The 56868-nt window shown below is 29.3% G+C and carries 63 protein-coding genes, 2 tRNA genes, 1 rRNA gene and 1 riboswitch (2 of these 67 running past the window's edge); of the genes, 36 read left to right on the forward strand and 30 right to left on the reverse strand.

Features of this window, described 5'->3' with window-relative positions; all coding sequences use genetic code 11:
• Positions 1 to 579, forward strand: the 3' portion of a protein-coding gene (truA, locus tag ACIJYH_RS00265; RefSeq protein ID WP_435163095.1) for a tRNA pseudouridine(38-40) synthase TruA. 162 nt of this gene lie to the left of the window's left edge; the window shows 579 of its 741 coding nt (coding positions 163-741); its start codon lies beyond the left edge, outside the window; its stop codon occupies positions 577 to 579.
• Here the strand turns inward: truA and ACIJYH_RS00270 are convergent.
• The 10 genes from ACIJYH_RS00270 to rpmH are packed head-to-tail and all read right to left on the reverse strand — an operon-like array spanning position 559 to position 7972.
• The gene (locus ACIJYH_RS00270) at positions 559 to 1050 is read right to left on the reverse strand and encodes an SET domain-containing protein (RefSeq protein ID WP_435097103.1); all 492 of its coding nucleotides are present in this window, start codon (positions 1048 to 1050) and stop codon (positions 559 to 561) included. The two genes, truA and ACIJYH_RS00270, sit on opposite strands and share 21 nt — an antisense overlap.
• Positions 1051 to 1082: 32 nt before the next feature.
• Positions 1083 to 2012, reverse strand: coding sequence for a histone deacetylase family protein (locus ACIJYH_RS00275; protein WP_435163097.1), 930 nt, complete (start codon positions 2010 to 2012; stop codon positions 1083 to 1085).
• Complete coding sequence (dapE, locus tag ACIJYH_RS00280; protein ID WP_435163099.1) at positions 2009 to 3166, reverse strand: succinyl-diaminopimelate desuccinylase; 1158 nt, start codon at positions 3164 to 3166, stop codon at positions 2009 to 2011. Before dapE ends, ACIJYH_RS00275 begins: the two co-directional genes overlap by 4 nt.
• Before the next feature lie 7 nt (positions 3167 to 3173).
• Positions 3174 to 4004: a 2,3,4,5-tetrahydropyridine-2,6-dicarboxylate N-succinyltransferase gene (dapD, locus tag ACIJYH_RS00285; protein WP_435163101.1), complete on the reverse strand. Its 831-nt coding sequence runs from the start codon at positions 4002 to 4004 to the stop codon at positions 3174 to 3176.
• 20 nt (positions 4005 to 4024) lie between these two features.
• Positions 4025 to 4696: a pyrimidine 5'-nucleotidase gene (locus ACIJYH_RS00290; RefSeq protein ID WP_435088504.1), complete on the reverse strand. Its 672-nt coding sequence runs from the start codon at positions 4694 to 4696 to the stop codon at positions 4025 to 4027.
• Positions 4693 to 5559: an acetylglutamate kinase gene (gene argB / locus ACIJYH_RS00295; RefSeq protein WP_435163103.1), complete on the reverse strand. Its 867-nt coding sequence runs from the start codon at positions 5557 to 5559 to the stop codon at positions 4693 to 4695. The genes ACIJYH_RS00290 and argB overlap by 4 nt, the downstream gene beginning before the upstream one ends.
• Positions 5559 to 7235: a membrane protein insertase YidC gene (yidC, locus tag ACIJYH_RS00300; protein WP_435163105.1), complete on the reverse strand. Its 1677-nt coding sequence runs from the start codon at positions 7233 to 7235 to the stop codon at positions 5559 to 5561. The genes argB and yidC overlap by 1 nt, the downstream gene beginning before the upstream one ends.
• Complete coding sequence (gene yidD, locus ACIJYH_RS00305) at positions 7235 to 7486, reverse strand: membrane protein insertion efficiency factor YidD (RefSeq protein ID WP_435163107.1); 252 nt, start codon at positions 7484 to 7486, stop codon at positions 7235 to 7237. The genes yidC and yidD overlap by 1 nt, the downstream gene beginning before the upstream one ends.
• Positions 7486 to 7827 (reverse strand): ribonuclease P protein component, encoded by a 342-nt coding sequence (gene rnpA / locus ACIJYH_RS00310; RefSeq protein WP_435163108.1) that lies wholly within the window; start codon positions 7825 to 7827, stop codon positions 7486 to 7488. Before rnpA ends, yidD begins: the two co-directional genes overlap by 1 nt.
• A 4-nt stretch (positions 7828 to 7831) precedes the next feature.
• Positions 7832 to 7972 (reverse strand): 50S ribosomal protein L34, encoded by a 141-nt coding sequence (rpmH, locus tag ACIJYH_RS00315; RefSeq protein ID WP_008545591.1) that lies wholly within the window; start codon positions 7970 to 7972, stop codon positions 7832 to 7834.
• A 93-nt stretch (positions 7973 to 8065) separates the two neighbouring features.
• Between rpmH and ACIJYH_RS00320 the strand changes: the two genes are divergently transcribed.
• The 17 genes from ACIJYH_RS00320 (at position 8066) to ACIJYH_RS00400 (ending at position 20598) form a co-directional block, all read left to right on the forward strand.
• A complete protein-coding gene (locus ACIJYH_RS00320; RefSeq protein ID WP_435163109.1) occupies positions 8066 to 8788 on the forward strand; it encodes a TVP38/TMEM64 family protein in 723 nt (240 codons plus the stop codon).
• 177 nt (positions 8789 to 8965) lie between these two features.
• Positions 8966 to 9166 (forward strand): hypothetical protein, encoded by a 201-nt coding sequence (locus ACIJYH_RS00325; protein WP_028036218.1) that lies wholly within the window; start codon positions 8966 to 8968, stop codon positions 9164 to 9166.
• A gap of 97 nt (positions 9167 to 9263) precedes the next feature.
• The gene (gene dcd / locus ACIJYH_RS00330; RefSeq protein ID WP_271507166.1) at positions 9264 to 9818 is read left to right on the forward strand and encodes a dCTP deaminase; all 555 of its coding nucleotides are present in this window, start codon (positions 9264 to 9266) and stop codon (positions 9816 to 9818) included.
• 2 nt (positions 9819 to 9820) lie between these two features.
• A complete protein-coding gene (gene murA, locus ACIJYH_RS00335; protein WP_435163110.1) occupies positions 9821 to 11074 on the forward strand; it encodes a UDP-N-acetylglucosamine 1-carboxyvinyltransferase in 1254 nt (417 codons plus the stop codon).
• Positions 11074 to 11472: a DUF2948 family protein gene (locus tag ACIJYH_RS00340; protein ID WP_435163112.1), complete on the forward strand. Its 399-nt coding sequence runs from the start codon at positions 11074 to 11076 to the stop codon at positions 11470 to 11472. Before murA ends, ACIJYH_RS00340 begins: the two co-directional genes overlap by 1 nt.
• Positions 11472 to 12755, forward strand: coding sequence for a histidinol dehydrogenase (gene hisD, locus ACIJYH_RS00345; protein ID WP_435163113.1), 1284 nt, complete (start codon positions 11472 to 11474; stop codon positions 12753 to 12755). The genes ACIJYH_RS00340 and hisD overlap by 1 nt, the downstream gene beginning before the upstream one ends.
• A 2-nt stretch (positions 12756 to 12757) precedes the next feature.
• On the forward strand, positions 12758 to 12973 hold the full coding sequence (gene infA / locus ACIJYH_RS00350; protein ID WP_023649077.1) for a translation initiation factor IF-1: 216 nt from the start codon (positions 12758 to 12760) through the stop codon (positions 12971 to 12973).
• A 4-nt stretch (positions 12974 to 12977) separates the two neighbouring features.
• Positions 12978 to 13052 (forward strand) — tRNA-Phe (locus ACIJYH_RS00355).
• A gap of 87 nt (positions 13053 to 13139) precedes the next feature.
• Positions 13140 to 13352, forward strand: coding sequence for a cold-shock protein (locus tag ACIJYH_RS00360; RefSeq protein WP_435086149.1), 213 nt, complete (start codon positions 13140 to 13142; stop codon positions 13350 to 13352).
• A gap of 223 nt (positions 13353 to 13575) precedes the next feature.
• Positions 13576 to 13650: transfer RNA gene (locus ACIJYH_RS00365), tRNA-His, on the forward strand.
• A 4-nt stretch (positions 13651 to 13654) separates the two neighbouring features.
• A complete protein-coding gene (gene hisS, locus ACIJYH_RS00370; RefSeq protein WP_435163115.1) occupies positions 13655 to 15049 on the forward strand; it encodes a histidine--tRNA ligase in 1395 nt (464 codons plus the stop codon).
• On the forward strand, positions 15027 to 16079 hold the full coding sequence (locus ACIJYH_RS00375; RefSeq protein ID WP_435163117.1) for an ATP phosphoribosyltransferase regulatory subunit: 1053 nt from the start codon (positions 15027 to 15029) through the stop codon (positions 16077 to 16079). Before hisS ends, ACIJYH_RS00375 begins: the two co-directional genes overlap by 23 nt.
• Positions 16079 to 16771, forward strand: a complete 693-nt coding sequence (gene hisG, locus ACIJYH_RS00380) for an ATP phosphoribosyltransferase (RefSeq protein WP_435163119.1) — start codon at positions 16079 to 16081, stop codon at positions 16769 to 16771. The genes ACIJYH_RS00375 and hisG overlap by 1 nt, the downstream gene beginning before the upstream one ends.
• Before the next feature lie 178 nt (positions 16772 to 16949).
• Positions 16950 to 18047 carry a DNA recombination protein RmuC gene (locus ACIJYH_RS00385; protein WP_435163121.1) on the forward strand — a complete coding sequence of 366 codons (1098 nt, stop codon included), beginning with the start codon at positions 16950 to 16952 and terminating at the stop codon, positions 18045 to 18047.
• 37 nt (positions 18048 to 18084) lie between these two features.
• Entirely contained in the window at positions 18085 to 18771 is a 687-nt protein-coding gene (locus ACIJYH_RS00390; protein ID WP_435088519.1) for a hypothetical protein, read from the forward strand.
• Complete coding sequence (locus ACIJYH_RS00395) at positions 18768 to 20213, forward strand: exonuclease domain-containing protein (protein WP_435163123.1); 1446 nt, start codon at positions 18768 to 18770, stop codon at positions 20211 to 20213. The genes ACIJYH_RS00390 and ACIJYH_RS00395 overlap by 4 nt, the downstream gene beginning before the upstream one ends.
• Positions 20214 to 20280: 67 nt before the next feature.
• Positions 20281 to 20598, forward strand: coding sequence for a thioredoxin family protein (locus ACIJYH_RS00400; RefSeq protein ID WP_028036230.1), 318 nt, complete (start codon positions 20281 to 20283; stop codon positions 20596 to 20598).
• Here ACIJYH_RS00400 and ACIJYH_RS00405 read toward each other — a convergent pair.
• The 14 genes from ACIJYH_RS00405 to ACIJYH_RS00470 are packed head-to-tail and all read right to left on the reverse strand — an operon-like array spanning position 20595 to position 33004.
• Positions 20595 to 21863 (reverse strand): bifunctional folylpolyglutamate synthase/dihydrofolate synthase, encoded by a 1269-nt coding sequence (locus ACIJYH_RS00405; protein WP_435163125.1) that lies wholly within the window; start codon positions 21861 to 21863, stop codon positions 20595 to 20597. The genes ACIJYH_RS00400 and ACIJYH_RS00405 overlap by 4 nt on opposite strands.
• The gene (locus ACIJYH_RS00410; RefSeq protein ID WP_435163127.1) at positions 21817 to 22749 is read right to left on the reverse strand and encodes an acetyl-CoA carboxylase carboxyltransferase subunit beta; all 933 of its coding nucleotides are present in this window, start codon (positions 22747 to 22749) and stop codon (positions 21817 to 21819) included. The genes ACIJYH_RS00405 and ACIJYH_RS00410 overlap by 47 nt, the downstream gene beginning before the upstream one ends.
• A 1-nt stretch (position 22750) precedes the next feature.
• Complete coding sequence (gene trpA, locus ACIJYH_RS00415) at positions 22751 to 23554, reverse strand: tryptophan synthase subunit alpha (RefSeq protein ID WP_435163129.1); 804 nt, start codon at positions 23552 to 23554, stop codon at positions 22751 to 22753.
• A complete protein-coding gene (trpB, locus tag ACIJYH_RS00420; protein WP_435163131.1) occupies positions 23547 to 24740 on the reverse strand; it encodes a tryptophan synthase subunit beta in 1194 nt (397 codons plus the stop codon). The genes trpA and trpB overlap by 8 nt, the downstream gene beginning before the upstream one ends.
• Positions 24741 to 24749: 9 nt before the next feature.
• Entirely contained in the window at positions 24750 to 25373 is a 624-nt protein-coding gene (locus ACIJYH_RS00425) for a phosphoribosylanthranilate isomerase (RefSeq protein WP_435163133.1), read from the reverse strand.
• Positions 25370 to 26062, reverse strand: coding sequence for an orotidine-5'-phosphate decarboxylase (gene pyrF, locus ACIJYH_RS00430; RefSeq protein WP_435163135.1), 693 nt, complete (start codon positions 26060 to 26062; stop codon positions 25370 to 25372). The genes ACIJYH_RS00425 and pyrF overlap by 4 nt, the downstream gene beginning before the upstream one ends.
• Complete coding sequence (locus ACIJYH_RS00435; RefSeq protein ID WP_435163137.1) at positions 26052 to 26342, reverse strand: HU family DNA-binding protein; 291 nt, start codon at positions 26340 to 26342, stop codon at positions 26052 to 26054. The genes pyrF and ACIJYH_RS00435 overlap by 11 nt, the downstream gene beginning before the upstream one ends.
• A 14-nt stretch (positions 26343 to 26356) precedes the next feature.
• Positions 26357 to 28084: a S1 RNA-binding domain-containing protein gene (locus tag ACIJYH_RS00440; protein ID WP_435163139.1), complete on the reverse strand. Its 1728-nt coding sequence runs from the start codon at positions 28082 to 28084 to the stop codon at positions 26357 to 26359.
• Positions 28084 to 28740 (reverse strand): (d)CMP kinase, encoded by a 657-nt coding sequence (locus ACIJYH_RS00445; RefSeq protein ID WP_435163140.1) that lies wholly within the window; start codon positions 28738 to 28740, stop codon positions 28084 to 28086. The genes ACIJYH_RS00440 and ACIJYH_RS00445 overlap by 1 nt, the downstream gene beginning before the upstream one ends.
• On the reverse strand, positions 28733 to 30055 hold the full coding sequence (gene aroA / locus ACIJYH_RS00450) for a 3-phosphoshikimate 1-carboxyvinyltransferase (RefSeq protein WP_435163142.1): 1323 nt from the start codon (positions 30053 to 30055) through the stop codon (positions 28733 to 28735). Before aroA ends, ACIJYH_RS00445 begins: the two co-directional genes overlap by 8 nt.
• Positions 30056 to 30060: 5 nt before the next feature.
• Positions 30061 to 30837: an ATP-binding cassette domain-containing protein gene (locus ACIJYH_RS00455; RefSeq protein ID WP_435163144.1), complete on the reverse strand. Its 777-nt coding sequence runs from the start codon at positions 30835 to 30837 to the stop codon at positions 30061 to 30063.
• A 1-nt stretch (position 30838) separates the two neighbouring features.
• On the reverse strand, positions 30839 to 31435 hold the full coding sequence (gene lptC / locus ACIJYH_RS00460; protein WP_435163146.1) for an LPS export ABC transporter periplasmic protein LptC: 597 nt from the start codon (positions 31433 to 31435) through the stop codon (positions 30839 to 30841).
• Positions 31428 to 32393: a KpsF/GutQ family sugar-phosphate isomerase gene (locus ACIJYH_RS00465; RefSeq protein WP_435163148.1), complete on the reverse strand. Its 966-nt coding sequence runs from the start codon at positions 32391 to 32393 to the stop codon at positions 31428 to 31430. Before ACIJYH_RS00465 ends, lptC begins: the two co-directional genes overlap by 8 nt.
• Positions 32393 to 33004, reverse strand: a complete 612-nt coding sequence (locus ACIJYH_RS00470) for a ribonuclease D (RefSeq protein ID WP_435163150.1) — start codon at positions 33002 to 33004, stop codon at positions 32393 to 32395. Before ACIJYH_RS00470 ends, ACIJYH_RS00465 begins: the two co-directional genes overlap by 1 nt.
• Before the next feature lie 26 nt (positions 33005 to 33030).
• Between ACIJYH_RS00470 and ACIJYH_RS00475 the strand changes: the two genes are divergently transcribed.
• Entirely contained in the window at positions 33031 to 34020 is a 990-nt protein-coding gene (locus ACIJYH_RS00475) for a complex I NDUFA9 subunit family protein (RefSeq protein ID WP_435163151.1), read from the forward strand.
• A 3-nt stretch (positions 34021 to 34023) separates the two neighbouring features.
• Here the strand turns inward: ACIJYH_RS00475 and ACIJYH_RS00480 are convergent, their stop codons facing one another.
• Positions 34024 to 34518, reverse strand: coding sequence for a GcrA family cell cycle regulator (locus ACIJYH_RS00480; RefSeq protein WP_435163152.1), 495 nt, complete (start codon positions 34516 to 34518; stop codon positions 34024 to 34026).
• A gap of 169 nt (positions 34519 to 34687) precedes the next feature.
• Between ACIJYH_RS00480 and ACIJYH_RS00485 the strand changes: the two genes are divergently transcribed.
• Both ACIJYH_RS00485 and argF read left to right on the forward strand, forming a co-directional pair.
• Entirely contained in the window at positions 34688 to 35854 is a 1167-nt protein-coding gene (locus tag ACIJYH_RS00485) for an aspartate aminotransferase family protein (RefSeq protein ID WP_435163154.1), read from the forward strand.
• A gap of 1 nt (position 35855) precedes the next feature.
• On the forward strand, positions 35856 to 36785 hold the full coding sequence (gene argF, locus ACIJYH_RS00490; protein WP_435163155.1) for an ornithine carbamoyltransferase: 930 nt from the start codon (positions 35856 to 35858) through the stop codon (positions 36783 to 36785).
• On the opposite strand, the gene ACIJYH_RS00495 is transcribed toward argF, so the two are convergent.
• Positions 36777 to 37316, reverse strand: coding sequence for a c-type cytochrome (locus tag ACIJYH_RS00495; RefSeq protein WP_435163156.1), 540 nt, complete (start codon positions 37314 to 37316; stop codon positions 36777 to 36779). The genes argF and ACIJYH_RS00495 overlap by 9 nt on opposite strands.
• 115 nt (positions 37317 to 37431) lie before the next feature.
• Here ACIJYH_RS00495 and kdsB point away from each other — a divergent pair, with 115 nt between their 5' ends.
• The 5 genes from kdsB (at position 37432) to recR (ending at position 41736) form a co-directional block, all read left to right on the forward strand.
• Positions 37432 to 38163, forward strand: coding sequence for a 3-deoxy-manno-octulosonate cytidylyltransferase (gene kdsB / locus ACIJYH_RS00500; protein ID WP_435163158.1), 732 nt, complete (start codon positions 37432 to 37434; stop codon positions 38161 to 38163).
• Complete coding sequence (locus tag ACIJYH_RS00505) at positions 38163 to 38999, forward strand: prephenate dehydratase domain-containing protein (protein WP_435163160.1); 837 nt, start codon at positions 38163 to 38165, stop codon at positions 38997 to 38999. The genes kdsB and ACIJYH_RS00505 overlap by 1 nt, the downstream gene beginning before the upstream one ends.
• Positions 39000 to 39140: 141 nt before the next feature.
• Positions 39141 to 40811: a DNA polymerase III subunit gamma/tau gene (gene dnaX, locus ACIJYH_RS00510; protein WP_435163161.1), complete on the forward strand. Its 1671-nt coding sequence runs from the start codon at positions 39141 to 39143 to the stop codon at positions 40809 to 40811.
• On the forward strand, positions 40804 to 41121 hold the full coding sequence (locus ACIJYH_RS00515) for a YbaB/EbfC family nucleoid-associated protein (protein WP_435163163.1): 318 nt from the start codon (positions 40804 to 40806) through the stop codon (positions 41119 to 41121). Before dnaX ends, ACIJYH_RS00515 begins: the two co-directional genes overlap by 8 nt.
• Before the next feature lie 3 nt (positions 41122 to 41124).
• Complete coding sequence (recR, locus tag ACIJYH_RS00520; protein WP_435163164.1) at positions 41125 to 41736, forward strand: recombination mediator RecR; 612 nt, start codon at positions 41125 to 41127, stop codon at positions 41734 to 41736.
• On the opposite strand, the gene ACIJYH_RS00525 is transcribed toward recR, so the two are convergent.
• Entirely contained in the window at positions 41723 to 43909 is a 2187-nt protein-coding gene (locus ACIJYH_RS00525; RefSeq protein ID WP_435163166.1) for a malate synthase G, read from the reverse strand. The two genes, recR and ACIJYH_RS00525, sit on opposite strands and share 14 nt — an antisense overlap.
• 79 nt (positions 43910 to 43988) lie before the next feature.
• Positions 43989 to 44078: riboswitch (glycine riboswitch) on the reverse strand.
• 101 nt (positions 44079 to 44179) lie between these two features.
• On the opposite strand from ACIJYH_RS00525, the gene ACIJYH_RS00530 reads away from it, so the two are divergent.
• Positions 44180 to 45277 carry an acetyl-CoA carboxylase carboxyltransferase subunit alpha gene (locus ACIJYH_RS00530; protein WP_435163168.1) on the forward strand — a complete coding sequence of 366 codons (1098 nt, stop codon included), beginning with the start codon at positions 44180 to 44182 and terminating at the stop codon, positions 45275 to 45277.
• Between the two features lie 3 nt (positions 45278 to 45280).
• On the opposite strand, the gene secA is transcribed toward ACIJYH_RS00530, so the two are convergent.
• On the reverse strand, positions 45281 to 47818 hold the full coding sequence (secA, locus tag ACIJYH_RS00535; protein ID WP_435163170.1) for a preprotein translocase subunit SecA: 2538 nt from the start codon (positions 47816 to 47818) through the stop codon (positions 45281 to 45283).
• Between the two features lie 65 nt (positions 47819 to 47883).
• Between secA and argJ the strand changes: the two genes are divergently transcribed.
• The 3 genes from argJ to ACIJYH_RS00550 are packed head-to-tail and all read left to right on the forward strand — an operon-like array spanning position 47884 to position 49652.
• Positions 47884 to 49185: a bifunctional glutamate N-acetyltransferase/amino-acid acetyltransferase ArgJ gene (argJ, locus tag ACIJYH_RS00540; RefSeq protein WP_435163171.1), complete on the forward strand. Its 1302-nt coding sequence runs from the start codon at positions 47884 to 47886 to the stop codon at positions 49183 to 49185.
• Between the two features lie 39 nt (positions 49186 to 49224).
• Positions 49225 to 49356: a hypothetical protein gene (locus ACIJYH_RS00545; RefSeq protein WP_435163172.1), complete on the forward strand. Its 132-nt coding sequence runs from the start codon at positions 49225 to 49227 to the stop codon at positions 49354 to 49356.
• Positions 49357 to 49367: 11 nt separating this feature from the next.
• Entirely contained in the window at positions 49368 to 49652 is a 285-nt protein-coding gene (locus ACIJYH_RS00550; RefSeq protein WP_435163174.1) for a DUF1178 family protein, read from the forward strand.
• Here ACIJYH_RS00550 and ubiG read toward each other — a convergent pair.
• Positions 49649 to 50371 carry a bifunctional 2-polyprenyl-6-hydroxyphenol methylase/3-demethylubiquinol 3-O-methyltransferase UbiG gene (ubiG, locus tag ACIJYH_RS00555; RefSeq protein ID WP_435163175.1) on the reverse strand — a complete coding sequence of 241 codons (723 nt, stop codon included), beginning with the start codon at positions 50369 to 50371 and terminating at the stop codon, positions 49649 to 49651. The two genes, ACIJYH_RS00550 and ubiG, sit on opposite strands and share 4 nt — an antisense overlap.
• A 78-nt stretch (positions 50372 to 50449) precedes the next feature.
• On the opposite strand from ubiG, the gene ACIJYH_RS00560 reads away from it, so the two are divergent.
• Genes ACIJYH_RS00560 through ACIJYH_RS00580 form a run of 5 tightly spaced genes read left to right on the forward strand, consistent with a single transcriptional unit; the run spans position 50450 to position 55129 of the window.
• Complete coding sequence (locus tag ACIJYH_RS00560; protein ID WP_435163176.1) at positions 50450 to 51661, forward strand: aspartate kinase; 1212 nt, start codon at positions 50450 to 50452, stop codon at positions 51659 to 51661.
• Between the two features lie 5 nt (positions 51662 to 51666).
• The gene (ispG, locus tag ACIJYH_RS00565; RefSeq protein WP_435163178.1) at positions 51667 to 52785 is read left to right on the forward strand and encodes a flavodoxin-dependent (E)-4-hydroxy-3-methylbut-2-enyl-diphosphate synthase; all 1119 of its coding nucleotides are present in this window, start codon (positions 51667 to 51669) and stop codon (positions 52783 to 52785) included.
• On the forward strand, positions 52763 to 53836 hold the full coding sequence (gene prfA, locus ACIJYH_RS00570) for a peptide chain release factor 1 (protein ID WP_435163180.1): 1074 nt from the start codon (positions 52763 to 52765) through the stop codon (positions 53834 to 53836). The genes ispG and prfA overlap by 23 nt, the downstream gene beginning before the upstream one ends.
• Positions 53837 to 54679, forward strand: a complete 843-nt coding sequence (gene prmC / locus ACIJYH_RS00575; protein WP_435163181.1) for a peptide chain release factor N(5)-glutamine methyltransferase — start codon at positions 53837 to 53839, stop codon at positions 54677 to 54679. It begins immediately after the preceding gene.
• 12 nt (positions 54680 to 54691) lie between these two features.
• On the forward strand, positions 54692 to 55129 hold the full coding sequence (locus ACIJYH_RS00580) for a DUF4167 domain-containing protein (protein WP_435163182.1): 438 nt from the start codon (positions 54692 to 54694) through the stop codon (positions 55127 to 55129).
• Here the strand turns inward: ACIJYH_RS00580 and ACIJYH_RS00585 are convergent.
• Positions 55126 to 56418, reverse strand: a complete 1293-nt coding sequence (locus tag ACIJYH_RS00585) for a peptidoglycan DD-metalloendopeptidase family protein (RefSeq protein ID WP_435163184.1) — start codon at positions 56416 to 56418, stop codon at positions 55126 to 55128. The genes ACIJYH_RS00580 and ACIJYH_RS00585 overlap by 4 nt on opposite strands.
• 336 nt (positions 56419 to 56754) lie before the next feature.
• Between ACIJYH_RS00585 and ACIJYH_RS00590 the strand changes: the two genes are divergently transcribed.
• Positions 56755 to 56868: ribosomal RNA gene (locus ACIJYH_RS00590) — 16S ribosomal RNA — on the forward strand; it runs 1361 nt beyond the window's last position.

A 56868-nucleotide genomic window follows, 5' to 3' on the forward strand; every position in this document is an offset into this window, starting at 1 on the left:
GTTCATGCAATTGAACAGTCTGGTCACTTTGATTGTAAAAATAAGATTGCAGATTTAACAAAGTTTTTAAAATCAATTAATCATTTTTTAAACGATCAAGGTGTTTCAATAAAAAAAATAAGGAAAAGAAGTAATAAATTTCACTCAAGATTTTCTGCAAAACAAAGGATTTACAAATACATAATTTTTAACCAGATAAGTGCTCCAGTAATTGAAAAAAAAAGAGGCTGGCATGTAAGAAAACCATTGGATTTAGATTTGATTAAAAAAGGTGCAAAGAAATTAGTAGGAACTCATGATTATTCTACTTTCAGGTCCTCTAGCTGTCATGCAAAAAGTCCAATTAAAACAATCAAATCAGTAAAAGTTAAATCATCAAAAAATAAAATAGAAATTGAATTTAATTCACAATCCTTTTTGCAAAAACAGGTTAGGTCTATGGTTGGTTGTTTGAAATATTTAGGTGAAAAAAAATGGGATTTAAAGACTTTTAACAAAGCTTTTAGGTCAAAAAAAAGAATATTGTGTGCACCACCCGCACCACCTGAGGGACTTTTTCTAGCGAGAGTTATTTATTAGTTTTTTTTTGTTACTCATTGAAAATTTTTTATTTATTCGCCATCTAGACTCTGCTCTTACAATATAACCACAGCAATTTTTTGATTTACATTTGCAAGGAAATTGTTTGTAATTTTCATCATAACCAAATCCATAATCACAAGTAAATTCTTCACCTTTTTTAATATCTTTGATTGCTTTAACCCAAATTTTAAGTCCCTTACCATCATAATCACAATTATTATTGCAAGAGTGATTAATAAGACCCGCTGTATTCCAAGCAAAATCTCCGTCAAGATCATATCTTTTGTTTATAGTAAATAAATAAATTGGTTTTCCATTATCATATTTATCAGACTCTTCGGTTTGTTTTTTAGTAATTAATTTTCCAACATAATCAATTATTTTGGTTCCTTCTTTGATGTCTCTTGTAGCGTAAAGTCCTCTACCTTTTTTATCAATTACAGATTTATTAATTTTATACAATTTCATAAAGTTTTTATTTAGAGGGTTATTTAGAATTATCAATCAAATTCTATAAGAGCATCTACATGACGTTTAGTACTGTCTTGAAGTGCTTTAAGATCATATCCACCTTCAAGAATAGAAACAACATTCCCATTACAAAATGATTTGGAAAGTTCCAATGTTCTTTTTGTTAATTGATAAAAATCTTCTGAGTTCAACCTTAGTTGTGCTAAAGGATCATCAATATGTGCGTCAAAACCTGCAGAAAACAATAAAAATTCAGGTTTAAATTCTTTTAATTTTTTTAAAACATGCTCGTATGCATTTAGATATGCTTCAGCAGTGGTGCCAGCTTCAAGTGGAATATTAAGAATATTATTAAACTTACCTTTTTCTTGTTCTGAACCTGATCCAGGATAGTAGGGGTATTGATGAGTTGAAACATACAACACTTTTTCATTATTGTAGAAAATGTCTTGTGTTCCATTTCCATGATGAACATCAAAATCAATAATAGCAATTTTATTATACTTATATTTTTCTATTAGATAATTAGCTCCAACAGCAACATTGTTATATATACAAAATCCCATTGCCTTATTTTTTTCTGCATGATGTCCTGGAGGTCTTACTGCACAAAATGCATTTTTAAATTCTTTCTGCTGAACACCATCAATGGCTGTAATTATGGATCCTACAGCATCTTTTGTTGCTTCTTTGCTTCCCGGTGAAACAACTGTGTCTCCATCAAGAAAAGCTAAACCATTTGTTGGAAATGATTTACCTACTAAATCTATATATTCGGAAGAATGTGTATTAATTAAAAAAGATTGATCAAATTTATTTGGTTTTTTCCAAATCAATTCTTTGTTATTAATTTTCTTAAAGTTATCAATAACAGCTGTAACTCTATCAATTTTTTCTGGATGCCCTTCGCCTGTATTGTGATTTTGATAAGTATCAGAGGTAACTAAACCAGTTTTCACTTAAAATAATTTTGTAAAATATTTGAATAAATCAATGTAAGTTTTTTTAAATCAGACAACGAAACAGCCTCATCTACTTTGTGCATTGTTTTACCAACTAAACCAAATTCTAAACAGGGAGCTATTTTTCTAATAAATCTTGCATCAGAGGTACCCCCAGTTGTTGAGAGCTGAGGTTTAATTTTTGTAATTTTTTTAATGATATCTCTTATCATAAAAGTTGTATTATTTGGTTTTGTAAGAAATGCTTCTCCAGAAACATTATAATCAATTTTGTATCTTGATTTATTTTTGTTACTTATTTTTTTTATAATACTATCAATTTTCTTTTTTAAAGAACTTGAAGTGTGCTTGTTATTAAATCTAATATTAAATTTAGCACTAGCTAACCCTGGTATTACGTTATCTGCAGAATTATCTATATTTATCTTAGTAATCTCAAGATTTGTTGGTTGAAAATTCTTTGTACCATTATCAAATTTAATTTTTTTTAGTTCATTTAAAATTTGTACAAGTGCAGTTGATGGATTATTTGCTCTTTGAGGATAAGCCACATGACCCTGAACACCTATAATTGAAAGTCTACCATTCATGCTTCCTCTTCGTCCTATTTTAATCATTTCACCCAATTTATTAGGATTTGTAGGTTCACCTACTAAGCAAAAATTTATTTTTTCTTTTTTCTTTCTTAAGTAATCGACTACTTTTTTAGTTCCATTGATTGCCACTCCTTCTTCATCTCCTGTAATTAAAAGACTAATAGAGCCATTAAATTTTCTATTATTCCTAACAAAATTACTCACCGCAGAAACAAATGCTGCAATCGAACTTTTCATATCATTAGCACCTCTTCCAATTAGATGTCCTTTTTTAACAGAGGGTTTAAACGGGTTTACTGTCCATTCTTTTAAATTTCCTGCTGGCACAACATCTAGATGACCTGCATAACAGAAATTTGGACCTTGTTTACCAAGTTTTGCGTAAAGATTTTTTACTGGTTTACTATTCTTCTCTTTAAACTCTAAAATTTTAGTTTTGAACCCAAGTGTTTTAAGTTTTTTTTCTAAGAACTTCATTATTCCAGCATCAATAGGCGTCACAGATGGGAATTTAATTAGCTCCTTAGCTAATTGAAGTTCATTTATAGAAGGCATAATAAATCTATTCTCTTAAAAGATCGTTGACAGAAGTTTTAGATCTTGTTTTTTCATCAACTTGTTTAATTATAACTGCACAATATAGTGATGGGGCAGAGGTATTATTTTTATCAGGTAATGACCCAGGTACAACTACAGAATAAGGAGGAATTTTTCCATAAGTTACTTCTCCAGTTTTTCTATTTACTATTTTAGTAGATTGTCCAATGTACATTCCCATACTCAAAACAGATCCTTCTCCAACAATAACACCCTCAACAACTTCTGACATTGCACCAATAAAACAATTATCTTCGATAATAGTTGGTAATGCCTGAGCAGGTTCTAATACTCCACCAATTCCACTTCCTGCTGAGATATGACAATTTTTTCCTATTTGGCAACAGCTACCAGCTCGACTAAATGTATCCATCATAGTACCTTCATCGATATAAGCTCCAATATTCACATAGCATGGCATTAGCACTGCATTTTTTCCAACAAATGATCCTTTTCTAACAGGAGAGTTTGGTACCATTCTAAATCCAGCTTTTTCATGATCTTCTTTTGTCCAACCAGCTGTTTTACCCTTCAACAAATGTGCTTTGTCATACCAACTACTGTAGGGACCATTTAAATTTTCCATTGGGTAAATTCTAAAGCTTAGCATTATAGCTTTTTTAATATGTTGATGAGTAACCCATTCACCATTAATTTTTTCAGCAACTCTAACTTTACCGCTATCTAAATCAGCAATCATTTGATTGATTGTATCTTTTAAACTTTGCTCAGAGTTTTGGTTTACGTTATCTCTATTTTCCCATGCTTCATTTATTATTTTTTCTATATCGCTCATATTTTTTTTAGATAGTTAATTTAATTGTTTTTTAATATATTAATTTCTTGAAGAAAAGAAGGCAAGTTCTTAATCTTGTAATCTATATATGGTTTGTCCGAGTCTTTTTTGGCAAAGGCTTCTTCATTTTCTAACCAACATGTTTTCATTCCTAAATTCTTAGCCTGCTCTAAATTGTGAGCGATATCCTCGATTAAAATTGATTGTTTTGGATCTAAATCAAACTTTTTAATTAATTTTTGATATGGATCTAAGTGAGGTTTTGGAACATAATTTGCATCAGTTATATCAAAAGCTCCATCAAATAAGCCATCAATACCAAGTTGTTTTGTGACATTTTCAACATGAGCATGAGAACCGTTAGTAAAAATAATCTTTTTTTCTTCTATCTTAATAAGTTCTTCTCTTAAAACTTCATCTTTTGGCAGCCAACTAATATCAATATCGTGAACAAATTCTAAAAATTCTTGTGGATTGATATTATCATGGTTCATTAGACCCGAGAGTGTTGTCCCATACTCATAAAAGTATTTTTTTTGAATTTCTTTTGCTTTTACAAGATCAACATTAAATTTTTCAGAGATAAATGAAGACATTTTTTTATCAACTTCAGAAAAAACCTGAGTTTGACCACTATAAAGAGTGTTATCAAGATCAAATATCCAGTATTTTATATTAACTAAATCTTTCATTGTCTTATCAGTGTTCCCGATCCTTTATCAGATAATAGTTCAAAAAGAATAGAATGGTTTTTTCGGCCATCAATTATTACAACACCTTTTACCCCATTACTTGCAACATCTAAACAATTGTTAATTTTAGGAATCATACCTCCAGTAATTGTTTCATTATCAATTAAATCTTTAATTGAAATTGAATTAATTTCAGGAATTAGTTTTTGACTATCATCTAAAACACCCTCAACATCACTCATAATTATTAATCTTCTTGCTTCAATTTTCTTTGCAATAGAGCCAGCTGTGGTATCTGCATTTATATTATAAGTTTGATTACTTTCATCTAAACCTAAAGGTGCAATTACTGGAACCTTTTTATCATTAACAATTTTGTCTATAATAGTTTTGTTAATTTTAGTGGGCGTTCCAACAAATCCTAATTCATCATTTTCTCTAATTACATTAATGATATTATTATTTTTAGAGTTAATTGTTTCACTATTACAAGATTGTTTTTTTAAAGCTTCAACTATCTCTTGATTAAATTCTATTAAAACTTTCTCGACTACTTCAATTGTTTCTTTTCCTGTAACCCGAAGTCCTTTAATAAATTCACTATTAATTCCTAATTCATTTAATTTGCTACTTATTCTTTTACCACCACCATGCACAACGATAGGAATAAATCCCAATTTATTTAGTGTGGTAATATCTTTTATAAAAATATTAAATAAATTCTGATCAACTAGTACACTTCCACCACATTTAATAACGATGTATTCGTCATTATATTTTTCTAAATATTTTTTTACTTCATTAATTGAGGGACCATCAAATGGTAGTATCTTTTTTAACTCTTCTTCTTTGACTTCCAACATTAAGTGGTTGTTTTAATGGTAGTTCTTTTCATAATGAACACTTGTTGAGCCATTGTTAAAATATTATTAACAGTCCAGTAAATTACTAATCCTGCGGGAAATGGTGCTAATATTACTGTTAGGAAAAGTGGAAAGAACATAAATATTTTTGCCTGCATAGGATCTGTCGGAGCAGGATTAAGTTTTTGCTGAATAAACATTGATACACCCATTGCAATAGGCCAAGCACCAATCATTAAAAATGAAGGAACATCATAAGGCAATAAACCAAATAAATTGAAGAGTGATGTAGGATCTCTCTCTGATAAATCTTGTATCCATCCAAAAAATGGCATTTGTCTCATTTCAATTGTTACAAACAGTACTTTGTATAATGCAAAAAATACTGGAATTTGAACTAGTATAGGTAAACATCCAGACATGGGATTAACTTTCTCTTTTTTATAAAGAGCCATCATTTCTTGCTGCAATTTCATTTTATTTTCTTTATGAAGATCTTTAAGTCTAGCCATTTCAGGCTGGAGAGCCTTCATTTTTGCCATACTTTTAAACGAGAAGTTTGCAAGTGGAAAGAATGCTAGTCTTATACAAAATGTAATTGCTATAATTGCCAGACCATAATTTCCTAATAATTTAAAAAAGTAATCTATGCCATGGAACAAAGGTTTTGTAATGAAATACAAAAATCCCCAATCAATTGCTAAATCAAATTTATCTATATTTAGAGATTCTGCGTATCCATCAATTACGTCTACTCTCTTAGCAGCTACTATTACTTGCAATTTATCTTCGATACTCGAGTTTCCTTTTAATTCTAGAGGTTCTGTACCTACAAAATTAGCACGAAACTTTTCTTTATAATCAAATGTAGTCTTGAATTCTTTACCACTTGGTGGAATCAATGAGGTTATCCAAAATTTGTCTGAAATTCCAAGCCACCCCTTTTGAGAAGTTTTTGAAAACTTTTCTTCTTGAATATCATCATAATCTTCTTCAATTAATTCTTCATCTAATGTTGCTATTAAACCTTCATGAAGAATGTAAAAATTGGAAATATCTGGAATTTCTTTTCTGATAATTTGACCATAAGTGTAAAAATCAAACTCTTTTTTAGTTGAATTGATTACTCTTTGATTAATTGTGAAAAGAAATTTATCATCTAAAGTTATTTCTTTCTCAAAAGTAATTCCTTGATCATTAGTCCATGATAATTTTACAGACGACTGGTCAGTTAATTTATTATTTCCTGATACAGACCAAACTGAATTAGAATTTGGAATATCAATATTTTTATCAGAAGTTATAAAACCACTCTCTATAAAATATCCATCTTTAGTATTTCTTGGTGTTAAAAGAGTAACTTTCTCATCACTATTTAAAGCTACATTATATTCTTTAAAAGTTAAGTCATCGATTGCAGCACCCTTTAAAGAAATCGAACCAACTATATTTTGATTTTCAAATTGAATTCTTTTATTTTGGTTTAAAGCCTCTTCTCTTGTAATTTCAGTTATAGTCTCTTTTTGATCCAAACTAGGCGCATCTGAATTTTGTTCAGTTTTATTTTTTTCAGCTAAGTTCTCTTTTGTAATTGGGGGAGGTGCAAAAAATAAGCTATATAAAATAATAACTGCAGCAGACAAAGAAATAGCTGCAATAACGTTTTTAGTATCCATTATTTTTTAGCACTCATTTCTTTTTTAACTGGATCAAAACCATCACCACCCCCTAAAAACTTTATAGGATGACACGATAATATTCTCTTTAAGCTCATTAAACTTCCTTTAACAAAACCAAATTCTTTTAAAGCCTCAATACTGTATTCAGAACAAGTTGGCAAATATCTACAAGATTGACCTAGCAATGGACTAATAAGAAATTTATATCCTTTAATAAAATTAATTAAAATATTTGTGAAAATGTTCATTATTTAATTTTTTCTAAATCCTGAAATAGAGTTTCTTTTATATTTTTGTAATCATTGTTTAGCATAGTTGACTTAGCAATAACAAGATATGAATAGCTAAATTTTAATGTTATTTTTTTTACTGCTTCATTAACAATATTTCTTAATCTACGTTTAATTTTATTTCTTTTTACTGCATTTCCAATTTTCTTTTTGGTCACAAAACTAATATTTAGTTTACTGTTATCTTTGTTGGTTAGATTGCCAAAAAAAATTGTAGCGTATTTGTTAGAAATTTTTTTTTGCTTTAGTAGATTTTTGAATTCTTCGTTTTTTGAAAGAGCAAGTATTTTGCTTTTCATTTATCTAGACTGATACGGTTAACGATTTTCTTCCTCTTGCTCTTCTCCTAGCCAAAAGTTTCTGTCCACCCTTAGTCTTCATTTTTGATCTAAAACCATGTTTTCTGGCTCGTTTAACGTTAGATGGTTGATATGTTCGCTTCATAAAATGTGGTTAAAATTTATTAATTTTTCGCTCTTTATAGTAACTAAATATATAAATAGCAAATAGAAGATTATAGAATTAGCATTGTATTTAATGGAAAAAGCTAAAAAAATTAAATTATTTATAGGATTATTTTACCTGGTAGCTATTTGTATATTTTTATATTTTTTCTTTTCAAATTTTAGCCTTCAGGAATTAACTTCTTATGATTTCATTAGAGAAAATAGATCTTATTTTTTTGAACTTAAAAATTCTAATTTATTTTTATTATCAGTAATTTTTTTAGCTCTTACAATATTATGGGTATTTCCATTTTTGGGATTTGGGTCACCAGTTGCATTACTAGGGGGATTTATATTTGGAAAATGGATTGGAACGTTACTTGTTGTTTTAGGATTAAGTATTGGTGCAACTTTTATTTATTTATTTGGTAATTATTTTTTAAAAGAATTGATTAGAGAAAAATTTTTAAATAGATTTAAAAACCTTGAACAAAAATTTAAAAAATCAGAATTTATTTATTTGCTGTTATATCGTTTTATAGGAGGAATACCTTGGCAATTAAGTTGTCTTTTGCCAACTATTTTTAATGTAAAATTGATTAATTTTTTCTTTGCAACTTTAATTGGAATCATACCTCAAATATTCCTAGGAGTTTCAATCGGTAGTGGCTTAGAAAAAGTTATTGATCAAAATTCAGAAATTCCTGGAATAACTGATATTATTTTTTCAGCAGATATTTATTTACCAATTTTAGCTTTTGTTGGTTTAATTTTATTATCAGTTTTTTTAAGAAAACTTTTCAACAAAAATTAATTCTGGTGCTCCCACCCTGTACTGACCAGGAAATTAGTCATTACCAATGACTTGATATACCATTTATCTATAGGAGCTTATTAACAAAATAATATTTATTGATAATAAAGCATTTTTTTCAAAATATTGCCTTAATTTTTTGGTTATTATGCTTTATATCTACGTGAGGAAAATTTTATGGGAATTCATTACGATTATAAATCTACTAAAGGTAATAAGCTTATGGAGAAGCAAGCTAAAAGAGAGAAGAAGCTTGCAGAAAAAAAAGCTAAACGTTTAGCAAAAGAAGGTCCAAAAGAAGAGGAAGTTAAACCTAAAACTTTAGATGCCTCAAAGCCAATTACATTAGACTTCCTTACTAATCCAGATAAAGAATGAATTCAAAAGAAAAAAATGAGCGTTTAAGCTTAGCGTTAAGAAAAAATTTAAAAAAACGAAAACTTTTTCAAAAAAAAACTAAGAAGAAAACTAAATAATGTCAGTTCTTTCAGATAAGTGGATTAGAAAAATGTCTAAAGAAGAAGACATGATTTCTCCCTTTGAAGAAAAACAAGTCAGAGGAGACAGCATCTCTTATGGGCTATCATCATTTGGTTATGATGCTAGAGTTTCTGATGAATTTAAGATTTTTACAAATGTGAATTCAGAAATAGTGGATCCAAAAAATTTTAAACCAACAAACTTTGTTACAAAAAATGTATCAGAATGTATTATTCCACCAAATTCATTTGTTCTAGCCAGAACAGTTGAAAAGTTTAAAATTCCAGATGATGTATTGGTTATTTGTCTTGGTAAATCTACTTATGCAAGATGTGGGATTATTGTAAATGTTACACCTTTAGAACCAGGCTGGGAAGGGTACGTAACACTTGAATTTTCTAATACCACACCTTTACCTGCAAAAATATATGCAAATGAGGGTGTTGCACAATTTGTCTTTTTAAAGGGAAATGAAAAACCAGAAGTGACATATGCTGATCGTGATGGAAAGTATATGGGTCAAACTGGGGTAACGTTACCTAAAGTTTAGTTATGCAAAAACTAGAAGTCTTTGGAGCTAATAAGCTCAAAGGACAAATAAAAATATCAGGCTCAAAAAATGCATCCTTACCAATTTTAGCTGCAACTTTACTTTCAAGAAAAAAAATTTACTTAAAAAACTTACCTAGAGTAAAAGATATTGAGACAATGGTTAGTTTATTACAATCCTTAGGATCTAAAATTAAATTCAATCAAAATAACTTAGTCATTGATAACATAAAACAAAGCAAAAGTTTTGCACCTTACAGTTTAGTTAAAACTATGAGAGCAGGAATTCTAGTTCTTGGGCCTTTATTAGCAAAATTTGGTAAGGCAAAAGTATCTCTACCAGGAGGTTGTGCGATTGGTACTAGACCTGTTGACATACATCTAGATGCTTTATCAAAGTTAGGAGTTAAATATAAAATTGTTCAAGGGTACGTTCACGCAATCGCAGCAAAAGGATTAATTGGGAATAAAATTCGATTTTCAAAAATATCAGTTGGTGCTACTGAAAACTTAATAATAGCAGCAAGTTTTGCTAAAGGAACAACTGTTTTAAGTAACTGTGCAATTGAACCCGAAATAAAAGATTTAGTTAATTTTTTAAAAAATATGGGATGCAACATTAAATGGACTAGCAAGCGCTCAGTAAAAATTGAAGGGGTATCAGAAGTAAAAGAAATTACCTATCCGGTTATGTTTGATAGAATTGAAGCTGGAACTTATTTAGTTGCAGCTGCAGTAACAGCTGGAAATTTAAAAATAAAGAATATTGTCCCAAAAATAATCCAAACAGAAATTAATACTTTAAAAAAAATAGGTGCAAAAATTAATGTAAAGAAAGATGAAGTTCACATTATTGGTAATAAAAAGGTTAAAAGTACGAAAATCAAAACAGCACCATATCCTGGTTTCCCAACTGATTTACAGGCTCAAATAATGGTATTGTTGTGTAAAGCTAACAGGCAATCTGTGATTAAAGAGGATATTTTTGAGAACAGATTTATGCATGTTGCTGAATTGAATCGAATGGGTGCTAAAATTTCTACTAATGGTAATACTGCTAAAGTTACTGGTAACATTAATTTTGCGGCAGCAGAATTGATGGCAACAGATCTGAGAGCTTCTGTTTCATTAATTTTAGCAGCCTTAACAGCAAAAGGAAAATCAGTGATTAATAGAATTTATCATCTTGACCGTGGATATGAAAATATAGAAAAGAAACTAAAAAAAGTTGGAGCAAAAATTAGAAGAGTTAATTAATGGATAAGAAATATTTAGCAAAAATTATAGCTTCGGATAATGAAGGTTTACAAATGATTTCAGCTTGTACTGCTGGGGCAAAGGTTAAAGTTTCAGATATAAAATACCTAGCAGAAAATAAAGTTTTCTTGATATCAGTTGAGAGAACCAAAATTGAAACTGACCAGGAAGATAAGAAAATTAACAGCATTTGTAGGTTTGATTGTGTAGATAAAGTTAAATCTAAAAATATAGATCAAAAAAATGAAGATTTAGTTTTAGAATTGATAGCAATAGATTATCTAAAAAATAATGATGATTATGAGATTAATTTAATTTTCAACAATAATGCTCACATTGCTTTGACTACAGAAACAATTGAAGTAAGACTGGAAGATCAAAACGAGATTAAAGATTAATGAAAATATTAAACAGCAATAGTAAAAATTTTGATAAAAACTTAGATAGTTTACTTTTACAAAGAAAGAAAAAAGTACAATCTAATTCAGTTTCAGTTTCAAGTATTATTAAAGATGTTAAGAAAAATGGAGACAAAGCTTTAGTAAAATATGAAAAAAAATTTAATCAAAACACTATAATTATTCCTTCTCAAAAACAGATTTCTAATTCAATAAAATCATTAAATAAAAAGGTGAAGCAGGCAATTGATGTTGCTTACAATAGAATTTACAAATTTCACTCACTTCAAAAATTTAAGAATATTTCTTACGTCGATAAGTATAAAAATAAACTTGAGTATAAATATATACCCTTAGAATCTGTCGCAATTTATGTACCTGGTTCAACAGCCTCATATCCATCTAGTGTATTAATGAATGCTATCCCAGCAATTGTTGCGGGAGTTAAAAGAGTTGTGATGATTAATCCAGGATTTAAAGGAAAACAAAATCCTGCAGTATTATATGCGGCACGTAAATGTAAAATTAAAGAAATTTATTCAATAGGTGGACCTTCTGCAATTGCAGCAGCAGCCTATGGAACAAAGAAAATAAATAAAGTTAATAAAATAGTAGGCCCTGGTAATGCATATGTGGCAGCAGCCAAAAAAGAAGTTTTTGGAGATGTTGGAATAGAGGGAATGACTGCGGGCCCTTCTGAAGTTACTATTGTTTGTGATAAATTTTCAAATCCAGAATGGGTTGCAAGTGATTTAATAGGACAAGCAGAACATGATAGCCTTGCACAATGTATTTTAATTTCAAAAGATAAATCTTTAATTGATAAAGTTCAAAATGAAATTTCTAAACAATTAAAAGAAATTCCAAGGTCATCTATTGCAAGACAAAGCTTATCAAGTAATGGATTTTTAATGCATATTAATTCTGATAAGAAAATAATTGATGTGGTGAATAAAATAGCACCCGAACATTTAGAACTAAATGTTATAAATTATAATTCTTTTGTGCCAAAAATTAAAAACTCAGGATCTATTTGTCTTGGAAAATATGCTGTAATGGCAATGACAGACTATAATGTCGGTTCAAACCATATATTACCAACCAATGGTTCAGCAAAATATTCAAGTGGAGTAAGTGTGAATGAATTTTATAAACGGATTTCTTATATAAACTTATCTAAAAAGGGTATTGAAAGTCTTGGTCCTTCAGTTATAACACTTGCAAATTATGAAGGATTAGCAGGACATGCTCAATCTGTTAAAAAAAGAATTAGGAGAAAATAAAATTGTCTAAACAAGATTTGCTTGAATTTAAAGGAAAGGTCATGGACCTACTTCCAAACGCAATGTTTAGAGTTAAGCTGGAGAATGGGCATACAGTTACAGCTCATACTGCTGGTAAGTTAAGAAAAAATAGAATTAGAGTATTGCAAGGGGATAACGTGACTGTAGAGATGACACCTTATGACCTTACAAAAGGCAGAATAATCTTTAGAGGTTAAACTTGCCTCGGTAGCTCAGGAGTAGAGCAGAGCCCTGAAAAGGCTTGTGTCGGAGGTGCGAATCCTTCCCGAGGCACCACCACCATCAACTTTTTTCATCTTGAAATTATTAAAAAATCAAATTAGCTTTATAAAATAATAAATAACATAAGGACTAAGAAATAAGATGAGCACACTAACTGGTAAAATTAAATGGTATAACGGAGCAAAAGGCTATGGTTTCATCGAAAGAGATGACAAAGAAAAAGATGCCTTTGTACACGCATCAGCAGTTAAAGAAGCTGGTATGAGATATCTTAATGAAGGGGATAAATTAGAGTTTTCATTAGAGGATGGCCCAAAAGGTCCTTCTGCAGTTAATCTAAAAAAAATAGACTAATTCTCAAATATTTCAAAGGGCGTTAAATTTATAATTAGATTAACGTCCTTTTTATTTTTACTTGAATAATGACAATTATTGTCTAAAAGAACACCAATGATTATAAATATTACATTCAGAGAAACTTCAAGAAGCACTCATAGAATATGTTTCCATAGCCTGTAGGCTATTTATTTATAATATAATTTTTAATCCACACAAAAATAATATAAAAACAAGGAATGCCTGGGTGGTGTAACGGTTAGCACGAAAGTTTGTGGAACTTTAAGTTTGAGTTCGATTCTCAGCCCGGGTACCAAAAAATGAATAAAGAAAATAAATTAGTACCTGGATTACCTTCAGGTTTTGAAGATCGTTGGGATAAAAAACTTCTTCTCAAAAAAAAGCTATTAAAAGCTATTGAGAATAATTTTATCAAGTTTGGAGCAGAAGCTCTTGAGACTCCTTCGTTTGAAATTAGTGAAAATATAGGATCTTTTCTTGCGGAAGACGAGGCTAATCCTATGTCTGATGTATTCTCAATTCAAGATGGTGAAAAAAGCATCACTCTTCGATATGATTTATCAAGTCCACTTGCAAGATTTGTTGCACAGAACAATCAGGAACTGCCCTCTATCTATAAACGTTACGCTATTCAAAATGTATTTCGTAACGAGAAAGCTGGAAATGGCCGATACAGGGAATTTATGCAAGCTGACTTTGATATAGTTGGAAATGTAAATCCTGCACAAGCAAATGCTGAACTTTGCAATTTAATATCAAGCACATTATCAGATTGTGGCTTAAACAAAAATCAATTCACAATCAATGTAAGTAATAGAAAAATAGTGCAAGGCTTAATTGATGAATTAAAAATTTCTGAAGAAAAACAAACTAAAGTCATTAGAGCAATTGATAAACTAGACAAACCTGGTTTTGGATTAAAAGGAGTTGAAGATTTACTCAAAAAAGAGAGAAAAGACCAAAGCGGAGCCATCACAAAAGGTGCAGAATTATCAGATGATCAAGCTGCACAAATATTAAATTTTCTAAAAATAAAAGATTTAAAAGAATTAAAGGAAACTTTAAAAAATCCATTATCTCAAGAAGGTATAAATGAATTAGAAAATGTATTTGAAGTACTAGGATATGGATCAAATTTAAATCAAGTTAAAACCAATTTTACAATCGTGAGAGGTTTGGCTTATTATTCAGATTTTATTGTAGAGACCAACTTAAATTTTAAAGTGACAAACAACAAAGGTAAAGAAGTAGATATTGGAAGCATATGTTCAGGTGGAGCTTATGCAAAATTGATATCAAGATTTAGAGGAGTAGATATTCCAGGAACAGGAATAAGTTTTGGTGTTGATAGATTGTTATTTGCTTTAATGCAGTTAGATCAAATTAAGGTTGAGGATCAAAAACCAGTTTTGGTTTGTGTCATGGATCAAAAATATTTGAAAAATTATTATGAATTAGTTGATGAATTAAGAGAAAATAATATTAATGCTGAAATTTTTTTAGATAGTAAAAAAAATCTAGGTAAGCAATTAACCTTTGCAAATAAACGTGAATTACCAGTTGCGATTATTTGTGGAGAAAACGAGTTTAATGATAACACTGTAACCATTAAGAACCTTCGAGGTGTTAAGGGTGAAAACAACCAAACAATTCCAAAAGCTGATTTAATTAATGAAGTCAAAAAACTTATCTGAAAATATCCTTAGATCAGTAAAATCTAAAGGATTTAAGTATATTGATTTACCCTCAGTAATTGAGGCCAATCATATTGTCCAAAGATCAGGTGAAAACTTTAGAAAATTTATTTTCTCTTTCATTGATCAAAATGGTAGTGAGCTTTGTTTAAGACCTGACCTAACTATTGCATCATGTCTTAGATATCTAGAGAATAATTTAAATGGCAAAGAGAAGATTTTTTATAGCGGTCAGGCGTATAGAAAATCACAAAATAAAAAAGACTCTATAATAAGAGATCAAGTAGGTTTTGAGATAATAGGATCCAAGGATGAGAAGAATGATGATAAAGAAATCATAAACACTTCTCTAAAATCTCTACAAAATATTAAATATACATCAGGTACGTTAACAATTGGTAATGTTGAGATCTTTAATTTATTAATTTCAAAACTAGATATTCCAAAACGTTGGAAGTTAAGATTATCAAGGCATTTTTGGAGAGAGAAATATTTTAATGATCTATTAAAAAGATTAGAGACTAATTCAGATGTAGACCCAACCATTGTTGAGATTGATAAAAAAAGATATTTTCAAATGTTAAAAGAAGATCTATCCAAAGTCATCGCAGGAAGGTCAATTAATGAAATTTTAAAAAGATTTGATAATAAGATTATGGACCCACGAGGAGCAAAAAAAGGTGAAAATGTTTCAAAGATTATTAAAGAGTTTTTAAAAATTAAATGCCCAATTAATAAAGCTGCAAATGAACTAAATAAATTTTTTAAAAAGAGTAAGATCAATTTAATAGTTGATCAAAAATATTTTCCAATCTCAAATAATAAAATATCAAAACTTAATGTTGTTTTCTCAGCTTCATTTGGAAGACAATTAGAATACTACACAGGAATGGTATTTAAAATTGACATCAAATCTAAATCAAAGATCAGAAATATAATTAATGGTGGAAGATATGATAAATTAATTTCAGATCTTGGGGCCAAAAATCAAGTAGCAGCAGTTGGAGCTGCTTTAAATTTAAATTACTAATGAGCAAAAATATAATTAATATTGGTATTCCAAGCAAAGGTAGACTTAGAAAAGATATTCTAAAAATATTTAAAAAAAATAAATTAAGTTTAGTTTCTGAAAGAGGAGAAAGAGATTTATTGGGATCAATAAAACAATTAAAGAATATTAAAGTTTTATATCTCCATGCCAGAGAAATAGTTGAAAGACTTGGAGATGGTTCATTAGATCTTGGTTTCTCAGGATATGATTTATTAAAAGAGAGTGAAGTAAATATTCAAAATAAAATTAATGTATGTAAAAGATATGATTTTGGAAAAGCAACTTTAGTTGTGGCTATTCCTGATCCTTGGATTGATGTTCAAACAGTTGCAGATTTAGAAGAAATTGCATTTGAATTTAAAGATAAAAAGAAGAAAAGATTAAGAGTTGCAACCAAATATCCAAACTTAACTAGAGAATTTTTATTCTCAAAAGGAGTTACTCAATTTAAATTAGTTGGAAGTTTGGGAGCTACTGAGGCTTATCCGTTCACAGGATCAAGTGAAATTATCACTGACATAACCTCAACTGGTGAGACTTTAAAAGCCAACAATCTTCGTATTTTAAAAGATGGTGAGATCTTAGAGTCTGTAGCTTGTATGATGACATCAAAATCATCTGTTAAAAAACCAGAAGTTAAAAAATTAATTAAACTACTTTCTAAGAATTAGATCTTTCCAATAAATTAAAATAATCTTAATAATATCAAGGTTTCTGGCAACAGCATAAAGTGCTACAACAGCCCCAATAATAAATACAATTTTTAATATTAAGAATAATTCCATCGGATAAATTTTAAATATTTTAATATATTAATCAAATTTTCATATAAAATAAAATTATAGAATCATGGATATAATTTTAATCTCATTGTTAGTTTTACTAGTAGGAATTGCTTCGGTAATTCTTTATTTAAATTTAAGATCCAAGCCTAAAGACGAGAATGATAATAAGGAAGCTGAAGAGATAGCTAATTTAAAGACTGAAATACAAAGTTTAAAAGACACCTTAAACAATACTATTAACACCTCGCTGGGTTCAATGTCGACTTCATTTAACAACTTATCTACTGGTGTTACTAAAGATATGACAGAGGCTTTGACTAAAGTTGACGAAAAAGTTGGAAACTTTAATAGTCAGGTTGAATTATTAAATAAAAGCCAAGAGAGTATAACTAAAATTTTAGCTGGTGTTAAAAAGTATGGAACTCTTGCTGAGTTTAGTTTGGATGCTTTGATTAAAGATTTATTACCAGCGACTCAATTTATGACCAATGTAAAGATGAAAGAGGACACAAGTGAAAACGTTGAATTTGCAATTAAGCTTCAAGGCGATGTTTTAGTTCCAGTTGATAGTCATTTTCCAGTAGAAAAATTCAAAGCAATTACCGATGGTCATGACGCGCAGGACAAAAAAGCTGTTGCAGATGCTAGAGCAAAATTGGCCACTGCTTTTAAAGCTAAAGCTAAAAGTGTTAATGAAAAGTATATTGTTCCACCAAAAACTACAGATTTTGCAATTGTATACGCTCCAACTGAAAGTTTATACAAAGAATTAACTGAATACCAAGATCCAAGCACTAAAGAGTTATTAACTCAAGAATTAATGAAAAAACATAAAGTAGTAATCTGTGGACCTAATACGCTTTCAGCTTACCTGCAATCTTTGCATATGGGATTTCAATCTTTAAAAGTTCAAAAAGGTGCAACAGAAATTTATAATCATTTAAAAACAATAAGTTCAAGATTTGGAAAACATTTTGAAAACATAGTTTCTCTTAGAAAAAAATTAGAAGAAGCCATGTCTGTTGTGGATAAGTTTGGAACAGACGCAAGATCAATTACCAGAACACTTGAAAGTATTAAAGATCCTGAACAACTTGAAAAAGCAGTCCAAACAGAAAATGTAGAAAAATTTGTTGATCGTTCAAAACAAGCAAATAATTAATTTCTTTTTTTCTAAAATAGCGAATATAAGAAATCACATGGAGTGGAATAATAAATATATTTATCCAAAATCAACTAGATCAATAGTAGATGGCTCTAGACATTATTCTGTTAATGAAGAACGATTACCTTCAGTGACAACTATTTTAAAAGCAACTGAGTCTGAAGAAAAAAAAGCATCTCTTCAAGCTTGGAAGCAAAGAGTAGGTCATAAGCAAGCAGCAATTATTACTCAAGAAGCTAGTAGCAGAGGTAGTTCAATGCATGAGTATTTGGAAAAATTTCTACTTGGAAAATTAAATTTAGATTTATTGGGAGATAACACCAGAGAGCGAATGATGGCTGATCAAATCATTGAAAATGGTTTAAGAAATAAATTGGATGAAATTTGGGGCTGTGAAGCAACATTATATTACCCAGGTAAATATGCAGGAGCTGCAGACTGTGTGGGTGTCTATGAAAATAAAGAGACAATTATAGATTTTAAACAAAGTAATAAGCCCAAAAAAGATGAGTGGATTGACGATTATTATTTGCAATGTAGTGCTTATGCTTTAGCACATGATACTGTACATGGATCTAATATCACTCAGGCTGTTATTTTACTTTGTACAAAAGACAATATGTTTCAAAGGTTTTTAATAGATGGTGAAAGATTAAAAGATTATCAAAATAAATTTTTAGAAAAAGTTGAACAATTTTATGCACAAAGGAGAGCAAATTGAATTACGTAGTATGGGATATTGAAACAGATTCTGCTCAAACAGATTGGGCAACTATTATTGAAATAGGTGGAATATTATTAGACGAAAACTTTAAAGAACTAGAGCGTTTTTCAGCAAGATGTAGACTACCCCAAGATAGAGTTCCAAGTGCTACCGCTCTTTGTATTAATAAATCAAATGTTGACTTATTAACCAAAGGCAATCTAAGTCATTACGAAATGTTAACTCAGGTGGAACAAAAATTTAGACGATGGTCACCTGCAACGTTTTTGGGTTATTCAAGCATCAACTTTGACGATGAAGTAATTAGAAAAGAATTTTTTAAATCTTTAAGAAAGCCATATTTGACAAATACTGAGGGAAATGTTCGTCACGATGCTTTAAATATTGTTAGAGCAGCATTTGCTATAGATGATGATGTTTTGAAAACAGAATTAAATCCTAAAGGAAATAAATCAATGAAGCTAGAGTCTTTAGCTAGATTAAATGGCTTCGAATCTGCTGGTGCTCACTCTGCATTATTTGATACAGAACTTACTGTTAAGGTTTTAGATTTAATTAAACAAAAACAACCAACGCTGTGGCAAGAATATTTTAAAACAAGCAGCAAGGTTATTGTTGAGAATATGGTCAAGCAGGAAAAAATATTTACATTGAATGAATATTTTTATGGAACAAGCCGTTTATATTTGTGTGCTCCACTACATCCAAATGCTTGCATGCATCCAGTTTATAAATGGGGTCAAGCTGTAGATCTAAGAGTTGATGTGGAAGCTATTCAGAAATTAAATTACGAAGACTTAAAAAAAGAGATGAAAAAATCTCCTAAGTTTTTAAGAACTATTAGATCAAATAAAGCACCAATCATTTTAGATCAAAGTTTTGGAATGAAAGTTGAGCCTTATAGTAAACTAGATCCAAACCTAATAAGAAAAAGAGCTGAGTTAGTTAAAACTAACGAAAAGTTTTCACAAGATATTTGTAATATTTTAAGAGAAGCAGCAGAAGAGAAAATAGAAATTTCTTCACAAGAAGATATTGAACCAGAAGAATCTATTTATTCTGGAGGATTTACCTCTGCTAAAGACCAAGCTTTATTTCCTAAATTTCATACTGGTGACTGGAAACAAAAATTTGCATTATTAGATAAGTTTGATGATCAAAGACTTGTTACGTTTGGCCATGGATTGATATTTAATGAGGCACCTGAAATTTTACCTAAAGAAATTCATAAAAAAATTAAACGTCGAATAGCTTCAAGAATTTTAAGTACCAATAAAGAGAAATGGTGGACAATTTCTGCCTTTTATTCAGAATGCGATGAGATTAGAGAAAATGAAGACAAGATGTTCTCCTTCAAAACAGTAGATGAAAAGCTTAAATTTCTTGATGGAATTAATGATTATGTGATGAATTTAGAACAAAAGTATTCAGACGCATAATTTAATAAATCAAAAAAAGTTTACTTTTGCCCATTGAATAATCAATTGAATCAATTATATCAGATATATGCTTAATGATTTTAAAGACGACGATTTTGATAGTAAAATAAAAAACGAAGATATTTCAGTTATTCAGTTCAGTGCTGCTTGGTGTGGACCTTGCAAAGCACTTGTTCCTGTAATGACCAAGCTTTCGGACGAATATAAAGATAAAGCTGGTTTCTATTATGCAGACATCGAAGATGGTGGAATTAATACTGGAAGTGCTGCAGGGATTAGAGGTGTACCGACAGTTATAATCTACAAAAAAGGTGTTGAAGTAGACAGAAAAGTTGGTGGAGTTCCTGAAAGTCACATGAAAGAATTTTTAGATAAAAATATCTAATTTAAATTCAATACTTCCCCAGCAAGATATAATGATCCTGTAATAAGTATTATGTCGTTCTCCTTAACAGGGATTGATTTAATAGCTTCTTCTATGCTTTCTTTGTAATTAATGTTTTTAAAGCTATTAAGCTTATCTTTAAGTTCTTTTCCTTTAATTGAATTAGGTTGATTGGGGATATCAATAGTGGTCAAGGTTGCAACATCCTTAAAGTAACTCATATATTCATTATGATCTTTGTTGGCCATCATCCCAAGAATAATATGTTTGTTACAATTTAAACTTTCCAAGTATTCATTTAACACTTTTGCACCTAAAGGATTATGAGATCCATCAACAAAAAGCTGATGATCTTTAACAAGTTCTTTAAGGTTGCCAGATTTGATCTCTTGTAATCTTGCAATACTATTTATTTTTGTAATTCCTTTTTGAATGTGATCATCTTTTATATCAAAATCTTTTAAAGCTCTTAGAGTTGCTATAGCTGTTGAGACATTCTCTAATTGAAATTGACCTTTTACATTTGGCATTGGCAACTTTATTCCTCCAAATCGATCTTCATAATAAAAGAAGTCATTTTCTTTCATGGTAAAGCTATAATCTTCATTATAAAAAATTTTGTTCGAACTATTACTTGAGATTGTCTTTTTGATATGGCTTGTAATTTCTCTATCACTTTGTTTGGCAACAATAATATTTGAATTTAAAAGTGTTGAAGTTTTCTCATAGATAATTTTTTCAATAGTTTGTTCGTTCTCAGGTAACCAATCTAAATGATCAAGACCAATTGAGGTTATTATACTTGCTAGATTTTTATTTAAAATATTAGTGGCATCAAACCTATGAAATAAGCCAGTTTCTATCAAATTTATATTGTCTGGATATTGAGAAGCTTTTAAAAAATAAGCTGCAGTCAGTATCTCAAAAAAGGTAACAGGTTCATTATTGTTAGCGCTTTCAATTTCTTCAAATAATTTTGCTAATTCTTTATCGTTAAGTTCTTCATTATTAAAAATAAACCTTTCATTGATACTTTTAATATGAGGACTTGTGTAGATATTACATTTTATATTTGCTTCTTTTAAAATAGCAAGCATTGCTTGAATTGTTGAATACTTACCGTTTGTGCCAACAATTGAAATGGCCTTAAGTTTATCTTGAGGGTTGCCTAATCTTTTACAGAGATCTTGAATACGATCTAAACTTAGATCTATTTCTTTAGGATGCAGCTCTTGTAAGCGACTGACTATCTTCTGAAGTTTCATTTTGTTCAGAGCTTATAACAGAATTTTGTTTTAACAATATTGATAATAAAGTTCCTATTTTTGATACAAGATCTTTACGCTCAACAATTAGATCGACAAAACCTGTTTTTTCAACATATTCACTTTTTTGAAACCCTTCAGGCAATTCCTCTTTAACAGTTCCTTGAATAACTCTAGCACCTGCAAAAGCTATTAAGGCACCTGGTTCTGCAATGTGGATATCTCCCAACATTGCATAAGAGGCTGTAATACCACCTGCTGTAGGATCGGTGATACATACTAAATAAGGCAAACCATTTTTCTTTAATTCATTAATTGCAAGAGTTGTTCTGGTCATTTGAGACAATGAAATTAAACTTTCCATCATTCTCATTCCACCACCAGCACTAATACATATAAAAGGAGTTCTGTTTTCTATAGCATGTTGAATGCCATATAAAAAAGCTTCTCCCTCAGCTGCAGCCATAGAAGCACCTAGAAAGTCAAAGTCTGATGCAACTGCTGTTATCTTAATATTGTTGATGGTTCCACAAGCAACCATCATTCCACATTCCATACCCGTTTTTTTACGAGCACTTTTTAATCTATCTTTATAAGATTTAGAGTCAGTCCAGTTTAAAGGATCATCTTTTGGAATAGGGGTTTTAAATACTTCATAATTATTTTTACCAAATAAAATATCAAATCTTTGGCTAGGCTTTATTCGGTGATGCTTGTTACAATCAGGGCAAACCCATAAGTTTTGCTCTAAATCTTTTTTTAGAATGGGACCTCTACAACAACTAGTCCAATCACTTTTTGCAATATCTTCTTTCGAAGCTCTTTCATGTAAAGCAGTTTTGATCTTCTCTCCTGCCTTAATTATTTTAGTTATCCAATTGACCATATTAATTTAATTCTTTTGTAAAATTTTTTACTAAATTGCCTAAACTTTGTGGTAAATCTTTGTTCTTAATATTATCTTGAATATATTTCACAAATGCTGATCCAACAATAACGCCATTACAACCACTATTTGCCATTTTTTTAGCATCTTCAGGACTTTTAATTCCAAATCCAGAACAAATAGGGATGTCAGTTAAATTTCTGATTCTTTTTACAAAATTTGTAACATCAGTTTCGTTTGCTGATTTAACTCCTGTTACACCCGAAACATTGACCTGGTACAAAAATCCAGAGGCTATATTAATAATATCCTTTAGTCTATTATCATCAGTGGTAGGAGCAGCTAGTTTAATAAGTGATAATCCATTTTTATTTAGAGCTTCCCTTAGCTGATTTTCTTCTTTCAGCTCATGAGGGGCATCCACAACTAAAACAGCATCAGCGCCAGCAACTTTAATATCGTCTACAAAGTTTGAAATAGGGTACTTGTATAAATTAGCAATATAGCCCATCAATACAATTCCTACATCTTGATTATAATCTCTTATAGCCTTAACTAGTTTAATAATATCATTTAGATTATGTCCATTATTCAATACATGGTCATGAGCAGCTTTAATTATAGGTCCTTCTGCACTTGCTTCAGATGTGCAATAGCCAATTTCCAATATAGACACCCCATTATCAATTGTTTGCTTGATCAACTCTAAACTTATTTCTGGAGTTGGGTAGCAGCCTACAAAATAAGAAACTAATTTTGTTTTAGGGCTAGGTGACTTAAAAATTTTATCTAATCTTTCACTCAAAATCTTTACCAATGTGTTCTTGAATTGTGTCTAAATCTTTTTCACCTCTGCCGCATAGGCTAAGGCATATGATGTAATCTTTAGGTTTATCTTTTGCTTGTCTAAAAATGATTTCAGCAGCGCCTGCCATAGGTTCTAAGGCCGAACAAATCCCTTCTGTTTGGGCAATCATTTTATATGCATCTAGCATTTCTTGATCAGTTGCAGATGAGTAGCTAACAGCTTTTTGGTCTTTTAAATATGAATGCATAGGTCCAACTGAAAAATATGTTATTCCAGCACCCAAACTCATTCCACCTAAAGATTTAGCACCATCATCAGTTTGCAACATATAAGTTTTCATACCCTGCATAATTCCAGGTGTACCATTTGATAATGCAGCAGTTTCTGCTGCTTCTACTCCTATTTTTGTAACACTAGGTTCATCTAAGAATTCATAAATAGCCCCTGCAAAATTTGAGCCACCTCCAACACAACCCACGATCATATCTGGGATTTTTCCTTCTTGCTCCATTGATTGTTCTTTTATTTCTTTTCCAATAATACTTTGAGCGAATGCAACTAGTTTGGGAAAAGGTGCTGATGATACAGCAGACCCACATATGTAAGCATAATCTGGATTACTAGACCAAATTTTAATTGCAGATGTAATTGCTTCTTTAAGAGTACCAGGAACTGTTTCTAATTTTGCACCATAATGTTTTGCTTTGATGATATTTTGATTAACTCTCTTTACATCAACATCACCCATTACACCTACCAAAGGCATATTAAATTTTGCAGCAACTGCAGCTGTCGCACTATAATGTTGTCCAGCTCCAGACTCACAAATTAAATGAGTTTTACCCATTCTTTTTGCAAGCAAGATCTGAAATAGACTGTTATTGATTTTATGACTTCCAGTATGATTTAAATGTTCTTGCTTAAATAAAATTTTTGCACCACCTAATTTTTTTGTTAGATTTTCTGCATAATACAATGGTGAAGGTCTACCAATGTAGTGTTTACAATAATAAGCATATTCATCTAAAAAATCCTTATCTTTAATAGCTTCTTCAAACCCTTTACTTAATTCATGCAGTGCGGGCATAAGTGTTTCGCCAACTGCCATTCCACCCATAGCAGCGTCACCTTCACCATAATAACCCAATTCATCTGGACCTTTTTTTAACGAATTTTTTGTCATAGATAATTTTTAAGAACTTATATTATGGACTGTATTTAAAAACTTATCAATTTTATTTATATCTTTAATACCTTTTTCAGACTCTAAATTGCCACTGACATCTATGAAAAAAGGCTTATCCTTAAAATTATCTAAATCATCAGTTTTGATGTCTCCAGCAACCATAATTGGTTTTGAACTATTTATATTATCTAAAAAATTGTGATTAAAAGACTGAGTTTTTTCATAACCTTTAGAGTCAAAAAGTAATATGTCAGCAATATTCTCAAAATTTTTGTACTTATTAACGTCATCTTGATTAGATACTGTAAGAGCCAAAATAATCTTTTTATTATACTTTTTCTTAATTCTTTTTACTTCTTCAGGTGTACAGTCATAAATTTGATAATAATCAAAAGGAAGGTGTTTAATTTTTTCTAAAATATCTTCATCAGGTTTTACAAGAACTGCTACAAAATTAGATTTCTTTTTATCTAAAGTTAACAGTTTTTTTAATTTTTCAACCCCAACATATCTCGAGCTTTTTTTATAATTACAAATAAAACCAATAAATTGAGCTGGGTAGGGATGATTGATTATAAAATCAAGAGTATTAAGATCTGAGATCCCACAGATTTTAGACCCATTGATCATTTATTTAAATGATCAATTAATCTTTGAATATTATTTTTGATATTTCCTTTTATTAACGATCTTCCCATTACAATACCAGATACTTTATTTTTAAAAGCATCATTAGGAGTCATTACTCTTGATTGATCATTAGTGCTATCTCCGGGTAATCTTATTCCAGGAGTGACAATAAATAAGTTTTTATATTTTTTTCTAACTATTTTTGCTTCCCGAGCAGAGCAAACGATACCATCACAACCTGATTTTTTTATTAGACCAGCTTGTTTTAATACTAGTTGTTCTACAGATTTTGTATGGCCTATTTCTTTAAGCGATTTATTATTAAGACTTGTAAGAATTGTAACTCCAAGTACTTTTAAATTTTTATGGATTGATCTAGCTTTCTTTTTTATGGCCTTTAACATTTCAAGACCACCATTTGCATGGACAGTTATATATTTACATTTTTTTAGATCTTTTAAACTATCTAGTGCAGATAATGCTGTTTGAGGAATATCATTAATTTTTAAATCTAACCAAAAGTCTTTTTTAAAATTTTCCAAAAATTTTCTTCCATTTTTAGAATAAAAAAATTGTAAGCCAAATTTTGGCACAACCTTGAGTTTGTTTGTCTGTGTTTGTTTTATGATTTTTTTAATTTCACTTAAATTTGAAGTATCGCAAGCAACAAAAATGTTTTTATGTTTCATTGTTTAATTTTTTAAACAAGTCTTTTGACATTTTAAAGTGAATTGTTTTCTTTTCTGGTGTGTTTACTTTTTCACCTGTTTTAGGATTTCTTGAGATGCGTGCTCTTTGGATATTTGTTGAAAATACACCAAATCCTCTTAATTCAACTCTATCTCCTCTTTTAAGAGCTCTTTTAATCTCATTTAAGATTATATTAGTGACCTTCTCTAGGTCTTTTTTAAGAAAATTAGGATAATTATCTGAGAGTTGTTTTAAAAGCTTTGATTTTACAATAGCCAATTTAAATTTTCTGTTTAATCTTTATCTTCTTCTTTTTTCTTTAAATCTTCAGAAAGCGACGAGAATGGTAAGTTTTTTCCTGAACCTTCAGATCCGTATTTGTCTAAAGCTTCTTTTTTCTCAATTTCTTCTAATAATTTAATACTTAATGAGACTTTTCTCTTATCTAAATCAAGTTCAGCTATAGCACAGTCAAGTTTTTCTCCACCAGTCCATCTGCTTGGTCTAGCATCGGCAGCATTAATTGCAATAGCTGATTTTTTAATTTGAAAATCCATTTCACAACCCTCGGGTCTTACAGTCAATCCCTTGTTATCAGTAGATACAACTTTAACAGTAATTGTTTGATTTTTAGATTTATCATTAAACCAATCAAAAGGATCAGCTTGAGTTTGCCTGAAACCAACTCTAATTTTTTGTTCAGAGGCTTTTATTTCAAGTACTTTAGCTTTAATCTTGTCGCCTTTATTATACTTCTCTAATTCTTCTTCACCATTGTTAAGATATGTTAAATCATTGCAGTGTAAAAATGCATCTACATCCAAGTCTTCAACTTTTACAAATAGTGAATATTCGTTTTTATTCACAACTTCACCTTCAACAATTGTGCCAACAGGATATTTATTTTCAAATGTTTCAAATGGATTTTCTTGTGTTAATCTGTGTGAAATAGCGACACGTCTTTTTTCTTTATCAATTTCAGTAATTATACAATCTATCTCATCTCCAACTTTAAACATTTTTTTAGCTGATAAATTCTTTTTAGTCCAACTCAGCTCGCTTGAGTGAAGTAAAGTTGTGAGTCCTGGTTCTAATTCACAGAAAGCACCAAAATCCATTAGTTTTACAACTTTAACTTTATAAATTTTATTTAATTCGTAGTTCTCAATATGCTCAAAAGGATCAGGAGAAAGTTGTTTCACAGAACAACCAACTTGTAACTTTTCTTTATCTACTGTGATTACTTTTAAATCGTGCTTTTCACCAATGTTAAAAACTTCATCAGGATGATTTACTCTAGAGTAAGAAATTTCCTGCAAGTGTACTAAAACATCTAGCTCTCCATTAACATTAAAGAAACATCCAAAAGAGCTGTATCCTTTTACTTCAGCACCTTTAATAATATCTCCAACTTTATATTTTTCTATAATTTTAGCTTTATCCTCTTTTTTAAATGATGAAATTATTTCTCTTCTTGAAACACAAGCGTTACCTCTCACCTTATCCAATTTTATAAGAGCAAATTTTTGAGGTTCATTCATTAAATGGCTAATATCTTTTAATGGTTTATCACTAATTTGTGATCCAGGTAAAAACATAAGGGAACCAGTATCTATATGTTCAACAATACATCCACCTTTACATTTTGATGTAATCTTACCCATTATTGGCTCATTCTTTTCATAAGCCTCAACAAGTTTGTCCCAACCTTTAATTTTTTGAGCCTTACTTGCAGAAACTAACACTTCACCATGCTTATCTTCAATTTTTTCTAATAATACTGAGATAGTTTCACCAACTTTAATTTTTTCTCCGAGACCCATACTTTTTAGCTCATTCACATCAAGTACTGGTTCACTTTTTAAACCTTCAACAAATAAGAAAACAAATTTTTCAGTAATTTTGTTAATCTTACCCTCAATGATTTTACCTTCTTCAATTTGAACTTTAGAGAGTTGGCTATTAAGTAGTTTTTCGAATTCTTGGGACGCTGGATTTGATAGATCTTTGTAAATTTCCATTAAATATTAATATTCCTGTCTATAATTTTTTTTATTTTTAAAAAACACGCTCTTTTAGTAAGTTTCGATGTATTTAGCAACACTGAATCTTTAGTTTTCTTCAGGGGTGAAACTTTTCTGTTATAATCACTTTTATCCCGTTTTTTGATACTTTTAAGCACTTCTTTTAAGGAAATTTTTTTATTCAGATTCTTTAGCTCTTTATATCTTCTAAGAGCTCTTGTTTTTACATTTGCTGTTATAAAAAATTTGAAATCAGCATCTGGCACAATATTATAAGTAATATCCCTTCCATCAAGACAGGATCCTTTATATTTTTTTGGAGGATTATAGGCAAAATTTAATTGAAAAGAATGAACAAGTTTTCTCGTATTTTTTACTTTTGATATAATTGATGCTTCTGTACCAACCTCATCCGATAATAGAGCTTTATTTGCAAGATCTTTTACTTTGAGATTCTTAATTTTAGATTCGATAAATTTTTGATTAAATTTTTTTGGAAATTTAATTTTTAGATAAGCAATCATTCTATAAATTTTACCAGTATCTAAATAAAAAAGATTGTAATGTTTAGAAATTGTCTTTGCTAATGTACCAGCCCCAGCAGCAGCTGGGGAGTCAATTGCAACTTTAATAATATTTTTTCTTTTAATCATTTTTTTTTAAATCATTTACTATATCTAAGAAACTAGGAAAAGAAGTTCTAATAGAGTTTTTGTCATGTATATTCCACGTTCCCCCAAAAACTAAGGCTGCGATAACACTTGTCATGAAAACTCGATGATCTTTTAGATAATCTTTAATAACAATCTTTTTGTTAATTTTTAAATTAGGGTTACCAAATATCTTGATTGAGTTATCAGTTGTTATTGTTTTAATTCCCATCTTATTTAAAATTTTTGCACCCCATTTCAATCTAGGACTTTCTTTTTGGTTAAGCTCACCAATGTCTTTAAAGTAAGATATTCCACTTGCTTTAGCAGCAACTAAAAAAATTATTAAAAATTCATCAATGGCTCCACTATTTAATTTTGGTGGGCAGTTAATCGCTTTTAGTTTTTTTGCACTAGTAATTGAAATATCAGCTACAAGCTCACCTTTATAATTTTTCTTATTTTTAAATTGAATACTTACACCCATTTTTTTTAAAATAGTTATTATCCCAATTCTAGATGGATTGATGTTTACGTTTTTAATCAATAATTTTGAATTATTAGATAGAGCAGTTAAAACGATAAAAAAAGCACTTGAGCTGATATCCGAAGGTATCTTATAATTTAAAGGTTTTATTTTTTTAACTTTTTCAACTTCTATTAAATCGTAGTTTTTTTTGTTTTTTACTTTTAAAGGTAGCTTTAAATATTTGCACAATAGCTCAGTATGATTTCTTGACTTTTTTGCTTTGATAAAAGTTTTTCCTGATGTTTTTAAACCAGCAAAAATAACACTACTTTTGCATTGTGCTGAACCTTTGTTTTCTAAATAATTAATTGGCAAAGGATTTTCACTTCCTTTTATTGTTAAGGGCAATCCTTTATTTGTTAGCTTGATGTCCGCACCAAATTTTTTTAATGGCTCTGCAATTCTATTAAAATCTCTTTTGGATAAACTTTTATCCCCTATAATTTTTATTTTATGAGGAGTATCAATCAGTAGACCCATAATTAATCGTCCCAAAGTTCCAGAATTTTCTGAATTAATTATTATATCTTTTTTATACTTGTAGCCACCTGGTCCATTACCAATGATTGTGCAGTAATTTTTATTTAATTTTACTTTTACCCCTAATTTTTTTACAGCTTTTATTGCGGCCAGAACATCTTCAGATAAAAGTAAATTATAAGCTTTTGATTTACCCTTTGCGATTGAGGAAAATAAAACCCACCTAATACTTAAGCTCTTATCTCCCAAAACAGTTATGCTTTTATTGAAATCTTTAATTTTATTTTCTACAATAATTTGATTGGCCATTAAATTTACTTAAAATTAAACGAGTCACCAAAATATGCACTTTTAGCATCTATATTATTTACTAACTCTTGAGGTGAGCCTTCTGCAACAATTTTACAGTTACTAAGTATCATGGCTTTATCTACGCAAGCAAGTAAGTCTCTTGCTTGGTGATCACATATACAAATTGTTATATTTGACTCTTTTTGCAAATTTACGATTATTTCTTGCAGCATTTTAATTGTTAAAACGTCAAGTGCAGCAAAACATTCATCTAAAAGAAGAACCTTGGGGTCACTTAATAGTGATAAAGCAATAACCAATTTTTTTTTTTGACCTCCCGACAAAAATTTAGCTTTAACATCTTTTAAATTATCTAGTTCAAATTTTGAAATTAAGGAATTGATTTTATAATTTTCTTTACTTTTGTCATTGATTACAATTTCTGCGATCGCTTTTAAATTTTGATATAAAGTTAGATCATTAAAATAACCACCATATTGAGGAACATAACCTATGTGAAATTTTTTTGTTCTCAAATAAGTTGGATAATCCAAAACATCTGTATTATTTAATTTAATTTTTCCACTATTTGGCTGTATTAATCCAGTTATTAAATTAAAAATTGTACTTTTCCCAACTCCATTTGGGCCCAGCATTCCAAAAATTTGACCTTCATTAATTTTAAAATTTATATTATCTAGAATTAATCTATTCCCATAAGAAAGATTTATATTTTCAAAAGAAATAATTGAATTTGGTTTTTTATGAGATTTAATTCTAAATTGTTTAACTAATCCCATTTTATTTTATATTCGTAACGTTAACTTGTTCATTTGAATTATACATAAAAATTTTTGTATCTTTAGATATTGTATCAAGTTCAATTACATCTGCTTTCATTGTATTCTCTAGGTTTTTGTAAACTACATTTTGTGAAATAATAAGTAAATTCTTCATCATGGAGAAATCTAAATAATCACCTGTTATTATATTGTCAACATAATCTATTTTTACGTTTTTTGAAAAAATAGTGTCATAATTTATGGTGTTATATTTGCCATAATTAGAGGTAATAACAATTAATTCAGAATTTTTAACTAATTTTATATATGCCGTAACATCAGTAAGAAAAATTATATCATTATTTTTCAAGTCAATTTCACCTTCTTTTGCAACAAGAGTATATTCATTACCTTTTAAATCTCTTGAGGTATAATTTATATCTTTGATAATATTAGAATTGTAGACAGTCTTGTCCTCAATTTTTGTTGTTGGGTTGATTGATTTAGACAATGAGCTTTTATCTTTTTTAAAATATTCTAAATAAACAAACCAAGTTATTATTATTAGAGATAAGATTAATATTATCTTTAGAAATTTTTTTTTTTCATCAACCAATATTTGATTGCAGGATATTATGTATATGAAGAACACCTATAGTTTTATGTTTATTTCTTTTATCATGCACACAAAGTGAAGTAATTTTTTTTTCATTCATTAGTGCTAATGCCTTCACTGCTAGAGACTGTTTATCAATACTAATTGGGTTTTTTGTCATTATTTTTGCAACATTCATTTCATTTAAATTTTGTTTCTTTTCGTTATAACGTCTAATTTGACCATCAGTAATTACACCAATAGTTTTTTTTTGTTTATTTTGAATAATTAAAACCCCTAATTTTTTATTACTTAATATTTTGATAGCATTTTTCATATTTAAATTTTCTTTTACAAAAGGAATTTTGTTTCCTTTTAACATTATATCTTCAACAGTTTTTAATTGAGCTCCAAGATTGCCTGCAGGATGTATTTTTTTAAAATCAAATTTACCAAATTTTTTATACTGCATAGCTGATATTGCTAATGCGTCTCCTAAGGCTAGCTGTGCTGTGGTGCTTGAAGTTGGAACAATACCAGCTGATTCTTTTACCTCAGGAATTATAAGTTTAATATCTGATGCTTTGTACAAAATAGAATCTTTTTTAGACATAATTCCTATAAGCATAATTTTATTTCTGTTTGCATATTGAATTATGTTTTTTAACTCACTAGTTTTACCTGAATAGCTAATTAAAATTAAAACATCTTTTTTTGAAATACTTCCTAAATCTCCATGAGATGAATCACTTGCAGATAAATTAAAAGATGGAGTTCCAACAGAAGATAAAGTTGCAGATATTTTTGCTGCTATCAAACCACTTTTGCCTACACCACACAAAATTACTTTAGATTTACATTTTGCAATTTCAATTACAGCGTTATTAAATGAATTATCAATTTTTTTTTTTAATTTTTGTAATGCCTGTATCTCAAGATCAATTACTTTTTTTGCTAAGGGTATAAATTTTTTAGTCATTAGTGAGACCAGATATCATCTTTAAATAATGCCAAGTCTAAGTTTACTCTAGTTTGTAAAAATTTTAAGCAATCCTTATAAAGATCTATTCTATTTTCTCTTTCTAGTATTTTATTTAGTTCTTCGTGAATTTTGTGTAAGTACATCACGTCATTGGCACAATATTTTAGTTGAGCTGGAGATAGTTGCCCACCAAAATCTGAACTTTGAAACTGTTTGCTTATATCAACATTAATAAATTCTTTAATTAATGTTTTTAATGAGTGACTATCCGAGTATGATCTTGCTAATTTTGATGCAATTTTAGTATCAAGAATATTATTAGTGTCTGTATTTAAATAGTATTTGATATGAGCCATGTCTGCTCTTCCATAATGAAATATTTTTGTAATATTTTCATCAGCAAGTAATTTTGTTAAATTTGGAGCGTTGTAATTCTTCCTATCAAATTGGATTATGTGGGCATCAGAATTTCCTGAGGATATCTGAATTAAACATAGAGGATCACGTCTGACATTCAGACCCATAAACTCACCATCGACAGCTATTAGATTGCCTAAATCTAAATCATCTGGTAAATCATTTTTGTGAAGTTGAATATTATTACTCATTTCTAAACATATATAATGGAATTCAAATGAAAGCAAAAAATTGTCTAATTTTTGGTGGTAGTGGTCAAATTGGTCGAAACTTAATTAGGAAGCTCACAAAAAATAACTACAGAGTAACAGTTGTAACGAGAAATATTCATCAAAAGAGTTATATAATTAAAACACAGGCCAACGCTGGTTATATTGATGTAGTAGAGGCCAATATTTTTGATGAAAATAAAATTAGAAGTCTTTTTAAAAAAGCAGATATTTGCATAAATTTAATTGGAATTTTATTTGAAAAAAAAAGAGGCAATACATTTAAAAATATTCACTCAGTTCTACCTTCATTATTAGCTAAACTCTGTAAAGAGTATAATCTTAAGCATTTTATTCATTTATCAGCTTTAGGAATAAATGATGCAATAGATTCTAATTATGCAAAAAGTAAATTAGAGGGAGAAGGTAATGTGTTTAAAAATTTTCCATTAGCCACAATTTTAAGACCATCAGTAGTTTATTCTGTAGATGATAATTTTACTACTAACTTTATGACCTTACTAAATAGATTGCCAGTTTTCCCAATTTACTATGAAGGTAAAACAAAATTTGCACCAATCCATTGTTCTGATTTAACAGATACAATTTATCATATAATCTCTAAAAATATTTATTCAAAAATAATTGAATGCACAGGTCCAGAAGTTATAACTTTTAAAGAACTTTTGGAAAAATTACAGATATTAATTGGAAAAAAAAGAATTTTGTTACCTTTCCCTTTACCAATTGCTGAATTGATGGCAAGATTTTTTGAAATTTTACCAACTCCATTGTTAACAAGAGACCAATTGAGATTGCTCAAATATAACAATGTTTCATCTGGAAAATATAAAACTAATTCAGACATAGGGATTCCTAGTGTTAGGATCTTTGATAAGGAAGTTAAGAAGTATTGTTACATGTGGAGAGAGGGTGGACAATTTTCCACTGAAAAATATCTGGCGAACAAAGATTTAGAGAATAATATTAATAATTAGTTTTTAAGCAGACTTTATTTTTTTCTCAATAAATTCTGGCACCTCTTCTTTATCTGTAACTTCCTCTTTTTTACCTTTAGGCTGGTAAGCATATAAAAGATGTAATTTACAATAAGAAAAATCTTTTAATGAGGATCTTCCACAAAAATAAAATGATTTTTCGTCAGGATGTCCAATTGGCCATTTACATGAGCTTTCATCTAATTCTTCTAACTGTTTAGGATTTTCTGGCTCAAAGTCCTTTTCGATAATCAAAGATTTAAACTTACTTTTTCTTCCTCTTTGGCTTTTGATATTTTTTTCCTCTAAAGAATTTTCAAAATTTTGATTTGAAGTTGCTGCTCTTGTTTTAATTTTTGCTGAAAGATTTAATCTATGGGCCTTACCAATCACTGCATTTCTGCTAATACCACCAATAATTTCAGCAATTTGGCTTGCAGTATTACCTTTGCCCCAAAGTTCTTTCAGTTTATTGACTTTTTCTTCGTTCCAGCTCATATCAACATATTGTGTTACGTTTTCTAAAAATAACAATATACCGATATGTGAAGAGAATAAACAAGTAAAATTTAAGAGTTATTAACAAAAATAAATTAAAATTGGTTTATTGGTATTTTCAATCATAACTTGTATCTGATAATTAAAATTTATAAAAACTTATTAAATTATGAGCTATCTAACAAAAAATTATAACAGAAAAAAAATTTCATTTAAATATGGAAAAGGAAGCTTTTTATATTCAACCAATGGAAAAAAATATTTAGATTTTGTTCAAGGTATAGCTGTAAATTCTTTAGGACATGCACATCCCAAATTAATTAATGCTATAAACAAACAATCAAGAAAACTTTGGCACGTTTCAAATGCATTTCAAATTCCAGAAGGAGAAATTTTAGCAAAAAAGCTAGCCAAAAAAACTTTCGCTGATTATGTTATGTTTCAAAATAGTGGCGCAGAGGCAACAGAAGCAGCAATAAAAGTTGCAAGAAGATTTTTTTATTCGATTGGAAAACCTAAAAAAAATAGAATTTTATGCATTAAAAATAGTTTTCACGGAAGAACACTAGCAGCAATATACGCAAGTGGTTCAAAAAAAATGACAGAAGGTTTTGGGCCAAAAGTAACTGGTTTTGATCATTTTGATTTTGGTAACCATGAATCATTAAAAAAGAAAATTACAAAAAATACAGCAGCCATAATGGTTGAAACTATTATGGGCGAGGGAGGCATTAAGGTAATTCCAGATTGGTGTTTAAGAGAGCTTAGAAAAATTTGTAATAAAAAAAATATTCTATTAATATTAGATGAGGTTCAATGTGGAATTGGGAGATCAGGTGATTTTTTTGCTTTTGAAAAATCAAAGGTAAAACCAGATATTGTACCAATTGCAAAAGGTATAGGAGGTGGATTTCCAATAGGAGCAGTTTTAATGAATAAAAAAGTTGCTTCAGGAATGACTGCCGGAACCCATGGATCTACTTTTGGTGGCAATCCATTAGCAATGACTGTTGGAAATTCAGTAATGGATATAATTTCAAATAAAAAATTTTTAAAAAATGTGAAAAGTATTTCAGAATATTTTTTAACCAATCTTATTAAAATTCAAAATGAATATCCCAACATTATTAAAGAAATAAGAGGTAGAGGCCTATTAATTGGAATACAGCTTAAAACAGATCAAGCAAAATTTATAAAGAAACTTATGGAAAATAATTTATTAACAATAAGAGCAGCTGAAAATGTTGTTAGAATTTTACCACCACTCAATGTAAAAAAGAATGAAATCAACCAATCGCTAAAAATAATAAAAAAAGTTTGTTCAGAATTAAATTAAAATGAAACATTTTATAAATTTAAAAGATATACCAGCTAAAGATCTTAGAAAAATCATTGTTGATGCAAAAAAAAGAAAAAACCATAGAAAAAAATTAAGCACTTTAGAGGTTGATAAAGGGTCTCCATTAAAGGGTAAAATGCTTATCCAGATGTTTGAAAAAGCAAGTTCGAGAACAAGAATAAGCTTTTATTTGGCAATAAAGCAGCTTGGGGGAGGAACTTTAACCTTAAGATCTAATGAATTACATCTTGGCCAAGGTGGTGAAAGTATATCAGATACAGCCAAGATACTATCAACTTATGGTGATGGTTTTATGTTAAGAACAGATAGTGATAAAAAAATTGAAGATTTTAAAAATTATTTATCAATTCCAATAATAAATGGCTTAAGTCCATCTTCACACCCAACTCAAGTTTTGTCTGATGTTTTTACTGTGGAAGAAATAAAAAAAAAACCAATTTCAAAATTAAATATTTGCTGGATAGGAGACTCTAATAATGTTTTAGATAGCTTAATAGCAGCGTCTGTAAAATTTTCATTTAAACTTAACATAGGTTGTCCTAAAAATTTTGAACCAGGTAAAGAAGTGCGAATATGGGTAAAGAAAAATAATAAAAAAATTTTTATTTATAATGATCCAAGAAAAGCTGCCATAGGAGCTGATGTTATATTTTCAGATAAAGTTATTTCTCTAAATGATGAAGTAAATAAAAAGAAAAAAATTGAACAATTTAAAAAATTTAAGATAGATAAAAAATTAATGAGTTATGCAAAAAAAGACTGTATTTTTCTTCACTGTTTACCTCGTGGATCTGAAGTAAGTGATGAAGTTTTTTTAGGAAAAAAATCTCACGTATGGCAACAAGCTCTCAATAGAGTTCATGTTCAAAAAAGTATTTTATTATATTGTTTTGGAAAATTAAGGTAGTGATACTGGACTGTCTGAATTTTGATTTAAGTATTTTATAATTGAGGCTCTATCTTTTTCTTTTCTTAGTCCAGCATAGGCCATTTTTGTCCCTTTAATATATTTAGCTGGTTTTTTAAGAAATCCATTTAATTCTTCAAAAGTCCAGTTTTTGTCGTAAGCAGCCAAAGCTTTTGAGTATTTATAATCTGTAACTCCTCCAACTTTTCTTTCAACTACATTGTATAATGCAGGACCAATTTTATTTTTACCACCTTTAATAATTGAATGACAAGCTGCACATTTTTTGAAAATTTTTTCACCCACAGTTACGTCACCCATTGCCATCAATGCTATAATATCAACTTTTTCTTCCACTGCTGTTTCCGTGGACGACGACACAGTAGTAGGTTGCTCTACTTCTATTGCATAACCAGGAGTTGTTGGTTTTTCTACATGAAATATGACACTTGATAGTTTTCCAATACCAATAACTAAAAGAGCTACCATTAATACAGCAGCAACTATTTTATTTATTTCAAAAGAATCCATTTTTCTAAATATTATTTAGGAACATATATCACGATAAATTGAAAAATTACTAAAATTTAATGTATAAATTTGCCTCTATTTCTATTTAATAGTGATAAATATAATTCATTTATTAATGAAAACATTAACCATTATACCTTCAAGATTATCAGCGACTAGATTGCCGGGTAAACCTTTGTTAAAAATTAATAATTTATCAATTATATCTCATGTATTTAGAAAAGCTCAGGAAGCAAATATTGGCGAAGTAATCGTTGCAACAGAAGATCAAGAAATAGCAGATGATGTTATTAAAAATGGAGGTAGAGCTATTTTAACAAGTAAAAATCACAAAACGGGAACTGATAGAATTTATGAGGCATTTGAAAAGTTAAAGATAAAAGATGTAGATTTGATATTAAATTTACAAGGCGATGAACCTGCAATTAATATTGATGACATTATAAGCTTAAATAAAAAGATGGTAAGCAGTCAATCTAAAATGGGTACTCTTGCTGCAATAATAAAAGATTTTAAAGATTTAGAAAACGAAAATATTGTAAAAGTTATAACTAAAAAAGATTTAAATAAAGACGAGTTTTCTAAAGCAGATACCTTTCTAAGAAGCTCACCAAATATAGCAAATATTTATCATCATGTAGGAATTTATTGCTACTCAACAGAAACATTGAGAAAATTTGTTGAACTTAATCAGTCAAAAAATGAAATTGAAAATAGATTAGAACAGTTAAGAGCATTAGATAATAATATCGCAATAAATGTTGCTCTTGCTAGTTCCTCTCCAATAGGAGTAGACACCAAAGAAGATTATCTGGCCTTAAAAAAAATTATGGAATATAAAGTTTAATGAGCAAAATTTATTTTCAAGGAACTTTTGGTGCATATTCTCATTTAGCAGCTTTATCAGTTGATCCAGATGCAGAAATATTACCTTGTAAAACATTTGATGAATGTTTTAATAGAGCAAGTTTAGAGCCAGAATGTAAAATAATCATTCCTGAGTCTAATAGAATTACTGGAAATATTGGTATTGAATATTTAATCTTTAAACACAGACTTAATATCTACAAAGAACATTTTCAAAAAATAGAACACAATTTACTAGGTCAACCTGGTGCAAAACTTAATGACATTAAAGAAGTATATTCTCATGCTCAAGGTTTGTCTCAATGTTCAAAATTCATAAAAGAGAATAATATAGCTGAACATATTAGAGCTGACACAGCTGGTTCTGCAGAAATGATCTCAAAAACAAAAGATGTTAGGCAAGCTGCAATAGCCTCTTCTTTAAGCGCTAAAATTTATGGGTTAGATATTGTTAAAAAGAATATTGAAAATGAAAGTGGTAATTTAACAAGGTTTTTAGTAATGGGAAAAAATATCTTTCAACCTGAATTTGGAGAAGAAAAATATATTACTTCTTTTTTATTTAAACTTAAAAGTAAGCCGGCAGCTCTTTATCAATCTCTTGGTGGATTTGCAATTAATGGAGTGAATTTGACAAAATTACAGAGCTATCCTGAAAAAAATACATTCGACTCATTCTTTTTTTTGTGTGATCTAGATGGACATATAGAAGATTTAAAAGTCCAAAAATCTTTAGAGGAACTAGGACTTCATTGTGAAGATTTTCACGTCTTAGGTGTTTTTGAGGCTGACAGGTTAAGAGATAAAAAAAAATAATCTTTTCTTGTAGAATAGAAAATATAACTGCTATAATAGTCTTGGAGGCTAGAGGTGGATGCTGCTTGAACCCGACCAGATCCTAACGGAAGCAGTCGTAGAGACAGTTATTCAGGTTCTAGTCTCCTTTAAATAAATAAAATGAACAACAACTCTAAAGTATTAGCTTTAAAATATAGACCACAAACTTTTGATGATCTTATTGGTCAAGAAGTAGTGGCTGAAACTATAACTAACTCCATTAAAGCAGATAAAATTCCTAACGCCTATCTATTCACTGGAATTAGAGGAATCGGTAAAACTACAACCGCTAGAATAGTTGCTAAAGGGCTCAATTGTTTAAATGGAATTGAAAATTTATGTAAGAAAGATTTATGTGAAAATTGTAAATCTATAGCTAATTCAAGCCATATCGATGTGCTTGAAATGGATGCGGCCAGCAAAACAGGTGTAGATGATGTAAGAGATCTAATTGAATTTTCTAGATATGGCCCAACGTCAGCAAAATATAAGATTTTTATAATTGACGAAGTTCATATGTTAAGTAAGCAAGCATTTAATGCTTTGTTAAAAACACTTGAAGAGCCACCAGAATATTTAAAATTTATTTTTGCAACTACAGAAATTAAAAAGATACCTATTACAGTGGTCTCAAGGTGTCAAAGATTTGATTTGTCTAGAATTAAATCATCAGAATTATTTGAGTTCATTAAAGATATTAAAGAAAAAGAAAAAGGTAAAGCTTCAGATGAAGCTTTGAAGCTGATTGTTAAAATATCAGAAGGGTCTGTAAGAGATGCCCTATCTTTATTGGATAGAGCCTTGTTGAGCTTAGATGAAAAAACAGAACTAGATCTTAATGCTGCACAAAAAATTTTTGGATATTTCGATAAATCTCAATTAATTAAATTATTTGAATTGATATTAAGAGGCGAAGAGGAAAAAGTTATTAATATTTATAGTAAAATTTACGATCAAGGCGTTGAACCAAAAGTATTTATGAATGATTTTTTAGAAATACTTTATTATTTTAAAAATATTAACTCATTATCTCTGGAAAGTACAAATTTCTCTCTTAACGATGAGGAGTTTTCAAAAATCAAAGATATTTCTAATCAGGTAGATTCTGAAGTTTTAATATTATTTTGGCAGTTTGCAATATCATCACTTGAAGAATTAGATATTGTCTCCAACCAACATCTATCAATAGAAATGTTTTTAATAAGATTAATGCATTTAAGTTTAATTAAGTTAAATAAAAATTTAGATCAAGAAGGAAGTAATGATACTTTAGTTAATCATAGAGCTAAAAAAGAAGACGAACAGAAGTTAGAGGGCAATCCAAGAACTATTGATCAAATTAAGAATATAGCTCAAGAGGAAAAACAGAAACCAGAAGTTAAACCAGAGATAAAAGCAATTGATAAAAGTTTAATCAATTCATTTGATGATCTTCTTAGTGTCTGTGCTTTAAAAAAAGAAATTAAATTGAAATATGAATTAGAAAAAAATGTAAATTTAGTAAAATTTGAAAAAAATAGAATTGAAATTTCGTTTAATGATAATTTAGATAAAGATTTTGTAAAAGATCTTTCTTCAAAACTCCATGAGTGGACTGGTGAAAGATGGATTATTACTTTTAGTAAATCTAAAGGCGAGATGTCAATTAAAGAAAAACAAAAAAACAAAAAAGATGAATTAATAAATGAAGTTAAAGATTTAGAGATTTATAAGAAAGTAATGCAAAAATTTCCTGATGCAGAACTTTTAGACGTTAAGTTAAATGAAAAAAAAGAGGATAAAAATGACTGATTTTACAAAAATTTTAGATAAAGCGAAAGAATTAGAAGCTAAAATGAAAGAAAGCCAAGAAAAAATCAAAGAGATTAAAGCAGAAGGTATCTCAGGATCTAATTCAGTTAAAATTACACTTGATGGAGAGGGAGAAATGCAAAAAATTCAATTATCAGATGAAATTATTAAAGAAGACAAGTCGATAATAGAAGATCTAATTGTTGCTGCTCATAATAGCGCAAAATCACAATTAAAAACTAAGACCACAGAGGAAATTTCAAAAGCCACAGGAGGTTTTGGAATACCTGGTTTTAAGTGGCCATTATAATTAATGCAAAATATTAATGAGATTGAGGAATTAATTAAATTAATTTCAAGGCTACCTGGACTAGGTCCTAAATCAGCTAAAAGAATCGTTCTTAAATTAATTAATAACCGAGACGAATTAGTTAAACCCATGGCAAGCACATTAGCTCAGGTTTATAAAAATGTAACAAGATGTAACTCATGTGGTTCATTAAAATCTAATTTAAATGGATGTGTAAATTGTGAAAGTCAAAAAGAAAAATATACAAAAATTTGTGTTGTGGAAGATATTGCAGATCAGTGGTCAATTGAAAACTCAAATATCTTTCAGGGATACTTTCATATTTTAGGTGGAACAATTTCTTCTGTAGGACAAAGAAAAGAAGATCTTTTAATTAACTCTTTAGTAGAACGAGTAATCAGAGAGGGTATTGAAGAGGTTATACTTGCAACAAGTGCAACTGTCGAGGGTCAGACTACTGCATATTATATTCAAGATAGTTTAAAAAATACTAATGCAAAAGTTACTAAACTAGCTCAAGGTTTACCAGTTGGTGGTGAAATTGAAAATTTAGATGACGGAACTTTATTTTCTGCTTTTAAAAATAGAGCTAATTTAAATTCTAATTCAGATTAAATTTTTTTTTTAATCTGTTTTGATGCAACAATGGTTCAGTGTAACCTGAAGGCTGTTCTTTACCTTTGAAAATTAAGTTACATGCAGTCTGAAAAGCTAAAGATCGATCAAAGTCGTCGGACATTTTGGTGTATCCAGTTCTTCCACTTCTAGTATGTGCAGAATCTTTTTCATTTTGTTTGTCTACTATTTTGGCCATTTCTTTCATAATTTCAGTAACCTGAATTTTAGTAGTAATTCCATGATGTATCCAGTTAGCAATATGTTGTGAAGATATTCTAAGTGTTGCTCTATCTTCCATCAGTCCAATGTTGTTTATATCTGGAACTTTAGAACATCCAACCCCTTGATCAATCCACCTAACTACATAACCAAGTAATGTTTGTGCAGAGTTTGATATTTCACTATTTATTTCTTCTACTGACCAATTTGGTCTATTTGCAACAGGAACTGTTAAAAGATCATCTAATTTTGCTTTTTCTCTTTTTGTAATATTTTTTTGTTCATCAAAGATATTGATTTCGTGATAATGTAATGAATGTAAGGCAGCTGCTGTTGGAGAGGGAACCCAGGCACAATTAGCTCCTGCTTTTAAGTGTCCTGTTTTTTGCTCCATCATATCTTTCATTTTATCAGGCATTGCCCACATTCCTTTTCCAATTTGAGCTTTTCCTGATAAGCCACATTTTAGCCCAACATCAACGTTGTTATTTTCATATGCCAAAATCCATTTAGAGGATTTCATATCTCCTTTTTTAATCATGGGTCCAGCTTCCATTGAAGTGTGCATTTCATCACCTGTTCTGTCTAAAAATCCAGTATTAATGAAGAAAACTCTATTTTTTAAAGTTCTTATACATTCTTTTAAATTTGATGATGTTCTTCTCTCTTCATCCATAATTCCTATTTTACAAGTGTATTTTTTTAAACCCAACACTTCCTCAACTTTAGAAAAAATCAAGTCTGTAAATTCAGTTTCATCTGGTCCATGCATTTTTGGCTTAACTATATAGATTGATCCAGTTCTTGAATTTGTTTTATTTTTTAAATCATGAATTGCTGCAGCAACAGTTATAAATGCGTCCATAATACCTTCGGGCACTTCGTTACCATTACTTAAAATTATCGAAGGGTTAGTCATTAAATGACCAACATTTCTAACCAACAATAAACTTCTTCCATGTAACTTAAGTCCTTTTCCATCTTTTGAAATATAACTTCTGTTTGGATTTAGTTTTCTTTCAAATAATTTACCATCTTTTTCAAATTGTGTTTTAAGATTTCCTTTCATTAATCCAAGCCAGTTTCTATAGCAAACAACTTTGTCTTCAGCATCTACTGCAGCCACACTGTCTTCGTTATCACAAATTGTTGAGACAGCAGCTTCTAAAATTATATCACTAATCCCAGCATGATCTTGTTGAGCACTAAAAGCTCTTGGATCTCTTAAAATTTCAATATGTAAGTTATTATTTTTCAATATAATTGCTGAAGGATTATCAGCCTCACCTCTATGACCAATAAATTTTTGTTCTTCAGCTAGATCAAATATGTCAGCACCCTTTAGGGTTTTTAACTTACCTTCTTTAATAGCAATACTCGTAATTTTGTGCCAACTAAGATTTTTAAGTGGAAAATGCTTATCTAAAAAATCTCTTGAATATTTAATAACCATTTCTCCTCTTAAAGGATCGTACCTTTCAGATACACTATCTTCAGATTGCTCTATAACATCAGTTCCATATAGACTATCATATAAACTCATCCATCTTGCATTTGCCGCATTAAGAGCATAGCGCGCATTCATAATTGGTACGACTAGTTGTGGTCCTGCTATTTTTGTTATTTCTTCATCTACATTTTCAGTTTCTATTGAAAAATCTTCTCCTTCTTCTTTTAAATATCCAATCTCATATAAAAACTTTTTATATTCATCTAGTTTAATTTCATTACCTTTGTTTTTAATATGCCAATCATCAATTTTTTTTTGCAAAGTTTGTCTAAAGTTTATTAATTCTCTATTTTGAGGCTCAAGTTCATTAACAATTTTCTCAAACCCTAACCAAAATTTATCAGATGAAATATCTGTATCTGTTAATAGCTCCTGATTAACAAAATTTAACAAACTTTCTGAAACTTTGAGAGTATGAATGTTTATATATTTATCTGGCATAGCACTTTTGTTACCCCATCTGTATTTTTGCCTGAGAGTTTTGCTCCTTCGGCGGAAATCAATCTCTTTCCAGAGTGTTATGCTTCGATCGGTCCTTTTGCCTGAGAGTTTCCGGGGTGGTTGCTCCTTCGGCGCTAAAAAGTTAATTAGTCTCTCCCGATGTGAAATTTGTATCCTTAAAAAATATTAAGTCAATTAATATTGCTAATAATTATTTTAATTAACATTTTATTGCCTTTTTTATAATTTAAATTCTATTATAAATACTCCATGAAAAATTATCTCAATTTTGAAACAGACATTAAAAATTTAGAATCTGAGATAGAAAAATTGAAAGATCCATATAATCAAGATGGTCTTTCTGAGGTAGACACTCAAAAAATATCTAGTACACAAGCTGAGCTTGATAAAAAATTAAAAGATATTTATTCAAACCTTGATCCTTGGCAAACCACGATGGTTGCTCGTCATGAGGACAGACCAAAATCTAAGTTTTTCATTGATAATTTGTTTGATGATTTCATTTCTTTGTCGGGAGACCGTTTTTATGGTGAGGACAAATCTGTTTTAACTGGATTTGCTAAATTTAATGGCACTTCAGTTTTAGTAATAGGTCAAGAGAAAGGTGAGAACTTAGAAACCAGAATTGAGAGAAATTTTGGAATGATGAGACCCGAAGGTTATCGTAAAACAATTCGATTAATGAATTTAGCAAATAAATTTAATATTCCAATAATATCATTTATAGACACACCAGGAGCTTATCCAGGTGTTGGAGCTGAGGAAAGAGGTCAAGCAGAGGCTATAGCTAAATCAATTGAGTGTTGCATGGAACTAAGTGTTCCAACTTTAGCAATTATTATTGGTGAAGGGGGTTCTGGAGGTGCAATAGCGTTAGCGTCATCTAACAAAGTGATTATGTTAGAAAATGCAATTTATTCAGTAATTTCCCCAGAAGGATGTGCAACTATTTTGTGGAGAGATCCTAAAAAAATGCTTGATGCCGCAAAAGCAATGAAACTTTCAGCAAAAGATTTATTAGAATTAAAAGTTATTGATGAGATAATTCCTGAACCATTAGGGGGCGCTCACAGAGATAGAGATCAAATGTTAGAAGGTCTAAGAGACTCTATATCAAAAAATTTAAATTATTTTAAAGATCTATCATCTGAAGAAATAATGAATGAAAGAAAAAATAAATTTTTAAAAATTGGAAGAAATAAAGGATTTATAAGTAACTCTGAGGATTTAAGCACTCTGACAGTTAAAAGTAATAATTTTGATAAAATTTTAAAATCAAAAAGATTTTTAATAGGCTCTACAATTGTTGGCATAGCTTTATTGCTTATTGCCTTTACTTTATTTTAAAATTTATAAAGCACCACAGCAATGTTTGAATTTTTTTCCAGAGCCACATGAGCAAGGTTCGTTTCTACCAATTTTTTTCCCACTTTTAATTTGATCTACCATTGTTTTTTTGTTTTCTTCTTGTTGTTCTGTAACAACTTTTAAATTCATTAATATAGTTACAAAATCTAATTTTAATTTATTTAATAAATTTGAAAATAGATCAAAAGCTTCCTTTTTATACTCGATTAAGGGGTCCCGTTGCCCATAAGATCTAAGCCCAATCACCTGTCTTAGTTGTTCTAAATATTGAATATGTGATTTCCAATTTAAATCTATTGACTGTAAAAAAATTCTTTTTTCAATTTCTTTTGCATGATCTTCACCTAAAAGTTTAATTCTTTCATTTCTTGAGTCTGAAAATTTATTTATAATTTTTTCTTTTATTTCTTCATCTTTTGCAGAAATTAATTCTTTCAATTCTAATTCATCAAAACTTTTACCAACAATCTGTTTCAGACGATTACTAAACTCATTACTTTTAGGATTTGATAAATTTTGAATTTTTAATTTAATGATATCTTGAATTATTTCTTCCAAAAATTCATCAGAGTAGTCAAATATATTTAGACTATTCATTGCATTTTTTCTTTGAGAAAATATGACATGCCTTTGATCATTTAAAACATTATCAAATTTAATTAAAGTTTTTCTAATATCAAAGTTTCTAGCTTCCACTTTTTGTTGAGCTCTTTCTAGTGCTTTGTTAATCCATGGGTGATCAATGCTTTCTCCATTCCTAAGCCCTAATTTTTCTAGCATTTTATTCATAGACTCTGATCCAAAAATTCTCATTAGATCGTCCTCAAGACTCACATAAAATATGGAGCTACCTTCATCGCCTTGTCTTCCTGCTCTACCTCTTGCTTGATTATCAACTCTCCTTGACTCCATTCTTTCAGTTCCAACTACAAATAACCCACCTAAAGATTTTATTTTGTTTTTATCTTTTTTAAGTTGAACCTCTTCTATAGACCCTTTCCTTCCACCTAGCTGAATATCTACCCCTCTTCCAGAAATACTTGTTGTGATAATTACTGATTTTTCTTTACCTGCATTAGCTATTATATCTGCTTCATTCTCATGATTTTTAGCATTTAATACAACATGTTTAATATTTTTTTTCTTTAACAAGGTTGAGTAAATTTCAGATTTGTTAATGCTAGATGTGAAAATTAAAATTGGTTGACCATCATTATGACATTCAACAATTTTTTCAATAATTGCATTATTTTTCTCATTTTCTGTTCTAAAAATTTGATCATTATGATCTTTTCTAATCATTTCATTATTAGTTGGAATAATCACAACAGTTAAATTATAAATTTCAAAAAATTCTTCAGCTTCTGTTGCAGCAGTTCCAGTACATCCAGATATTTTTTTATAAAGTTTAAAATAATTTTGATATGTTATTGAAGCTAAGGTTTGATTTTCTGCTTGAATATTTATTCGCTCTTTTGCTTCTAGTGCTTGATGTAAACCATCACCAAATCTTCTACCCTCAAGTATTCTACCAGTCAGCTCATCTATAATTTTCAAGCTTTCATCTTTAACAATATAATCTTTACCTTTTTCAAATAAATGATTAGCTCGAAGCGCTTGATTGACATGATGAACTAAATGTAAATTTTCAGGATCATAAAAGTTATTATTTTTTAAAATACCAGCGCTGGAAAAAATTCTCTCCACATTATTAATTCCATCGTTAGTTAAAAGAATACTTTTTTCTTTTTCATCTATTTCATAATCTTTATCGTTTAACTGTCTTACAAGTTTATCAACAGCAAGATACTGAGCAGTTTTATCTTCAGCTGAACCAGATATAACCAACGGAGTTCTGGCCTCATCGATTAGACACGAATCGATCTCATCAACTATAGAAAATGAATGTTCTCTTTGAACCATTTCATTTTCTGAAAATTTCATATTATCTCTTAAATAATCAAACCCAAGTTCACTATTGGTTGCATATGTGATGTCACAATTATAATTTCTCTTTCTTTCATTATCATCTTGATCGTTATTGATGTAACCAGATGACAAACCTAAAAAGTTGTAGATTTGCCCCATCTCTATAGAGTCTCTTTTTGCCAGATAATCGTTAACAGTAACAATATGAACACCTTTTTCAGCAAGGGCATTTAAATAGGCAGCAAGAGAAATTGTGAGAGTTTTCCCCTCCCCAGTTCTCATCTCTGCAATTTTTCCTTCGTGAAGGACAACTCCACCGATCATTTGAACATCAAAGTGTCTTTCATTACGGGTTCTTTTTGAAGCCTCTCTTACTAGCGCAAATGCCTCTGGCAAAAGCTCATCTAAGTTTTTTCCTTGATTAATTTGATCTTTATATTCTTGAGTTTTTTTTGGAAAATCTAAGTCATCTAGTTTTTTAAATTCATCTTCAAGTGAATTAATTGTATTTACAATTTTACCAATTCTATCCAGTTCTTTTTGATTGCTAGATTTAATAAATTTTGTGATTAGATTTAATGGATTAAACATGAGTATTTGATTTATTCTTTACTTATATTGTTTAATATATGTATTAAATTATTATTTTAAACACTATGGGAATTAATTTATCAAACTTTTTATCTTCAAAATCAAAAAATGCTAGAATGATTGATTTTCAAGACCTTGACCATGTTGATGGTCTGTCTATCGCTGTTGTTAGTGCAAATTTGTACAATGATAATAGAGATGATCTGGCTATGTTTTATTTTAGAGATGGAGCCAATTATGCTTCAGTATATACACAGTCAAAAATAGTATCTGAGAATATTAAATGGAATTTAAATCAAAATAGCAAAAGAATTTATTCTCTTCTAGTCAACACTCGGAATGCCAACGCTTTTACGGGCAAACAAGGATATGAAAGTTTAAAAAATTTATCAGAAACTATTTCATCTGAATTAACTAAAAAACAAGAACAAGATGAAGATATGGCAAAAAAAATTATACCAAAAGATATAATGTTTGGTTGTACAGGAACTATTGGAGAACCTTATCCCTATGAAAAAATTTCTAATCAAATTTCAAGTTTAATTAATAAAATTAAATATACCCAAAATAAATTTATTTGGATGAAAGCTGCACTTAGTATTATGACAACCGACACTAAACCAAAGATGGCAATGGAAGAATGTACAATTGCTAACAAAAAGATTAGGATTTATGGGATAGCAAAAGGCTCAGGGATGATCCATCCAAATATGGCAACTACCCTAGCTTATGTGTTTACGGATGCGAAAATATCAAATGATATTTTGAATAAATTGCTTAAAAAAAATATATCAACAACTTTTAATGCCATAACTTGTGACGGCGATACAAGTACTAATGATATGGCAACTATTTTTGCAACAGGTAAAGCAAATAATGCTCAAATTAAAAATATAAATGATAAAAAAATACAAAATTTTGACAAGTCTCTAAATAAGGTCTTGTTAAATTTAGCAAAAAGAGTGGTTTCAGATGGTGAGGGATCTTCAAAGTTTGTGACGATTAATGTTAAAAAGTGTAAATCAGAAATAGAGGCTAAGCAGATTGGTCTTTCAATTGCTAACTCACCATTAGTTAAAACTGCAATTGCTGGTGAGGATCCTAATTGGGGCAGAATAATTATGGCAATAGGCAAAGCTGGACCAAAAATAAATTTGAAAAAACTTTTAATTAAATTTGGAAATTTGAAAATTGTAAAAGATGGAAAATTATATCAAAATTATGATGAGACAAGGACTGCAGAGTATATGAAAAATGAAAATATTGATCTCGATATTGAAATTTTTACAGGAAAGAAAAGTTTTACTGTTTATACAATGGACTTTACAAAAAAATATATTGATATTAATGCAGACTACAGAAGTTAGTAGTGTTGAAAATTTTACGATAATAATTATTTCTGGAATATGATCAAATACAAATTAGCATGCAAAAATTGTGAAACTACTTTTGATAGTTGGTTTGCATCATCCAAGGAATTTGAAAAATTAAAAAAAAAAATCTTTTATCCTGTCTTATTTGTAATTCTACAAAAGTAGACAAAACACTTATGGCACCAAGTATTAAGAATAACAAAAAAGATACAGAAAATGATTTACAACTAGATAAATATAACAACATAAAAAAAACTATTAAAAGTTATCAAAAATTTATTAAAGAAAATTTTAAGTTTGTTGGTGAAAATTTTGCGTATGAAGCTAGATCTATACACTATAATCCTAAAAAGAAACCCAAAGGCATTTATGGAAATGCTTCCAAGAAAGATCTTATTGAGCTGAAAGAAGAGGGTATTGATGCTCAGATGATACCTTGGGTAGAGGACAAAGATAATTAGAGTTTTATAGATTTTACAATATAATTAATTGAAGTATCTGAGGAAACACTCCATTCATCTTTAATTATATTAAAATTCATTCCATCTAACTTTTCTAGTTTTAAATTATTTTTATTTAAAATTTTTTTAAGATCTTCTGGGTTAACAAATTTTTCCCAATCATGAGTTCCTATTGGAAGCCATCTCAAAACATATTCTGCTCCAATTATTGCAAACATATATGATTTTAATGTTTTATTAAGAGTTGCAACAAACATAAGACCATTTTTTTTAAGAAGTTTTGAACAAGAATTTATAAAAAAATTGATATCTTCAACATGTTCAACTATTTCCATATTTAAAATTACATCAAATTTTTTTTGAATTTTTAATTTTTCAGGCGATGTACATAAATAATTAATTTCAAGATTATTTTTTTTTGCATGCAACTTTGCAATATTAATATTTTTATTTGATGCATCAATTCCAGTTACATTTGCGCCCAATCTTGTCATTGGCTCGGAAAGAAGTCCACCCCCACATCCTATATCTAATATATTAATTTTATCTAAAGGTTTTTGTTTAGCTTTTAATTTAAAACTACTAATAATGTTTTCTCTAATATATTTAATTCTTATTGGGTTAAACTTGTGAAGTGGTTTAAATTTCCCACTTGGGTCCCACCATTCAGCTGCCATTTTTGAAAATTTTTCAATTTCTTTTTTATTTACACTACTCATAATCGATAATTAGTTGACATAACAACTAAGATGTATTTTATCAATTATTTATTAAATTATAATAAATATTTTTGATCAATGAAAACTGTTGTTTTAAAGTTTGGTGGAACTTCCGTAGGAAGTATCGATAGAATTAAAAAGGTATGTAAAATTATATCTTCCTACAAAAAGAAGAAATATAAAGTTGTAGTAATCTCCTCTGCTATGAGTGGTGTTACAAATGAACTAGTAAATAAATCAAAGTTAATAAGTAACAATTTTGACAAGGCAGAATATGACACTCTATTGTCTACAGGAGAACAAGTTTCTTGTGCCTTAATAGCGGGAAGATTAAATCATGTTGGGTTTAAATCTAGATCTTGGTTATCTTGGCAGATACCGATTATAACTGAGGGTCCATACTCAGCAGCGAGAATTAATAGGGTAGTTTCAAAAGAATTAAAAAACTATCTAAAAACTGGAGGTATTCCTGTGATAACTGGTTTTCAAGGAATAAACAAAAATTATAGACTAACGACAATTGGTAGAAGTGGCTCAGATGCTACAGCAATTATGTTAGCTAAATTTATTAAAGCAGATGAGTGTATAATTTATACTGATGTAGATGGTGTTTATACCACGGATCCTAGACAGTACAAAAATGCAAAAAAAATTAAAAAAATATTTTATGATGAAATGTTAGAGATGGCTTCTTTAGGCTCAAAAGTTATGCAACCAACTTCCGTCCAAGATGCAAAACTGAATAAAATAGATATACAAGTTAAATCCTCATTTGTTTCAAAGCCTGGAACGTTGATCACAAATTCTTCCAAAGCCTTTAGTGATCAAATAATTACTGGAATTTCATCAACAAAAAATGATGCAAAAATTACAATTGAAGGAGTTAAAGATAGACCGGGAGTAGCAGCATCCATTTTTAAACCACTATCTCATAATTTGATAAATGTAGATATGGTTGTTCAGAATATTTCACTTAATGGTAAAGAGACAGATCTTACATTTACAATCAAGTGTGATGACCTAAAAAAAGCAGAAAAATTAATAAAACAGAATAAAAAGATATCCTATAAAAAATTATCTTTTGATAAGAATGTATCTAAAGTTTCAATTATTGGAGTTGGAATGATAACAACTCCTGGAATAACTTATCGAATGTTTCAAGCTTTAGCTTCAAAAAAGATAAACATCTTAGTAATATCTACTTCTGAAATCAAAATTTCAGTTTTAGTTGCTGCTAATCAAGTAAAAAAAGCTATAGCTGTATTACATAAAGAATTTAAATTAGACTAAATTTTATGAGCCTCAGGCCCTTCAGAAATATTAATCGAAAAAAAACCAAAGTAATAAATGTTGGTGATGTAATGGTTGGTGGAGACAATCCAATTTCAGTTCAGTCAATGACCAATACTTTGACAACCGATGTTAAAGCTACAATTAATCAAATAAATGCAATTCATGAAGAAGGAGCAGACATTGTAAGAGTTTCATGTCCAGATGAGGACTCTACAAGAGCATTAAAAGACATAACTCAAAATGTAAAACTGCCAGTTATTGCAGATATTCATTTTCATCATAAGCGAGCAATAGAAGCTGCTGAAAATGGAGCAAAATGTTTGAGAATAAACCCAGGTAATATTGGTGATAAACAAAAAATTTACGATATCTTAAGTGCAGCAAAAGATAATGATTGTTCAATAAGAATTGGTGTTAATGCAGGATCACTTGAAAAAGATATTCTTGAAAAATATAAAGAACCTTGTCCAGAAGCTTTAGTGGAAAGTGCTTTAAGAAATATAAAAATTTTAGAAGACCAAAATTTTTTTAATTTCAAAGTCAGTGTTAAGTCGTCTGATGTTTTTTTATCAATTGCAGCTTACCGACAACTTTCAAAAGTAATGGATTATCCATTACATCTTGGAATAACAGAGGCTGGTGGTTTTGTTTCAGGAAGTGTAAAATCATCTATTGGGCTTGGAGCACTACTTTTAGATGGAATTGGGGACACTATAAGAATTTCGCTATCTGATAACCCGGTAAAAGAAATTAAAATTGGTAATGAAATTTTAAAGTCATTAGGATTAAGAAATAGAGGAGTTAAGATTATATCTTGCCCATCATGTGCAAGACAAGCATTTCAAGTAATTGATACTGTTAAGATTTTAGAGGATAAATTATCACATATAAAAACTCCAGTTACACTATCTATAATTGGATGTGTAGTGAATGGACCTGGTGAAGCAGCGATGACAGATGTGGGTATTACTGGTGGTGGTAAGGGAAACAATATGCTTTATCTTTCTGGTGTTCAGAGTAAAAAAGTATTAACAAATGAAATAATTGATAAAGTTGTCACTGAAGTTGAAAAAAAAGCTTCAGAATTAGAAAAAAACAATGATACCAGCAAAAACAATTGAAGAACTTATATTAAAACATTCATCATTAGAAAAAGATTTGTCTTCTGGTGAAATTGACAAAAAGATATTTGCAGAAAAATCAAAAGAGTATTCAGATGTTAACGAAATTATAGAAAATGCTAAAAAATATTTATCGTATGAGAATGACAAAAAAGACTTAGAGAAAATTTTAGATGATAATTCTTCAGATAAAGAATTAAAAGATATGGCTGAATTAGAATTAACAGATTTAAAAAATGAATTTGAAATAAATGAGAAAAAATTAAAATTATTTTTGCTTCCAAAAGATGAGGCTGATAAAAAAAATGCAATCATAGAAATAAGAGCAGGCACAGGAGGTTTGGAAGCAAGCCTGTTTGCTTCAGATCTTTTTAAGATGTATGAAAAAGTTAGTCACAAAAAAAAATGGACACTAGAATTGATCTCAATTTCAAGAAGTGATGCTGGAGGATTAAAAGAGGTTATAGCATCAATAAAAGGAACTAATATCTATTCAACTTTAAAATATGAAAGTGGCGTCCATAGAGTTCAAAGAGTACCAGATACTGAAACCCAAGGAAGAGTTCACACTTCGGCTGCAACAGTTGCGGTATTACCTGAGGCAGAGGAAGTTGATTTAAAAATAAATGAGTCTGATCTTAGGATAGATGTTTTTAGAGCCGGTGGGCCAGGAGGACAATCAGTTAATACTACTGATAGTGCAGTTAGAATTACCCATATTCCAACAGGACTATCTGTTTCCCAGCAAGATGAAAAGTCTCAACATAAAAATAAAGCTAAAGGTATGAAAATTTTAAGGTCAAGGTTATACGAATTAGAAAGATCAAGAATTGACCAGGAAAGATCACAAGATAGAAAAACAAAAATAGGGACAGGTGATAGATCTGAAAGAATTAGAACTTATAATTTCCCCCAAGGAAGAGTAACAGATCACAGAATTAATTTAACGCTCCATAGATTAGAAGAATTTTTAGAGGGCGAAGCCTTTGATGAAATGATTGAGTCATTAACACTGCAAGCACAAGAAGATAGTTTGAGTAGTTTAAATTAAATGAATATTCAGTCAGCAATTATAGAAGGAACAAATGTTTTAAAAGACAAATCTATTTTATCAGCCCAACTCGACACAGAAATTTTAATGGGTAAAGCTTTAGGTAAAAATCGTGAATACATCATTTTAAATCATGATGAAGTTTTAAATATTGATAATTTAGAATATTTTAAAAAATTAGTTCAAGAACGAGCTACTAGAAAGCCAATAGCTTATCTTTTAAACAAAAAGTTTTTTTGGAAAAGTGAATTTTGTGTCAATAAAAATACTCTTATACCACGTCCTGATACAGAAATTGTTATAGAGCAAATTTTAAAAGTTACTAAGAATAAGAATTACTTAAGAATACTTGATATTGGAGTTGGCTCAGGGTGCATTCTTTTGAGTGTCCTAAAAGAGAGAAAGAATTTTTATGGAACTGGAATAGATATTAGTAAAAAGTCATTAGAAATATCTAAAATTAATGCAAAAAAGCTCTTTGTAGATGAAAGAGTAAAATTTTATAAATCAAATGTTGACAAATTTGTTCAAGGCAAATATGATCTGATTGTTTCTAATCCCCCTTATATTAAAAAAAGTGATTTAAAATATTTGGAGAGTGATGTTTTAAAGTTTGAGCCTAAATTAGCTCTAGATGGTGGATTAGATGGTTTATCAGTAATCAGAAAAGTTATAAAAAAATCATCTGAACTGTTAAAAAAAAACGGAAAATTTATTTTAGAGATTGGTTTTGATCAAAAAAGTAAAGTAATTAAATTATTAAACAATAAGGATTTTTATATAAATAGTACTGTTAAGGATCTTGCTAAGAATGATCGCTGTATAGTCAGTACCAAAATATAATTAATTAGATATATGGTAACATTTAGAAATAATAATAATACTAGAAGAAATAATTTTAGAAGAAATGATAGAAATTATAAAAGTAATGGAGATAGACCAAAATTTGGATCAAATTATTCAAATAATGACAACTTTAAAAGAAAAGCTCCAGGCAGAAATAACCACAATGCTCCGAAGTTAATTGAAAAATATAATGATTTAGCTAGAGAGGCTTCTTCTAATGGAGATAAGATATTGTCTGAAAATTATCTTCAGCATGCCGACCACTTCACAAGGATTTTGAACGAACAAGAAAATTATAAAAAACTAAAATTTGCTGAAAACAAATCTCATGAAAATGCTTTGGAAACACAGGAATCACGTGATAAATCTGAAGAAGGTAGTGTTGAAGATGAGAAAATTGTGGCAGAAATTAAACCAATTCTGAAAAATAAAACTGAAGCAAATTAGTTTAATCCAATAATTTTTTCAGACTTTTGAACATCTAATTTTATTTTAATAGTTTCAAATAGTTTTCTATTTTTCCCTTTCAAAACTTTACCTGATGGAAGCTTTAGCTTCTGAGAGTTAACTTTTTTTCCATTGACAATGACTTCATAGTGCAAATGAGGTCCTGTTGATTTTCCAGTTGAGCCAACATAGCCAATAGTTTGACCTTGTTTAACTCTAATACCTTTTTTAATACCTCGTGCAAATTTTGACATGTGAGCATAAATTGTTTCATATGTAGAGTTGTGTCTTATTTTAACACAATTTCCACCACCTCCACACCAACCAGCTTTTTTGATTATACCATTTCCAGAAGCCATAATTGGTGTTCCTTTTGGTGCAGCAAAATCAGTTCCCCTATGCATTTTGTTAAATCCATCAATAGGATGTTTTCTCATTCCAAATGATGAAGACAACCTTGCACCATTAATAGGTGTTTTCATTAATGCCTTTTGTACACTTTTTCCATTTTTATCATAATGACCTTCAGCATTTTCTTTATCAAAATAATATAATGAATTATCTTGACCACTTAACTTAAGATTTGCAAAAAGAATTTCCCCTGACTCAACTATTTTATTGTTCTCATCAACGAACACCTCATACATAATTTGAAATATATCTTCTTTACGAATATCTCTTTGAAAATCTACTTGAAATCCATAAATTCTAGCAAATTCAATTATAGTGTTTGGTGGTATATTTTTATCTGTTGCAGCTTTATAAAGACTTTGAAGTATTGTATTTTCTTTATATATAATTTTTTTATCTAATTTTACAGTCAGTATTTTTTCGTTAAATTTTAACTCGTCACTATTCTTTGATAAATAAATTTTTTCAGTATTTGAGATTTGAAAAATAAATTCTTTTATTTTATTATTAGTTTGATCTAAAATAATTTGAATTTTTTGATTAGTATTTAATTTATTTATGTTGAATTTTTTTAAAAGACTTTCTTTAATTGCACTAATTTCTTCTTTTTCAATTGAATAATCATTAAGAATTTTATCAAAAGTTTCTCCAGATTTAATTTTGTGATTAAATTTTTTATATTTAGGTTCTAAGTTATTAATAATTTCATTAAGAGTTTTTTTGAAATAAATATTATTTATAAAATTATTATATTGATTTTTACTTAAACTTTTTTGATGATTAGATAACACTGCAACTGTTATTGTAAAAATAACTAGAAAAATTAATCCTGATATTTTTAAGTTTTTAAAAAAATGTGATTGTAATTTTTTAAGCATTTATTAATGTTTTGATTAGAATTATTAGTTTAGCATGGTGAAAAAATCAAAAAAAACCCAATAAAATCATCAATTTTTAATATTTTTTTTATTCATAAATGCTTGATTTCCTTTTATATTAGCCTATAAGCGTCACACTTTCTCACGAATATTATTGTTAACACAATAGATAAGTGTGGATTATTGGGCTTTTTAGACCCAATTAGCTATTTAAAAAGTAAAAATTTAAGAAGAGAAGTGTGGACGGTTAAGGTTACCAAAATTTGTCGTACACACTTCAACATTATATAAATTTTATTCTTAGAATTTATATAGAAGCTAGTGTGCGCCGTTTTTAAACTTGAGAGTTTGATCATGGCTCAGAACGTACGCTGGCGGCACGCCTAACACATGCAAGTCGAACGAAGTAGCAATACTTAGTGGCAGACGGGTGAGTAACATGTAGGTATC

It is taken from the genome of Candidatus Pelagibacter bacterium nBUS_25 (assembly GCF_051200975.1).
In the GTDB taxonomy this organism is placed as follows: Bacteria; Pseudomonadota; Alphaproteobacteria; order Pelagibacterales; family Pelagibacteraceae; genus Pelagibacter.

Excerpts from the sequence above, each read along its gene's own strand:
- ACIJYH_RS00270 (WP_435097103.1), bottom strand. The coding sequence starts at position 1,050 with ATGAAATTGTATAAAATTAATAAATCTGTAATTGATAAAAAAGGTAGA.
- dapE (WP_435163099.1), bottom strand. The coding sequence starts at position 3,166 with ATGCCTTCTATAAATGAACTTCAATTAGCTAAGGAGCTAATTAAATTC.
- dapD (WP_435163101.1), bottom strand. The coding sequence starts at position 4,004 with ATGAGCGATATAGAAAAAATAATAAATGAAGCATGGGAAAATAGAGAT.
- ACIJYH_RS00290 (WP_435088504.1), bottom strand. The coding sequence starts at position 4,696 with ATGAAAGATTTAGTTAATATAAAATACTGGATATTTGATCTTGATAAC.
- argB (WP_435163103.1), bottom strand. The coding sequence starts at position 5,559 with ATGTTGGAAGTCAAAGAAGAAGAGTTAAAAAAGATACTACCATTTGAT.
- yidC (WP_435163105.1), bottom strand. The coding sequence starts at position 7,235 with ATGGATACTAAAAACGTTATTGCAGCTATTTCTTTGTCTGCTGCAGTT.
- yidD (WP_435163107.1), bottom strand. The coding sequence starts at position 7,486 with ATGAACATTTTCACAAATATTTTAATTAATTTTATTAAAGGATATAAA.
- rnpA (WP_435163108.1), bottom strand. The coding sequence starts at position 7,827 with ATGAAAAGCAAAATACTTGCTCTTTCAAAAAACGAAGAATTCAAAAAT.
- rpmH (WP_008545591.1), bottom strand. The coding sequence starts at position 7,972 with ATGAAGCGAACATATCAACCATCTAACGTTAAACGAGCCAGAAAACAT.
- ACIJYH_RS00320 (WP_435163109.1), top strand. The coding sequence starts at position 8,066 with ATGGAAAAAGCTAAAAAAATTAAATTATTTATAGGATTATTTTACCTG.
- ACIJYH_RS00325 (WP_028036218.1), top strand. The coding sequence starts at position 8,966 with ATGGGAATTCATTACGATTATAAATCTACTAAAGGTAATAAGCTTATG.
- dcd (WP_271507166.1), top strand. The coding sequence starts at position 9,264 with ATGTCAGTTCTTTCAGATAAGTGGATTAGAAAAATGTCTAAAGAAGAA.
- murA (WP_435163110.1), top strand. The coding sequence starts at position 9,821 with ATGCAAAAACTAGAAGTCTTTGGAGCTAATAAGCTCAAAGGACAAATA.
- ACIJYH_RS00340 (WP_435163112.1), top strand. The coding sequence starts at position 11,074 with ATGGATAAGAAATATTTAGCAAAAATTATAGCTTCGGATAATGAAGGT.
- hisD (WP_435163113.1), top strand. The coding sequence starts at position 11,472 with ATGAAAATATTAAACAGCAATAGTAAAAATTTTGATAAAAACTTAGAT.
- ACIJYH_RS00360 (WP_435086149.1), top strand. The coding sequence starts at position 13,140 with ATGAGCACACTAACTGGTAAAATTAAATGGTATAACGGAGCAAAAGGC.
- hisS (WP_435163115.1), top strand. The coding sequence starts at position 13,655 with ATGAATAAAGAAAATAAATTAGTACCTGGATTACCTTCAGGTTTTGAA.
- ACIJYH_RS00375 (WP_435163117.1), top strand. The coding sequence starts at position 15,027 with ATGAAGTCAAAAAACTTATCTGAAAATATCCTTAGATCAGTAAAATCT.
- hisG (WP_435163119.1), top strand. The coding sequence starts at position 16,079 with ATGAGCAAAAATATAATTAATATTGGTATTCCAAGCAAAGGTAGACTT.
- ACIJYH_RS00385 (WP_435163121.1), top strand. The coding sequence starts at position 16,950 with ATGGATATAATTTTAATCTCATTGTTAGTTTTACTAGTAGGAATTGCT.
- ACIJYH_RS00390 (WP_435088519.1), top strand. The coding sequence starts at position 18,085 with ATGGAGTGGAATAATAAATATATTTATCCAAAATCAACTAGATCAATA.
- ACIJYH_RS00400 (WP_028036230.1), top strand. The coding sequence starts at position 20,281 with ATGCTTAATGATTTTAAAGACGACGATTTTGATAGTAAAATAAAAAAC.
- ACIJYH_RS00405 (WP_435163125.1), bottom strand. The coding sequence starts at position 21,863 with ATGAAACTTCAGAAGATAGTCAGTCGCTTACAAGAGCTGCATCCTAAA.
- ACIJYH_RS00410 (WP_435163127.1), bottom strand. The coding sequence starts at position 22,749 with ATGGTCAATTGGATAACTAAAATAATTAAGGCAGGAGAGAAGATCAAA.
- trpB (WP_435163131.1), bottom strand. The coding sequence starts at position 24,740 with ATGACAAAAAATTCGTTAAAAAAAGGTCCAGATGAATTGGGTTATTAT.
- ACIJYH_RS00425 (WP_435163133.1), bottom strand. The coding sequence starts at position 25,373 with ATGATCAATGGGTCTAAAATCTGTGGGATCTCAGATCTTAATACTCTT.
- pyrF (WP_435163135.1), bottom strand. The coding sequence starts at position 26,062 with ATGAAACATAAAAACATTTTTGTTGCTTGCGATACTTCAAATTTAAGT.
- ACIJYH_RS00440 (WP_435163139.1), bottom strand. The coding sequence starts at position 28,084 with ATGGAAATTTACAAAGATCTATCAAATCCAGCGTCCCAAGAATTCGAA.
- ACIJYH_RS00445 (WP_435163140.1), bottom strand. The coding sequence starts at position 28,740 with ATGATTAAAAGAAAAAATATTATTAAAGTTGCAATTGACTCCCCAGCT.
- aroA (WP_435163142.1), bottom strand. The coding sequence starts at position 30,055 with ATGGCCAATCAAATTATTGTAGAAAATAAAATTAAAGATTTCAATAAA.
- ACIJYH_RS00455 (WP_435163144.1), bottom strand. The coding sequence starts at position 30,837 with ATGGGATTAGTTAAACAATTTAGAATTAAATCTCATAAAAAACCAAAT.
- ACIJYH_RS00465 (WP_435163148.1), bottom strand. The coding sequence starts at position 32,393 with ATGACTAAAAAATTTATACCCTTAGCAAAAAAAGTAATTGATCTTGAG.
- ACIJYH_RS00470 (WP_435163150.1), bottom strand. The coding sequence starts at position 33,004 with ATGAGTAATAATATTCAACTTCACAAAAATGATTTACCAGATGATTTA.
- ACIJYH_RS00475 (WP_435163151.1), top strand. The coding sequence starts at position 33,031 with ATGAAAGCAAAAAATTGTCTAATTTTTGGTGGTAGTGGTCAAATTGGT.
- ACIJYH_RS00480 (WP_435163152.1), bottom strand. The coding sequence starts at position 34,518 with ATGAGCTGGAACGAAGAAAAAGTCAATAAACTGAAAGAACTTTGGGGC.
- ACIJYH_RS00485 (WP_435163154.1), top strand. The coding sequence starts at position 34,688 with ATGAGCTATCTAACAAAAAATTATAACAGAAAAAAAATTTCATTTAAA.
- argF (WP_435163155.1), top strand. The coding sequence starts at position 35,856 with ATGAAACATTTTATAAATTTAAAAGATATACCAGCTAAAGATCTTAGA.
- ACIJYH_RS00495 (WP_435163156.1), bottom strand. The coding sequence starts at position 37,316 with ATGGATTCTTTTGAAATAAATAAAATAGTTGCTGCTGTATTAATGGTA.
- kdsB (WP_435163158.1), top strand. The coding sequence starts at position 37,432 with ATGAAAACATTAACCATTATACCTTCAAGATTATCAGCGACTAGATTG.
- ACIJYH_RS00505 (WP_435163160.1), top strand. The coding sequence starts at position 38,163 with ATGAGCAAAATTTATTTTCAAGGAACTTTTGGTGCATATTCTCATTTA.
- dnaX (WP_435163161.1), top strand. The coding sequence starts at position 39,141 with ATGAACAACAACTCTAAAGTATTAGCTTTAAAATATAGACCACAAACT.
- ACIJYH_RS00515 (WP_435163163.1), top strand. The coding sequence starts at position 40,804 with ATGACTGATTTTACAAAAATTTTAGATAAAGCGAAAGAATTAGAAGCT.
- recR (WP_435163164.1), top strand. The coding sequence starts at position 41,125 with ATGCAAAATATTAATGAGATTGAGGAATTAATTAAATTAATTTCAAGG.
- ACIJYH_RS00525 (WP_435163166.1), bottom strand. The coding sequence starts at position 43,909 with ATGCCAGATAAATATATAAACATTCATACTCTCAAAGTTTCAGAAAGT.
- ACIJYH_RS00530 (WP_435163168.1), top strand. The coding sequence starts at position 44,180 with ATGAAAAATTATCTCAATTTTGAAACAGACATTAAAAATTTAGAATCT.
- secA (WP_435163170.1), bottom strand. The coding sequence starts at position 47,818 with ATGTTTAATCCATTAAATCTAATCACAAAATTTATTAAATCTAGCAAT.
- argJ (WP_435163171.1), top strand. The coding sequence starts at position 47,884 with ATGGGAATTAATTTATCAAACTTTTTATCTTCAAAATCAAAAAATGCT.
- ACIJYH_RS00545 (WP_435163172.1), top strand. The coding sequence starts at position 49,225 with ATGATCAAATACAAATTAGCATGCAAAAATTGTGAAACTACTTTTGAT.
- ACIJYH_RS00550 (WP_435163174.1), top strand. The coding sequence starts at position 49,368 with ATGGCACCAAGTATTAAGAATAACAAAAAAGATACAGAAAATGATTTA.
- ubiG (WP_435163175.1), bottom strand. The coding sequence starts at position 50,371 with ATGAGTAGTGTAAATAAAAAAGAAATTGAAAAATTTTCAAAAATGGCA.
- ACIJYH_RS00560 (WP_435163176.1), top strand. The coding sequence starts at position 50,450 with ATGAAAACTGTTGTTTTAAAGTTTGGTGGAACTTCCGTAGGAAGTATC.
- ispG (WP_435163178.1), top strand. The coding sequence starts at position 51,667 with ATGAGCCTCAGGCCCTTCAGAAATATTAATCGAAAAAAAACCAAAGTA.
- prfA (WP_435163180.1), top strand. The coding sequence starts at position 52,763 with ATGATACCAGCAAAAACAATTGAAGAACTTATATTAAAACATTCATCA.
- prmC (WP_435163181.1), top strand. The coding sequence starts at position 53,837 with ATGAATATTCAGTCAGCAATTATAGAAGGAACAAATGTTTTAAAAGAC.
- ACIJYH_RS00580 (WP_435163182.1), top strand. The coding sequence starts at position 54,692 with ATGGTAACATTTAGAAATAATAATAATACTAGAAGAAATAATTTTAGA.
- ACIJYH_RS00585 (WP_435163184.1), bottom strand. The coding sequence starts at position 56,418 with ATGCTTAAAAAATTACAATCACATTTTTTTAAAAACTTAAAAATATCA.